Source organism: Pseudomonas sp. GW821-FHT12A04, assembly GCF_058807755.1.
This window is the reverse complement of sequence record NZ_JBXAQZ010000007.1, coordinates 254,854-300,645: the sequence shown is the minus strand read 5'-3', so window position 1 is coordinate 300,645 and position 45,792 is coordinate 254,854. Positions and strand designations below refer to the sequence as shown.

The 45,792-nt window shown below is 61.7% G+C and carries 40 protein-coding genes; 16 read left to right on the top strand and 24 right to left on the bottom strand.

The genetic code is table 11. The features are described from left to right. Nucleotides 1-152: 152 nt before the first annotated feature. The 11 genes from pqqE to pedF form a co-directional block, all read right to left on the bottom strand. Entirely contained in the window at nt 153-1,295 is a 1,143-nt protein-coding gene (gene pqqE / locus AC1RS8_RS13775; RefSeq protein ID WP_340316186.1) for a pyrroloquinoline quinone biosynthesis protein PqqE, read from the bottom strand. Further along, nucleotides 1,273-1,545: a pyrroloquinoline quinone biosynthesis peptide chaperone PqqD gene (gene pqqD, locus AC1RS8_RS13770; RefSeq protein ID WP_218498248.1), complete on the bottom strand. Its 273-nt coding sequence runs from the start codon at nt 1,543-1,545 to the stop codon at nt 1,273-1,275. Before pqqD ends, pqqE begins: the two co-directional genes overlap by 23 nt. Continuing rightward, nucleotides 1,542-2,294, bottom strand: coding sequence for a pyrroloquinoline-quinone synthase PqqC (pqqC, locus tag AC1RS8_RS13765; protein ID WP_340316184.1), 753 nt, complete (start codon nt 2,292-2,294; stop codon nt 1,542-1,544). The genes pqqD and pqqC overlap by 4 nt, the downstream gene beginning before the upstream one ends. Before the next feature lie 143 nt (nt 2,295-2,437). Further along, on the bottom strand, nt 2,438-3,352 hold the full coding sequence (gene pqqB, locus AC1RS8_RS13760) for a pyrroloquinoline quinone biosynthesis protein PqqB (RefSeq protein WP_489340485.1): 915 nt from the start codon (nt 3,350-3,352) through the stop codon (nt 2,438-2,440). A gap of 55 nt (nt 3,353-3,407) precedes the next feature. After that, nucleotides 3,408-3,479 (bottom strand): pyrroloquinoline quinone precursor peptide PqqA, encoded by a 72-nt coding sequence (pqqA, locus tag AC1RS8_RS13755; RefSeq protein ID WP_003253598.1) that lies wholly within the window; start codon nt 3,477-3,479, stop codon nt 3,408-3,410. A 256-nt stretch (nt 3,480-3,735) separates the two neighbouring features. After that, the gene (exaC, locus tag AC1RS8_RS13750) at nt 3,736-5,256 is read right to left on the bottom strand and encodes an acetaldehyde dehydrogenase ExaC (RefSeq protein ID WP_218498250.1); all 1,521 of its coding nucleotides are present in this window, start codon (nt 5,254-5,256) and stop codon (nt 3,736-3,738) included. 239 nt (nt 5,257-5,495) lie between these two features. Continuing rightward, nucleotides 5,496-7,271 (bottom strand): PQQ-dependent methanol/ethanol family dehydrogenase, encoded by a 1,776-nt coding sequence (locus AC1RS8_RS13745; RefSeq protein ID WP_057715194.1) that lies wholly within the window; start codon nt 7,269-7,271, stop codon nt 5,496-5,498. Between the two features lie 277 nt (nt 7,272-7,548). Next, nucleotides 7,549-8,487 (bottom strand): quinoprotein relay system zinc metallohydrolase 1, encoded by a 939-nt coding sequence (locus tag AC1RS8_RS13740; RefSeq protein WP_489340484.1) that lies wholly within the window; start codon nt 8,485-8,487, stop codon nt 7,549-7,551. A gap of 16 nt (nt 8,488-8,503) precedes the next feature. After that, on the bottom strand, nt 8,504-9,265 hold the full coding sequence (locus AC1RS8_RS13735; protein WP_090454968.1) for a quinoprotein dehydrogenase-associated SoxYZ-like carrier: 762 nt from the start codon (nt 9,263-9,265) through the stop codon (nt 8,504-8,506). Between the two features lie 10 nt (nt 9,266-9,275). Next, a complete protein-coding gene (locus AC1RS8_RS13730; protein ID WP_489340483.1) occupies nt 9,276-10,151 on the bottom strand; it encodes a substrate-binding periplasmic protein in 876 nt (291 codons plus the stop codon). A gap of 3 nt (nt 10,152-10,154) precedes the next feature. After that, nucleotides 10,155-10,616, bottom strand: a complete 462-nt coding sequence (gene pedF / locus AC1RS8_RS13725) for a cytochrome c-550 PedF (RefSeq protein ID WP_057715198.1) — start codon at nt 10,614-10,616, stop codon at nt 10,155-10,157. 210 nt (nt 10,617-10,826) lie between these two features. On the opposite strand from pedF, the gene AC1RS8_RS13720 reads away from it, so the two are divergent. The 6 genes from AC1RS8_RS13720 to AC1RS8_RS13695 all read left to right on the top strand — a co-directional run bounded on the left by AC1RS8_RS13720 (nt 10,827) and on the right by AC1RS8_RS13695 (nt 16,020). Further along, nucleotides 10,827-12,011 (top strand): ABC transporter substrate-binding protein, encoded by a 1,185-nt coding sequence (locus AC1RS8_RS13720; protein WP_493162859.1) that lies wholly within the window; start codon nt 10,827-10,829, stop codon nt 12,009-12,011. A 30-nt stretch (nt 12,012-12,041) separates the two neighbouring features. Further along, entirely contained in the window at nt 12,042-13,001 is a 960-nt protein-coding gene (locus AC1RS8_RS13715; protein ID WP_489340481.1) for a YVTN family beta-propeller repeat protein, read from the top strand. Beyond that, nucleotides 12,998-13,729, top strand: a complete 732-nt coding sequence (locus tag AC1RS8_RS13710) for an ABC transporter ATP-binding protein (protein WP_489340480.1) — start codon at nt 12,998-13,000, stop codon at nt 13,727-13,729. Before AC1RS8_RS13715 ends, AC1RS8_RS13710 begins: the two co-directional genes overlap by 4 nt. Continuing rightward, nucleotides 13,726-14,517 (top strand): ABC transporter permease, encoded by a 792-nt coding sequence (locus AC1RS8_RS13705; protein ID WP_057715202.1) that lies wholly within the window; start codon nt 13,726-13,728, stop codon nt 14,515-14,517. Before AC1RS8_RS13710 ends, AC1RS8_RS13705 begins: the two co-directional genes overlap by 4 nt. Nucleotides 14,518-14,740: 223 nt before the next feature. Continuing rightward, a complete protein-coding gene (locus AC1RS8_RS13700) occupies nt 14,741-15,298 on the top strand; it encodes a PQQ-dependent catabolism-associated CXXCW motif protein (protein ID WP_057715203.1) in 558 nt (185 codons plus the stop codon). A 56-nt stretch (nt 15,299-15,354) separates the two neighbouring features. After that, nucleotides 15,355-16,020, top strand: coding sequence for a response regulator transcription factor (locus tag AC1RS8_RS13695; protein ID WP_154860163.1), 666 nt, complete (start codon nt 15,355-15,357; stop codon nt 16,018-16,020). A 108-nt stretch (nt 16,021-16,128) separates the two neighbouring features. Here the strand turns inward: AC1RS8_RS13695 and nahK are convergent, their stop codons facing one another. From nahK to AC1RS8_RS13665, 6 genes are all read right to left on the bottom strand, one after another. Next, nucleotides 16,129-18,723 carry a hybrid sensor histidine kinase/response regulator NahK/ErcS' gene (gene nahK / locus AC1RS8_RS13690; protein ID WP_489340617.1) on the bottom strand — a complete coding sequence of 865 codons (2,595 nt, stop codon included), beginning with the start codon at nt 18,721-18,723 and terminating at the stop codon, nt 16,129-16,131. Continuing rightward, nucleotides 18,692-19,855: a nitric oxide-sensing protein NosP gene (nosP, locus tag AC1RS8_RS13685; protein ID WP_090454961.1), complete on the bottom strand. Its 1,164-nt coding sequence runs from the start codon at nt 19,853-19,855 to the stop codon at nt 18,692-18,694. The genes nahK and nosP overlap by 32 nt, the downstream gene beginning before the upstream one ends. A gap of 154 nt (nt 19,856-20,009) precedes the next feature. Next, entirely contained in the window at nt 20,010-21,194 is a 1,185-nt protein-coding gene (locus tag AC1RS8_RS13680; protein WP_489340479.1) for a porin, read from the bottom strand. Between the two features lie 209 nt (nt 21,195-21,403). Further along, nucleotides 21,404-22,210: a sulfite exporter TauE/SafE family protein gene (locus tag AC1RS8_RS13675; protein WP_349733852.1), complete on the bottom strand. Its 807-nt coding sequence runs from the start codon at nt 22,208-22,210 to the stop codon at nt 21,404-21,406. Between the two features lie 9 nt (nt 22,211-22,219). Then, a complete protein-coding gene (locus AC1RS8_RS13670; RefSeq protein WP_223502127.1) occupies nt 22,220-23,464 on the bottom strand; it encodes an FAD/NAD(P)-binding oxidoreductase in 1,245 nt (414 codons plus the stop codon). A gap of 163 nt (nt 23,465-23,627) precedes the next feature. Beyond that, a complete protein-coding gene (locus tag AC1RS8_RS13665; RefSeq protein ID WP_007976596.1) occupies nt 23,628-23,969 on the bottom strand; it encodes an ArsR/SmtB family transcription factor in 342 nt (113 codons plus the stop codon). A 118-nt stretch (nt 23,970-24,087) separates the two neighbouring features. On the opposite strand from AC1RS8_RS13665, the gene AC1RS8_RS13660 reads away from it, so the two are divergent. After that, a complete protein-coding gene (locus AC1RS8_RS13660; RefSeq protein WP_489340478.1) occupies nt 24,088-24,951 on the top strand; it encodes an MBL fold metallo-hydrolase in 864 nt (287 codons plus the stop codon). A gap of 128 nt (nt 24,952-25,079) precedes the next feature. Here AC1RS8_RS13660 and bkdR read toward each other — a convergent pair whose 3' ends face one another. Next, nucleotides 25,080-25,568: a Bkd operon transcriptional regulator BkdR gene (gene bkdR / locus AC1RS8_RS13655; protein ID WP_007976593.1), complete on the bottom strand. Its 489-nt coding sequence runs from the start codon at nt 25,566-25,568 to the stop codon at nt 25,080-25,082. 185 nt (nt 25,569-25,753) lie between these two features. Between bkdR and AC1RS8_RS13650 the strand changes: the two genes are divergently transcribed. The 5 genes from AC1RS8_RS13650 to AC1RS8_RS13630 all read left to right on the top strand — a co-directional run bounded on the left by AC1RS8_RS13650 (nt 25,754) and on the right by AC1RS8_RS13630 (nt 32,001). After that, nucleotides 25,754-26,989, top strand: coding sequence for a 3-methyl-2-oxobutanoate dehydrogenase (2-methylpropanoyl-transferring) subunit alpha (locus AC1RS8_RS13650; protein WP_154860167.1), 1,236 nt, complete (start codon nt 25,754-25,756; stop codon nt 26,987-26,989). Between the two features lies 1 nt (nt 26,990). Then, nucleotides 26,991-28,049, top strand: a complete 1,059-nt coding sequence (locus AC1RS8_RS13645; RefSeq protein WP_007988197.1) for an alpha-ketoacid dehydrogenase subunit beta — start codon at nt 26,991-26,993, stop codon at nt 28,047-28,049. Then, nucleotides 28,050-29,327, top strand: a complete 1,278-nt coding sequence (locus AC1RS8_RS13640) for a dihydrolipoamide acetyltransferase family protein (protein WP_489340477.1) — start codon at nt 28,050-28,052, stop codon at nt 29,325-29,327. A gap of 3 nt (nt 29,328-29,330) precedes the next feature. Beyond that, on the top strand, nt 29,331-30,713 hold the full coding sequence (lpdA, locus tag AC1RS8_RS13635; RefSeq protein ID WP_057715215.1) for a dihydrolipoyl dehydrogenase: 1,383 nt from the start codon (nt 29,331-29,333) through the stop codon (nt 30,711-30,713). A gap of 268 nt (nt 30,714-30,981) precedes the next feature. Continuing rightward, nucleotides 30,982-32,001 (top strand): branched-chain amino acid aminotransferase, encoded by a 1,020-nt coding sequence (locus tag AC1RS8_RS13630; protein WP_090454954.1) that lies wholly within the window; start codon nt 30,982-30,984, stop codon nt 31,999-32,001. A gap of 160 nt (nt 32,002-32,161) precedes the next feature. Here AC1RS8_RS13630 and AC1RS8_RS13625 read toward each other — a convergent pair whose 3' ends face one another. After that, complete coding sequence (locus AC1RS8_RS13625; protein WP_489340476.1) at nt 32,162-32,926, bottom strand: ArsR/SmtB family transcription factor; 765 nt, start codon at nt 32,924-32,926, stop codon at nt 32,162-32,164. 78 nt (nt 32,927-33,004) lie between these two features. Between AC1RS8_RS13625 and AC1RS8_RS13620 the strand changes: the two genes are divergently transcribed. After that, nucleotides 33,005-34,114, top strand: a complete 1,110-nt coding sequence (locus tag AC1RS8_RS13620; protein WP_489340475.1) for a cytochrome P450 — start codon at nt 33,005-33,007, stop codon at nt 34,112-34,114. 11 nt (nt 34,115-34,125) lie between these two features. Here the strand turns inward: AC1RS8_RS13620 and dmeF are convergent, their stop codons facing one another. Next, nucleotides 34,126-35,058, bottom strand: coding sequence for a CDF family Co(II)/Ni(II) efflux transporter DmeF (gene dmeF / locus AC1RS8_RS13615; protein WP_489340474.1), 933 nt, complete (start codon nt 35,056-35,058; stop codon nt 34,126-34,128). 13 nt (nt 35,059-35,071) lie between these two features. After that, nucleotides 35,072-35,347 (bottom strand): metal/formaldehyde-sensitive transcriptional repressor, encoded by a 276-nt coding sequence (locus AC1RS8_RS13610; RefSeq protein ID WP_057715220.1) that lies wholly within the window; start codon nt 35,345-35,347, stop codon nt 35,072-35,074. A gap of 260 nt (nt 35,348-35,607) precedes the next feature. Here AC1RS8_RS13610 and AC1RS8_RS13605 point away from each other — a divergent pair, with 260 nt between their 5' ends. Beyond that, a complete protein-coding gene (locus AC1RS8_RS13605) occupies nt 35,608-36,639 on the top strand; it encodes a D-cysteine desulfhydrase family protein (protein ID WP_489340473.1) in 1,032 nt (343 codons plus the stop codon). Between the two features lie 3 nt (nt 36,640-36,642). On the opposite strand, the gene AC1RS8_RS13600 is transcribed toward AC1RS8_RS13605, so the two are convergent. Beyond that, complete coding sequence (locus tag AC1RS8_RS13600) at nt 36,643-36,981, bottom strand: FKBP-type peptidyl-prolyl cis-trans isomerase (RefSeq protein WP_057715221.1); 339 nt, start codon at nt 36,979-36,981, stop codon at nt 36,643-36,645. Nucleotides 36,982-37,154: 173 nt separating this feature from the next. Between AC1RS8_RS13600 and AC1RS8_RS13595 the strand changes: the two genes are divergently transcribed. Together AC1RS8_RS13595 and AC1RS8_RS13590 are read left to right on the top strand one after the other, a co-directional pair. After that, nucleotides 37,155-38,228, top strand: a complete 1,074-nt coding sequence (locus AC1RS8_RS13595; protein WP_489340472.1) for a diguanylate cyclase domain-containing protein — start codon at nt 37,155-37,157, stop codon at nt 38,226-38,228. A gap of 412 nt (nt 38,229-38,640) precedes the next feature. Beyond that, nucleotides 38,641-42,033, top strand: coding sequence for an Ig-like domain-containing protein (locus AC1RS8_RS13590; RefSeq protein ID WP_493162847.1), 3,393 nt, complete (start codon nt 38,641-38,643; stop codon nt 42,031-42,033). A 259-nt stretch (nt 42,034-42,292) separates the two neighbouring features. Here AC1RS8_RS13590 and fos read toward each other — a convergent pair whose 3' ends face one another. Both fos and AC1RS8_RS13580 read right to left on the bottom strand, forming a co-directional pair. Continuing rightward, nucleotides 42,293-42,703, bottom strand: coding sequence for a fosfomycin resistance glutathione transferase (gene fos, locus AC1RS8_RS13585; protein WP_489340470.1), 411 nt, complete (start codon nt 42,701-42,703; stop codon nt 42,293-42,295). A gap of 203 nt (nt 42,704-42,906) precedes the next feature. Then, the coding region (locus AC1RS8_RS13580; RefSeq protein ID WP_493162844.1) for a beta strand repeat-containing protein at nt 42,907-45,792 on the bottom strand (2,886 nt) is incomplete at its 5' end.

Genomic DNA, 45,792 nt, shown 5'->3' with positions numbered 1-45,792 from the left:
AACCTCCAAGTTGGCGAAATCATATCGCCCTTAAGAGGTGTCCGGAATTATTAGGCCAGTTCAGCTTGCTCGCGATGAGGTCGACATCAATGTTGATTGTGCCGACCTCATCGCGAGCAGGCTCGCTCCTACAGGGGATTTATGTCGCCAGACTAACCGCGATAGATCAGCTGCGAAGTCTTCGCATTGCGCAGCGTCAGGTGTTCGATCCCCATCCCTGGCACCTCGGCTTCTTCGCGGGCCTTGAGGATCACGCCGTGGTGCGGCGACTTGCTGCACACCGGGTCGGCATTGCTGGCATCGCCAGTCAGCATGAAAGCCTGGCAGCGGCACCCGCCCAGGTCCTTGTGCTTTTCATCGCAGGAGCGGCACGGCTCCTTCATCCACTCATCACCGCGAAAACGATTGAAGCCGAACGAGTCGTTCCAGATGTGCGAGAGGCTGTGCTCGCGCACGTTGGGAAACGCTACCGGCAACTGCCGGGCGCTGTGGCAAGGCAAGGCCGTGCCGTCGGGGGTGATGTCAAGAAACAGGTTGGCCCAGCCGTTCATGCAGGTCTTGGGGCGTTCCTCGTAGTAGTCCGGGGTGACGAAGATCAACTTGCACGGGTGGCCCTGAGCTTCAAGCCGCTGGCGATACTCGTTGGTGATGCGCTCGGCACGCTGCAATTGCTCCCGTGTGGGCAACAGGCCGACGCGGTTGAGTTCAGCCCAGCCATAGAACTGGCACGTGGCCAATTCGACGAAATCCGCTTCCAGCTCCAGGCACAACTCGATGATCTGCGCGATCCGGTCGATGTTGTGCCGATGGGTGACGAAGTTCAGCACCATCGGATAGCCCTGGGCTTTCACCGCACGGGCCATGGCGAGTTTCTGGGCAAAGGCCTTGCGCGAGCCGGCCAGCATGTTGTTCACCGCTTCGTCGGCGGCCTGGAAACTGATCTGGATATGGTCCAGCCCGGCCACCTTGAAGTCGCGCACCTTCTGCTCGGTCAGGCCGATGCCCGAAGTGATCAAATTGGTGTAGTAGCCCATGTCCCGGGCGGCCTTGATCAACTCGGCGAGGTCCTGACGTACCAGCGGCTCGCCACCGGAAAAGCCCAATTGCGCGGCGCCCATGTCCCGCGCTTCGCGGAATACGCGAATCCATTCTTCCGTGCTCAGTTCCTCGCCGTGCCTGGCAAAGTCCAACGGATTGGAGCAATAGGGGCACTGCAACGGACAGCGGTAAGTCAGCTCGGCGAGCAGCCACAGCGGCGGTCCGGGCAGCGCCTCACTCGATCCAGAATTGCGCATGGGCCACCTCCAGAAACGCCAGCACGTCTTCGTCGATCCCGGGTACGCCGGGGAAATTCGCGCTCAATCGATCAATGATCGTCGCCACGCTGCGCTGACCATCCACCAGGTCAAGAATCTGCCCGGCGCTGCTGTTGAGCTTGATCATGCCTTCGGGGTACAGCAGCACGTAGCAATCCTGACGGGGCTCCCATTGCAGACGAAAACCACGACGCAAGGCCGGTGACTGCTGGCGATTGATCAGGCTCACAGGGCGATCCCCCGGTGCCAGACGTTGTCGCCGGTGACCGTGTGATAAGGCGGGCGTGCAAGTTCGTAGGCCATGCTCATGGCATCGAGCATGCTCCACAGCACGTCGAGCTTGAATTGCAGGATCTCCAGCATGCGTTGTTGCCCCTCGGCCGTCACGTAGTGCGCCAGGGTAATGCGCAAGCCATGCTCGACATCACGCCGCGCCTGACTCAGGCGCGTGCGGAAATAGTCGTAGCCGGCGACGTCGATCCACGGGTAATGGGTCGGCCAGGCGTCGAGTCGCGACTGATGGATCTGTGGGGCAAAGAGTTCGGTCAGCGAACTGCTGGCCGCTTCCTGCCAGCAGGCGCGACGGGCGAAATTGACATAGGCATCCACCGCAAACCGCACCCCGGGCAGCACCAGTTCCTGGGAGAGGATCTGCTCGCGATCCAGGCCCACGGCTTCGCCCAGGCGCAGCCAGGCTTCGATTCCGCCCTCGCTGCCGGGGACGCCGTCGTGGTCGAGAATCCGTTGCAGCCACTCCCGGCGCACATCGCGGTCCGGGCAGTTGGCCAGGATGGCAGCGTCTTTCAGGGGGATGTTGACCTGGTAATAGAAGCGATTGGCGACCCAGCCCTGGATCTGCTCGCGGCTGGCGCATCCGGCGTACATCGCTTGGTGGAAGGGATGGTGGATATGGTAGTAGGCGCCCTTGGCGCGCAGGGCGGCTTCGAATTCTGTGGGGGACATGGGGGTGTCAGTCATTTTGTTCTCCGGGAATTTTTGCGGTGCCTGCGCTGGCCCTATCGCGAGCAAGCTCGCTCCCACAGGTGTTCGGTGGGAACACAAATTTCATGTATTGCAGAAATCCATTGTGGGAGCGAGCTTGCTCGCGATAGAGCCTTTGGTTACAGCTCAATACTCATGCCGTCATAAGCCACTTCGATCCCCCGCCGCTCCAGCAAAGCCCGCTCGGCCGAGTCTTCATCGAGAATGGGATTGGTGTTGTTGATATGGATCAGCACCTTGCGCTGGCGATTGAAACCCTCCAGCACGTCAAGCATCCCGCCGGGGCCGCTTTGTGGGAGGTGCCCCATTTCGCTGCCCAGGCTCTGGCCGACTTCGCAGAGACGCATCTCGTCGTCGCGCCACAGGGTGCCGTCCAGCAGCAGGCAATCGGCACGCTGCATCCAGCCCAGCACTTCATCGTCGATTCGGCCAAGGCCAGGCGCATAGAACAGCGAGGCACCGCTGCGCAGGTCTTCTATGAACAGGCCAATGGTGTCGCCCGGTTGCGGGTTGCCGCGATTGGGTGAATACGGCGGCGCGTTGCTCACCAGGGGAATCGCGCGAAATTGCAAATGCTCGCAGGCCGGGATGCCGAACGGCTGGCGATCGAGGCCGACCGGTTGCCATTGCAATCCGCCGTTCCAGTGCTCAAGCATGGTGAACAACGGGAAACCGCTGCTCAGGTCTTGATGCACACGCGCGGTGCACCAAACGTCATGCGGACAGCCTTCGCGCAGGCTGAGCAAACCGGTGCAATGATCGATCTGGCTGTCCAGCAGCACGACGCCGGCGATGGCAGTGTCACGCAATCGGCGCGCCGGTTGCAGCGGCGCAAAACCCTCGAGTTGCGCGCGAATGTCCGGTGAAGCATTGCACAGCACCCACTCCACACCGTCGTCACTCAGGGCAATCGACGACTGTGTACGGCGCTGGGCCCGCAGGCTGCCATTGCGCACACCGGCGCACTGGCGGCAGTTGCAGTTCCACTGCGGGAAACCACCGCCAGCGGCGGAACCGAGAACGCGGATGTGCATGGCGGATGCTCCAGAAGGCAGGCCCGGCCAACGCATCGGCTGGCCGGGTGGTCAATCAACGGTTGGCGAAATACATCGTCACTTCGAAGCCAATGCGCAGATCGGTAAACGCGGGTTTAGTCCACATGGGTCATTCCTCTTCTTGTGCCCGGGTGATTCCGGTAGAGCCATTAATGCACGGGGCGCCGAATGCCCGAATGCTACTTTCGAAGGAGTTTGCGGGGTGATTTGGTAGGGGGTGTTGCGCAGTCATTGGCAACACAAAACCCATGTGGGAGCGAGCTTGCTCGCGATGACGGCGCAACAGTCAACCGAGATGTTGAATGTGCCGGCCTCATCGCGAGCAAGCTCGCTCCCACAGGTTTTTCAGTGTTCTTGCGAGGTTAGAAGAACCCCAGCGGATTGATGTCGTAGCTCACCAGCAGGTTTTTGGTCTGCTGATAGTGGTCGAGCATCATCTTGTGGTTTTCCCGGCCGACGCCGGATTTCTTGTAGCCACCGAACGCCGCGTGCGCCGGGTACAGGTGGTAACAGTTGGTCCACACCCGCCCGGCCTTGATCGCCCGGCCCATGCGGTAGGCGCGGTTGATGTCGCGGGTCCACAGGCCGGCGCCGAGGCCGAACTCGCTGTCGTTGGCAATCGCCAGCGCTTCGGCTTCGTCCTTGAAGGTGGTGACGCCCACCACCGGACCGAAGATTTCTTCCTGGAACACGCGCATCTTGTTGTGCCCCTTGAGCAGGGTCGGCTGGATGTAATAGCCACTGGACAGGTCACCCTCCAGACGTTCGGCCGCGCCACCGGTGAGCAGCTCGGCGCCCTCCTCCTGGGCAATGGTCAGGTACGAGAGAATCTTGTCGTATTGCTGCTCGGACGCCTGGGCGCCGACCATGGTCTCGGTGTCCAGCGGATTGCCGCGCTTGATCTTGACGATCTTCTTCATCACCTCGGCCATGAACGGCTCGTAGATCGACTCCTGGACCAGTGCCCGAGATGGGCAGGTGCAGACTTCGCCCTGGTTGAAGAACGCCAGCACCAGGCCTTCGGCGGCTTTTTCGATGAACGCCGGTTCAGCGTTCATTATGTCTTCGAAGAAGATGTTCGGCGACTTGCCGCCCAGTTCGACGGTGCTCGGGATGATGTTCTCGGCGGCGCAATGCATGATGTGCGCGCCCACCGGGGTCGAGCCGGTGAAGGCGATCTTGGCGATGCGCTTGCTGGTGGCCAGGGCCTCGCCGGCTTCGCGCCCGAAGCCCTGGACGATGTTCAACACACCCGCCGGCAGCAGGTCGGCGATCAGCTCGGCGAAGACCATGATCGACAGCGGCGTTTGTTCGGCAGGCTTGAGCACGATGCAGTTGCCGGCGGCCAGGGCCGGGGCGAGTTTCCAGGCGGCCATCAGCAGCGGGAAGTTCCACGGAATGATCTGCCCGACCACGCCCAGGGGCTCATGGAAGTGATAGGCCGTGGTCAGCTCATTGATCTCGGCAGCCCCGCCTTCCTGGGCGCGGATGCAGCCAGCGAAGTAGCGGAAGTGGTCGGCCGCCAGCGGCACGTCGGCGTTCAGGGTTTCGCGCACGGCCTTGCCGTTGTCCCAGGTTTCGGTGACGGCCAGGACCTCAAGGTTCTGCTCGATGCGGTCGGCGATTTTCAACAGCACCAGGGAGCGGTCCTGGGCCGAGGTCTTGCCCCAGGCGTCGGCAGCGGCATGGGCGGCGTCCAGGGCCTTGTCGATGTCGGCGGCGCTGGAGCGCGGGAATTCGGCGATCACTTCACCGTTGACCGGCGAGGTGTTGGTGAAGTACTCGCCATTGATCGGGGCAACGAACTCGCCACCGATAAAGTTGCCGTAGCGCGGCTTGAAGGTAATGACGGCGCCTGGGGTTCCGGGTTGTTTGTAGATCATGGTGGGCCTCTGTCTGGGTCGATGCCTGTCGTACTGACAGGCGATACGCCGATACTAGAGAGCCCCGCGCGCCAGACGAATGCATCGTTGGCAGGAGGGGCTCTCGTTATTTGGTCGTAGGTTTCACACAAAACACTGTGGGAGCGAGCTTGCTCGCGATGAACCCGAGAACGCCGCGGGGTATCAGGCTTCCAGCGTTATCGTTGACGACCATCGCGAGCAGGCTCGCTCCTACAGGTTTAATGCTTGGCGACGAGGTCCTTGGGCAGCTTGAAGGTCCAGAGCATGCCGCCCTGGTTGAAGTCCTTCACCCGCTTGGCCACTTCGCCGCCCCACAGCGGTACCGCGCCGCCCCAGCCGGAGAGCACCGAGACGTACTGTTCGCCGTCCATTTCCCAGGTCACGGGCGAACCGAGCACGCCAGAGCCGGTCTGGAATTCCCAGACCTTTTCGCCGGTCTTGGCGTTGAAGGCCTGCAGGAAGCCTTCAGGCGTGCCGGTGAACACCAGGTTGCCCTTGGTGGTCAGCACCCCGCCCCACAGCGGCGCGTAGTTCTTGTGGCGCCAGACTTCCTTGCCGGTTTTCGGATCGATGGCCCGCAGCACGCCGATGTAGTCTTCGTTCAACGGCTTGATGGTGAAGCCGGCGCCGAGGAACGCCGCGCCTTTCTTGTAGGCGATACCTTCGTTCCAGATGTCCATGCCCCATTCGTTGGACGGCACATAGAACAGCCCGGTGTCTTTGTTGTAGGCCATCGGCATCCAGTTTTTCGCGCCGAGGAACGCCGGCGCTACGAAGACCGAGCTGCCCTTGGCTTCGGAACCCGGGGCACCGGGACGGCTGGCTTCGTTGTAGATCGGCCGGCCGTTCTTATCCAGGCCGGTGGCCCAGGTGATCTTGTCCACGAACGGGAAGCCACGGATGAATTTGCCGTTGGTGCGGTCCAGCACGTAGAAGAAACCGTTACGGTCGGCAGTGGCCGCCGCCTTGATCTCCTTACCACCTTCGCTGTAGTTGAAGGACACCAGCTCGTTCACGCCGTCGTAGTCCCAACCATCGTGGGGCGTGCTCTGGAAGTGCCACTTGATGGTGCCGTCGTCCGGGTTGAGCGCCAGGCGCGACGAGGAGTAGAGGTTGTCGCCTGGGCGCAGGTGCGAGTTCCACGGCGCCGGGTTGCCGGTACCGAACAGCAGCAGGTTGGTTTCCGGGTCGTAATAGCCACCAAGCCAAGGGGCGGCGCCACCGGTTTTCCACAGATCGCCCGGCCAGGTCTTGCCCGCCTCGCCGCCGGAGATGCCGTTTTCAACCGCTTTGCCGTCCTTGTAGACGTAGCCCATATGGCCTTCGACCGTTGGCCGGGTCCACAGCAGATCACCGTTTTTCGGGTCGTAGGCCTCGATCTTGCCCACCACGCCAAACTCGCCACCGGCCACGCCGGTAATCAGCTTGCCGTTGATCACCAGCGGCGCGGCGCTGATCGAGTAGCCTTCCTTGTGGTCGGCGACTTTCTTGCTCCACACCACCTTGCCGGTGTCCTTGTTCAGCGCCACGAGCTTGGCGTCGAGGGTGCCGAAAATCACCAGGTCGCCATACAGCGCGACGCCACGGTTGATCACGTCGCAGCAAGGGCGGATGTCATCGGGCAGGCGCGCGTCGTATTGCCAGAGTTTCTTGCCGGTGCGCGCATCCACGGCGAATACCCGGGAGTAGGAACCGGTCATATACATCACGCCGTCCTTGACCATCGGCTGCGCTTGCTGGCCACGCTGTTTTTCTCCGCCGAAGGAAAACGCCCACGCCGGGCGCAGCTCCTTGACGTTGTCGACATTGAGAATATCCAGCGGGCTGTAGCGCTGCCCTTGAACGCCGAGGCCGTTGGTCACGACCTGTTCCGGGTTCTTCGGGTCCTGGAGAATGTCCTGGTCGGAAACCCCGGCCAATGCCTGGCCGGACAACAGCATGGCACTGAGCAGCAGGCTCAGGACGAAGGACTGGCGACGTGCGGGTTGGGTCATGACGGCTTCCTCTGCGGATTTTTGTTATGTCCGGAAAATTTTCCCGGTCTGGTGCAGATTCTTGGGCGCCGCTGCCCTGGCAACAATTGCCCGCAATGTGGAGTTTTCTAGTTCCTTGGTACAGGTTCGGAGGAGATGAGCAGCGAACTTTGTGCCATACATAGATCCCCTGTGGGAGCGAGCTTGCTCGCGATGGCGTCGTATCAGCCGACATCAATGTTGACTGTCAGGACCTCATCGCGAGCAAGCTCGCTCCCACAGGGGGGGCTGTGTTTGCTCACTTTTGCGCGGCAGAATCCACCCGCGTCATCTGCCCTCGCTCGTAGCGCGGGTACAGATGACTGACGCTGCGGATCAGTTCATAACGACTCAGGTTGATCCCGGCGAAGCGTTCGGGGATGGGGCTGCGGATCATCTCGGCCATATCACTGCCATTGGCCGCGCCGTCGCGCATGAGCTGATCGAGCCAGGTCAGGTAATCGCGCATCTGCTCGAAGGGTTGTGGATCGCTCGACACCGGCCCATGGCCCGGCACGACCTGTGTCCAGGGCAAGCCTTGCAGGGTCGCGATGTCCGCCAGCCACACCGACAGCCCTGGACTGTTGGGCGTTGTCAGCGCCCGCTGATAAAACACCAGGTCCCCGGCAAACAGCACACCGGTTTGCTGGTCGAGAATAGCCAGATCCGCGCCCGTATGCCCACCCAGGCTCAGCAAGCGCAGATCGTGATTCCCAAAACTTTTCACGCCGGGTGTCAGCGTCTGAGTCGCCAGCACCACTTCGGTGCCACGCATCCAGTCGCCGACCATCCGGTACATATTCTCCGCCATGGCATCGCCTTGCTGGTGCAACAGCTCGCTGGTGCCGGCCAAGGCGCCGATTGGCACGTCGGTGAAGGCTTGATTACCCAGCACATGGTCCGGGTGGTGATGGGTCAGCAAGACCTCGATCACCGGCTTGTCGGTGGTGGCGGCAATGGCCTTGCGCATCGCTTCGCCGTAACGCCTGGACGGCCCGGTGTCGATCACCACCACACCGCGTTCAGTGACGATAAACGCGGTGTTGACGATGTTGCCGCCGTTGGCCTTGGCGAAATTATCGGTGCTGCCTTCCAGCAGCCAGGTGTCCTGGGCGATCCGCCGGGGCTTGAGTGAGTACTCGAGATCGGCCAGGGCCGGCAGACTGACGCTTAACACCATCAACAGGATCCAGCGCATGCCACGCTCCTTAGGGTCAGGGGATCGACGCATCGAACTCATTGCCGCTGTTGTCCCGTAGCAGCAGGCGCGTTTGCCCTGCCCCTTCGATGTCGAAGGCCAGGTTGGGGTTTTCGCTGACCGCGGGGAACAGCTCCAGCCGGGCCAGCACTTGCTCGTTGCGGTCGCGCAGTTCGGCATGGTTGATGAAGAATTCCGGAATGCCGCTGACCATGCCGTTGTCCATGGGATGGGCCACCTGCATACGCAAACGGCTGAACCCGTCCCGGGGATAACGACCACCGAGCACTTCGCCGATGCGCTCCTCCCAGCCCGGTTGAGTCCGCACCACGCTCGGCGCGGTGCAACCGCCACCCGCGGCGTCAATCAGGGTCGAGCCGACATGCCACACGCCGTCGCGGGTCAACACCGCCGCGCGCAAGGGCGTCGCCTGTTCGATGCGAATGCGCAAAGACAGCCACGGCAAAACCGAATTCAGCGGCTGGAAGTCGACGATTTTCGGTAACGGATTCAGCTCTGCCCAGGCGAGGATTTTCACCACCTCGCCATTGAACGCCCGGGCATCGATTTCCAGCGGCACCTGCCGGGCATCTTCGGCAAACGGTGGCGCCAGCAGCTTGACCCGCTCATCGAACACGAACGGCGCATTGCCCAGAAACCGCTGATGGTAGAAGGCCCACATCACCGATGGCACCGGATCCTTGCCGGGATCGATAGCGCCAGCCTGTGCCGCCAGGCTCAACCAGCAGGCCAACAGACAACTCCCTCGCCATTTCATCGCCTGCTCCTTATTGATACATCTCGGGCACGTCGTAACGCAGGCCGTAATGACCGTAGATGGTCTTCACCGAACCGTCGCGGATCAGCGCTTCCAACGCCTCTTCCACGGCATAGGCCAGTTGACGGTTGCTTTCGTGCACCGCCATGCCGATTTCCCAGAGCTGCTTGCCCATGTTCGGGTAGGCATTTTCTGCCAGCGCCACCTGCGGGTCGGCCGCTTCGTGCACCTGCCAGTCGATTTCGCCGCGCATGGCCATCACCGCGTCGACCTCACCGGCCTTCATCGCGGCAAACGCCTGGGGTACGCCCGAATAGTGATGGGTCTTGCCGGCGAGCATGCCGTTGAACACCGAGGTCAGGTAGAACGAGGGCACGCTGTCGACTTCGACACCAATCGGGTGATACTCGAACACCGCGACGCTGGCGACCTTGTCCAGCCTTCGGCGGTCATAGGCCACCTGCCATTGTTCGTTCTGGTACGGACCGAACATCACCACTTGGCCGTTGACCAGTTCGCCGAACTCGTTGCGCTTCTGCGCGTAGTCACGGTCGTAGGGCACGCGCATCATCAGGTCGGCCAGTTGCTGGTTGTGCAAGGCACTGGCACGCCAGATGTAGTCGCGCAGGTCGTCATCGAGTTTTTCCCCGGCCGGTGCCCAGATCAGCGACAGGCGCACACCGAGTGCCTTGGCCAAAGCCTCGGCGAGTTCAACATCGACCCCCTGGGGCTTTCCAGCGCGTTCAAAGCTGTAGGGGGCGAAGTCCTTGTAGACCGCCACCTTCAGCTCCCCGGCGGCGATCATTTCGTCGTAGTTGCGAACCTGCGCCTGCACCGCCTGGCAGCACAGCCACAGAGCGCTGATCAACACCGCGAGCAGGCGCATGGGTCACTCCTCGACGCGCACAGTGTCCAGATAGGTACGCACCGCCCACAGGGCTTCCTGGCTCAGGTAGTCGGCCATCTTCGGCATGTACACCCGACCGTCGCGCACCGCGCCATGGCGCACCCGTTCGGCGAACCATTCATCGCCCGCCTCGCCGACATCGAGCATGCGCAAGTCGGGGGCGATACCGCCGGACTTGGCTTCCAGGCCATGACAGGCCGCGCAGTTCTGGGTATAGGCCGAGGCGCCGATTTCCACTGCCTTGTCGTGTTCCGGGGCGGTGCGATACGGGTTCACCGCGGCCCAGCCATCGGCATCGAGCTGCACCCCGGCGTCCTTGATCGGGGTCAAGCCCTGGGTGGCGACAGCCTGTGGTACCACATTGCCGTGGGCCCAGACGGAACCTGCACTGATCAAACTGGCCAATAGCCCGGTCACGAGCAAGGCGTTGCGTTTTGTTGTCATTGTTATGCCCTCTGGATTGCACGCAAAACCTCTTGGCAGAGGCTATGGCAGCCATCTTAGAAAGCCCTGCGCACAGCCCCCATGCTGCTTTGGTGGTCGCTACCTAGTCCCTTGGTAGTAAGGCGCTGGATGGACACCACCGATACTTTCTGCATATTTCCTCAGCTTCACGGGCTTCCTATGCTGGCGCTACCTGTAATGGAGTGCCCTATGCGCCAGCTCATCCCTTACGCCCTGATCTACCTGCTGGCGATTGCCTGCGCCGCCGGCCTGGCCACCCAGAGTCAGGCCGCCGATGCGCCCTTGCAGGTGCGGATCGGCTACCTGGGTTATCGTCCCGACGCCGGCCCGTTGCTGTCGAACGTCATCCCCGAGCCCACCGATGCCGGGCTGCGCGGCGCCGAACTGGCGATCACCGACAGCAACAGCACCGGGCGTTTTCTCAACCACGGCTACAGCCTGGTCAGCGCCAGTGTCGACAGCCCCGAGGCCTTGCTCGAAGCGGCAAAGGTGCAGCATGAACAGGGCCTGCGCCTGTTTGTGGTGAATGCCCCCGCGACCAGCCTGCGCCAATTGAGTGCGGCACTGCCCGACAGTTTGCTGTTCAACGCCGGCAGCCCCGACGACAGCCTGCGCACCAGCGATTGCCTGCCGAACGTGCTGCACACCTTGCCGAGCCGGGCGATGCTCGCCGATGCGCTGGCGCAGTTTCTGGTGTTGCGCAAATGGCAGCGGGCGCTGCTGATTGTCGGCCCGACCCCGGACGATCAAGCCTATGCCGCCGCCCTGCGCCGCGCGGCCAAGCGCTTCGGCTTGCAACTGGTGGCGGAAAAACCCTGGAGCTTTGATAACGACCAACGCCGCAGCGCCCAGGCCGACATGCCGCTGTTCACCCAGACCGCCGAGTACGACGTGGTGCTGGTGGCCGATGAACGCGGCGACTTCGGCGAATACGTGCCCTACCAGACCTGGTACCCGCGCCCGGTCGCCGGCACCCAGGGCCTGACCCCGGTGGGCTGGCACAAGACCGTGGAAACCTACGGCGCCGCGCAGCTGCAAAAACGCTTTGAAGCCCTGACCGGACGCTGGATGAATGACCGCGATTTCGCGGCATGGATGGCCGTGCGCAGTATCGCCAGCGCTGTGAGCAAACTGCGCCAGGCCGAGCCGATGGCGATCCGTACGCTTGAAATCAGCGATCAGTTGCCGCTCGACGGTTTCAAGGGTCGCAAGCTCAGCTACCGGTCGTGGAATGGCCAGTTGCGCCAGCCGATTCCCATTGTCCAGCCCCGGGCGCTGGTCAGCACCTCACCCCAGGACGGCTTTTTGCACCCGTTCAACGAGATGGACAGCCTGGGTTACGACAAGCCCGAGGTCAGCTGCCGCTTTCCCTGATCCGAACATCACAACAACAAGGAATCCGCCATGCGCCGCACCCTGCTCTCTTGCACCTTGCTGCTCGCCGCTGGCAATGCCGTTGCCAGCACTACCTGGGTCTCCAACGAAAAGGACAACAACCTGAGCCTGATCGACATGCAGACCCTGCAAGTCACCGACACCCTGCCCGTCGGCCAGCGCCCCCGCGGCCTGCTGCTGTCCCATGACAACAAGCTGCTGTACATCTGCGCCAGTGACTCGGACCGGGTCCAGGTGATGGACGTGGCCACGCGCAAGATCATCAAGGAACTGCCCTCGGGCAAAGACCCTGAACAATTCGCCCTGCACCCCAACAATCGCTGGTTGTACGTCTCCAACGAAGACGATGCGCTGGTCACGGTGATCGACACCGAGACCTCCAAGGTACTCGGCCAGATCAACGTCGGCGTCGAGCCCGAGGGTATGGCCGTCAGCCCCGACGGCAAGTGGGCGGTCAACACCAGCGAAACCACCAACATGCTGCACTGGATCGACACCAGCACCCAGACCCTGGCCGACAGCACCCTGGTGGACCAGCGCCCGCGCTTCGTCGAGTTCTCCCCCGATGGCGCGAAGCTCTGGGCCTCGGCGGAAATCGGCGGCACCGTGACCATTCTCGATGTGGCCAGCCGCACCGTGCTCAAGACCCTTAACTTCCAGATCAAGGGCGTGCACCCAGACAAGGTCCAGCCGGTCGGCATCAAGCTCAGCGCCGATGGCAAGTACGGTTTCGTCGCACTGGGCCCGGCCAATCATGTGGCGGTGATCGATGCCAAGACTTACGAGATTCTCGATTACCTGCTGGTGGGTCGACGGGTCTGGCAGATGGCGTTCACCCCGGATCAGAAGCAACTGCTGGCCACCAACGGCGTCAGCGGCGATGTCTCGGTGATCGATGTCGACAGCCTCAAGGTCAGCAAATCGGTGAAGGTCGGGCGCTATCCCTGGGGTGTGGTGGTGACGCCATGAACGCCCTTGAAGTCAGCGACCTGAGCTTTGCCTACGGCTCCCGGGAGGCCTTGCGCAAGGTGAGTTTCAGCCTGGTGCCCGGGCGTTTCGCCGCGCTGCTGGGGCCCAACGGCGCCGGCAAGTCGACCCTGATTGCCCTGCTGACCCGGCTCTATGATCTGCAGCACGGCGAAATCCGCGTCGGTGGCTGTTCATTGCGCAGCGCGGCACGCCCGGCACTCAGGCAATTGGGCGTGGTGTTCCAGCAAAGCACCCTGGACCTGGACCTCAGCGTCGAGCAGAACCTGCGTTATCACGCGGCATTGCATGGCCTGTCCCGGCATCAGACCGACCTTCGGGTCGACGCCGAACTGGCCCGTCAGGCCCTGACCGACCGTCGCCGCGAACGGGTGCGCGAACTCAATGGCGGCCATCGTCGCCGGGTGGAAATTGCCCGCGCCCTGTTGCATGAGCCGCGCCTGCTGCTGCTCGATGAAGCCAGTGCCGGCCTCGACCCGGCGAGTCGCCTGGCGCTCAACCGGCACATTCGCAGCCTGTGTCGCGAGGAGCACATCAGCGTGCTCTGGACCACCCACCTGCTCGACGAAGTACAGCCCAGCGATGACTTGCTGATCCTGCATCAAGGCCGGTTGGTGGCCAGTGGGCAGGCCGACACCCTGAGCCTGGAGCACGGCGGCGATCTCGGCTCGGCCTTCACTCGCCTTACGACATCAGGGGTTGTCCAATGAACGCTTACTGGCAATGCTTGCGCGGTATCGTGCTGCGCGAATGGCTGCGCTTTGTGCTGCAACGCACCCGATTTCTGAGCGCCCTGGTGCGGCCGCTGCTGTGGCTGCTGGTGTTCGCCGCCGGCTTTCGCGCGGCGCTTGGGATCGCGATCATCGAGCCCTACGACACCTACATACCGTACGAGGTCTACATCATTCCCGGGCTGGCCTGCATGATCCTGCTGTTCAACGGCATGCAGGGGTCACTGTCGATGGTCTACGACCGCGAGATGGGCAGCATGCGCGTGCTGCTGACCAGCCCCCTGCCCCGAACCTTTCTGCTGTGCAGCAAACTGGTGGCCACGTCACTGATTTCGTTGTTGCAGGTGTATGCGTTCCTGGCGATTGCCTGGGTCTACGGCGTGCGGCCACCGGCCATGGGCCTGTTGCTGGCGTTGCCGGCCCTGTTGCTGGTGGCGTTGATGCTCAGCGCACTGGGCCTGTTGCTGTCGAACGCGATCCGCCAGCTGGAGAACTTCGCCGGGGTGATGAACTTCGTGATCTTCCCGCTGTTTTTCCTGTCATCGGCGCTGTATCCGCTGTGGAAGATGCGCGAGGCCAGCCAGTGGCTGTATTGGCTGTGCGCGGTGAATCCCTTTACCCATGCGGTGGAACTGGTGCGCTTCGCCCTGTATGAACGCTTCAATCCGCTGGCGCTGGCGGTGTGTGCGGGTTTGACGCTGCTGTTCGCGCTGCTCGCCGTGCTGACCTTCAACCCGCAGCATGCTGCCTTGCGCAAAGCCAGCTAACACCACAATCCCCGGTGGGAGCGGGCTTGCTCGCGAAGGCGGCGGCAAATTCAATAAATAAGTTGACTGACACAACGCTTTCGCGAGCAAGCCCGCTCCCACAGGGGGATCTTCATTGAACAGGGAGAATTACTACTTTAGTACTGGTTTCCCTGTCTATCGTCGCATTCCCAACGCCCCCCGACTGGCATGTAATAGGTCCATAACTATAAGGACTGAACCCATGCCGCGAGCCCGACGTTGCCTGTTGCGCCCTACTCTCGCCGCCCTGTCGCTGGGCCTGCTGCTGAGCACCGCGCAGGCCGACACGGCGCTGTTCTCCACCGACGGCTATCGCATCGGCCTGTACCGCAGCCCGACGCCGGAACAACTGCAAGGCGCAACCATCATCGACACCCCCGCCCTGCAAACCCTGCTCGGCCAAACCCCGCGCCCGGTGCTGATCGACGTCTACCGCCGTCAGTGGCTGCAAGGGCAGTTCATCGAAGACCAGCCCCATGAAAACCTGCCCGGCAGCCATTGGCTGGCCAATACCGGTGACGGTGACCTGACGCCCGCCTGGCAGGATTACTTTTCCCGCAACCTGAAATCACTGACTGGCGGCGACCCGACGCGACCGCTGGTCTTCTACTGCCGCTCCGACTGCTGGTTGAGCTGGAATGCAGTCAAACGCGCAGCCACCATGGGCTATAAGACTCTGTATTGGTATCGCGATGGCCTGGACGCCTGGCAAGCGGCCAATCTGCCGGTTTCGCCAGCCAGCCCCGAACCCTTTCCCTGAGCTTTACGCGTGCGTGTAGTTGCCACACCATAATCAAAATAATGAGGTGAAAGGCCATGTACAAAATCCTGATTGCCGACGATCACCCGCTGTTTCGCGAAGCCATTCACAACGTCATCAGCGACGGTTTTGCCGGCAGCGAAGTGATGGAAACCGCCGACCTGGACAGCGCCCTGGCGCTGACCCAGGAACACGATGACCTGGACCTGATCCTGCTCGACCTGAACATGCCCGGCATGCACGGGCTCAATGGCCTGATCAACCTGCGTAACGAAGCGCCGACCATTCCGGTGGTGATTGTCTCCGCCGAGCAGGACAAACAGATCGTGCTGCAAGCCATCACCTACGGTGCGGTGGGTTTCATCACCAAGTCTTCACCCCGTACCCAGATGACCGATGCCATCCAGCAGATTCTCAATGGCAATGTCTACCTGCCCCCGGACATCATCCGCACCGCCAAAAGCAGCACCCACCGGCGGATGAACGACACCCCGGGCTTCCCGCCCGAACTGCTCCAGGCCCTGACCCGCAAACAACTGCAGGTGCTGGAACGCATGACCAAGGGCGAATCGAACAAGCAGATCGCCTACACCCTGGAAATCGCCGAGACCACGGTCAAGGCCCATGTCTCCGCGATCCTGCGCAAGCTCAACGTGCACAACCGGGTGCAGGCGATCCTGAGTGCCGGGGATATTGATTTCGGGTCTTATCTGCGGCGTTGAGTCAAGACCGCGTCGCTCTCATCGCGAGCAAGCTCGCTCCCACAGGTACGATGCTGTCCCTGTGGGAGCGAGCTTGCTCGCGATAGCGGTGGCAAAAACGCCGGGATCTCAAGGCCGGCCGAGCAAATGACTCATCGCCGTCTTCAGTTTCATCGGCCGCACCGGCTTGTGCATCAGGGTGTGGCCCAGTTCGCGGATCTGCTGCTTGAGTTCATTGCTGTAGTTGGCCGTGATCATCATCGCCGGGACCGGTGACGCGCGCCGGGCATTGATCCGGGCCACGGCGTCGACACCGTTGCGATCGTTGTCCAGATGGTAATCGGCAATCAGCAGGTCGGCCTCGGCGTGGTAGTTGTCCACTTGCCGCGCCAGGTCCTCCTCCGACAGCGCCGTCACCACCCGACATCCCCACCCCTCCAGCAAGGTGCGCATGCCGGCACAGATGGTCGCGTCATTGTCCAGCACCCATATCCGCGCACCGCGCAGGCGCTCAAGCATCGGCTCGCTCATCTGCAACGTCGGTGGCGGTTTCGGCGCGGTGGCGCTCAGCGGTACTTCGACCGAGAACATCGAGCCCCGGCCCGGCCACGAGCGCACATGAATGCGATGCCCGAGGATGCCGGCAATCTTCTCGACAATCGCCAGACCCAGGCCCAGGCCGCGATCCTGATCCGGTCGCTGCACATCACCGCGCTTGAACTCCTGGAAAATCTCCTCCAGGCGATGCTCGGCAATGCCCATGCCGCTGTCCCAGACTTCGATCGTCAGGCACTGATGATGCCGCCGGCAACCGAGCACCACGCGACCACTGTAGGTATAGCGAATCGCATTACTCAGCAGGTTGCGCAGAATCCGGGCGAGCAGCTGGATGTCACTGCGCACCAGCGCCGAACAGCCGATGAAGTGCAGTTGCAGGCCTTCACTGCGCGCCACCTGGGTGTATTCGGCGGCCAGGTTGTCCAGCAGCTCACTGAGGGCGAACGGCGCAATGTCGGCTTTGATCACCCCCGCATCGAGCTTGGAAATATCCACCAGGGTGCCGAGCAGGTTTTCCACGTCTTCCAGGGAATTGCTCACGTTGCGCACCAGAATTTCGCTGGACATCGGCTCGCGCCGCTCCAGCAAGGCACTGGTAAACAGCCGAGCGGCATTCAACGGTTGCAGGAGGTCATGGCTGACGGCGGCGAGGAACTTGGTCTTCGACAGGTTGGCGTGCTCGGCTTCCTGCTTGGCCTCGCGCAAGCGTGACTCGACCAGGCGACGCTCATCGATCTCGCGCAGCAGTTGGTCATTGAGGGTAGTCAATTCCGCCGTGCGCTCGCGTACCCGCAGCTCAAGGTTCTGATAAGCCTGATGCAACGCCTCGGCGGTGCGCCGGCGTTCGGTAATGTCGCGGATCAGCACGAAAATCCCCACCACCTCGCCACTGGCCAGACGGTTGGGCACATAGGAGCGCAGCATGTAGCGCTCCTGATTGTTGACGTTGGTTTCGGCGAATTCGAACGTCACGCTCTCGCCCGCCAGCGCCCTGGCCACGTAGGACTCCAGCCGCTGGTAATGCTGTTCGCTGTGCACTTCGCGCAGGCTCTGGCCGAGCATCACGCCGCGGGGCCAGCAGTACCACTCTTCGTAGACCTTGTTGGTGAACTCGTAGACCAGGTCGGCATTGAGGTAGGCAATCAATGCAGGTACGTGATCGGTGATCAGGCGAATCCAGTGCTCGCTTTCACTCAGCGCCTCGGCGTGCTGATAGCGTTCGGTAATGTCGGTGAAGGTGTTGACGAAGCCGCCGGCGGGCAACGCATGGGTGCGGATTTCCAGGACCCGGCCATCGTACAGGCGCTGTTCGCATTCGCGTACCGGTCGTCCGTTGCCATCGCGACTGGCCGGGGTCAGCAGGTTCAACTCGCTGTCGGCGATTACTTCGGCAAACGGGCGATGGGCCGCCACGGGCGCCAGGCCGCTCAACTCCAGGAAACGCCGGTTCCACAACTCCAGAATGCCCTCGGCGCTGACCATCGCCACCCCTTGGGACAGGTTGTCGACCGCCCGTTGAAGCAGATGCGACTTCTGCGCCACCGCCTGTTCCCGGCGTACGGTTTCGCTGAGTTTGACGTCGGTAATGTCGGTGAACAGAATCACCCGCCCCCCTTCCTGGGTCGGCCGCTCGCTGACTTGCAGCCAGCGCCCGTTCTGCAGGCGGTAAAGCAGGTTTTCGTCGGCATGCCCGCGTGGCTCTTCGGTGAACAGGCCGTTGTTCATCATCAGCCGCTTGACCTCGGTCAGGCGCATGCCGGCATTGATCCGCACCCGGCTGTTGCTCCAGAACGCCTTGAACCGACTGTTGAACAGCACGATGCGCTGCTCGGCGTCGAACAGGACGAAGGCGTCGGAAATGCTTTCGATGGCATCGATCAGGTGTTGATGCGCCGTTTCCGCGCGCAGGCGGGCTTCGCTGAGCAAATGATTACCGGCCTTGAGTTCGGCCATGGCCTGGTTCAGGGCATCGGTGCGTTCGCGCACCTGCTCGGCCAGCACCACCGAATGCTGGAATGCCGCGTACGGATCGTTGCCGCGGGTCACCCCGGACTCGACCCGTTCGATCAGCGCACCATTGATGCGCTGCAGTTTATGGTTTTCCAGGCGCAGCCTGGCCAGCTCGGCCTGCAGCTCAGCGATGTCCTGGGGCGCGGCCACGGGCAATGGCAACGCCGGTGAAGGTCTGGTTGATGTGCATGCCATTGAACTGTTCTCCGTAGGTGTTGAAACCCATCACCCGTTGCTCACGCAAAAACGTGCCGATCTGATCAAGACTGCCGTCGTCTTCGAGTTCCAGACGCCGCAGGAAACAGTCGCAACCGATGGTCAGCAGCAAATCACCCAGGCGCTCCTGCAAACCCTCGAACAGGCTCTGCAGGTTCGGCAGCATCGGCCCCGGAGTCATGGCGGTGAGGACGATGCCGTTTTCCACGGCGCAGTAGAAACTCAGGCTCAGGTCCGGATGCACCTGCTGTATGGCCCGCACGTAGTACTGCTGGTTGATCCGCACTGCCAACGGGTGCGCGGCGAAGACCCGGTGATCGAGTTGCGCCACCGGCACGCCGATGTGCCGGGCGTACTCGGCGGCGGCCGGCTCGGCATTGAGTTCGAAGACCCGGCGCAAAGTGCTGTCGGCCCCTGTGACCACCAGCTTTTCGGCGCGGGGCAGCACGTGGTGGGTGGTGAACACCTCGAAATCCAGCCAGGTATTGACCAGCACCACCACGGCCGCGCCGCTGTGGAACTCGCCATCGAAGTACACATGGGTATGGGTCAGGTAGTTATCGTCGCCGGCCGAGCCGCCGAAATGCGGAATGTCGCCCAATGCCGCGCTCAAGGCCGCCAGGACCATTTCTTCACGGCTGGACAGGCCGTCGAGCAAGGTCAGGGCAAAGCTGTTGCCCTTGATCGGGGCCAGGGTGTTGCTGCGACAGCCACTGACCAGGCGCTCGACCATTTGCTGGGCGTCGATCAGGCTGAAGTGCTCCATCTGGTCGATCAGCTCGATCGCGATGGAAAAGTGCCGATGATCGAAACCCACCGCCGTCACGCAATTGCGTCCGTAGCCCAGCGGGGTGATTTCCCCGGCGCTGGTGCAGCCCGCCAGGCGAATGCCGCCGAAGCTTTGCTGCAAGGCCTGCCCCAGCGCCTGCAAGTCGTACTCGGCGGAACAGAAGAACAGCACGAACCCCAGGTGCGGGTGCAACAACTGTCGTGCCAGTTCCTGCGCGACCTGCCGGGCATCAGTGGCCTGGGACATCGCACTGACGATTCCTTCGTTCTGGACCGACTGCATCGTCACCTCCGGCAGGTGCGTGTGTATGAGGCACGAGTGTACGAAGTCTGTGAGGTGCGACGAATGCTACTTGGGTAGCGGGTAGCCGCTTCGATGGGATGAGACGGTTGGCGACCCTCGCCGCGATGCGCACGGCCAGGGCCACCTCCCGGGGTTACCAGGTCAGCACCGCACCCACGGCAAAGGTGTCGGTGTCTTCGTTCTGCTCATCGGTGTCGTGGCCATTGATTTCAAACTGGTTGTACTCGGCCACCAGCTTGAGGTTGTCGTTCACGTCATGGAACAACGCGATGCCGCGGGTCTCGTAGTCCGCGCCGCTGCCGACCACGCCGTTGCCATCGTCATTGGTCTTGCCATAGGACAAGGCCAGGCGGTTCTTGCCCAGTTTGTAGGAGCCCTGCATCAGGTAGCCGTCGCTGTCGACATTGCGCAGGGTCGGCTCGCCGGCATTGTTGGTGAAAAACGGGTTGATGCCCTTGGCCTGGAAACCGGAGCCGGTGAGGGACAAACCGCCCATCTTCGCCTGCACGCCATAACCGACACCCTTGGAGGTGACGGTCTCGACCGTGGAATCAGTGTTGTCCGAGGTCTGGTAGCTGCCGTTGACCCAGCTGTAGATCTTTGCCCCCGCCAGGTCGAATTGATAGGTGACTTCGCTCTCGGTACGCGGGTTTTCCTGATAGGCCTTGCCCGTCGGGCTGCTGTCATTGGTGTCCACCGGGTCCATGATGCCGACCGCCACGCGCAGACCGTCCATCACCGGGGTTCGATAGGTTATCTGCGAGGTCGGGAACGGATACGGATAACCGGTGCCGATGTTGCCGAACGACACCCCGCCGCCATCCACCAGCCCCAACGTATCGCTGACCTGACCGTAACCGGCGAGCATTTCGTCGAGCAGGATGTTGGATCGGGCGAACAGCCCGAAGTCCTTGCCGATCAGCACCTCGCCCCACTCCGGGTTGGCCACGGTGCCGAAGAACTGCCGCACATCGATGGCGGTGTCGGTGCCGTTGGTTTCGCTGTCGTTGATGGTGACCCAGAACGAGGCACGGGCGCCGAGCTTGAGGTCGTCTACCTGCTTGCCCATGTTGAACCCCAGGTAGTTGGGCAGGAACCCCATCTTGACCCGCGACTGTCGACGGTCGAACTGATCGCCGGCGCGATCGACATCGCTGTTCACGTAGAAGACGTTGATGTAGCCGTCGGTGGAGAACGTGGTCTGGTCCTTGTCGTACAGCATGATATCCGCCTCGGCCAGCGGGCTCAGGCCAAGGGCGGACAGGCTGGCGATGAAGGCAGGCAGAAAACGATGCGTGACGTTCTTATTGTTGTGCATGGCGCGCTCCGAAACGGGGGACTGAGTGTCGGAGGCGATTATCGAAACCTGACGGGCGGCGCCATACGCTGCCTTGGGGCTGGTTTTCAGGTGCTTTGGATTGGCTGGCGGTGTGTGACCACTACGGTGTAAGACCGCGCGTCGGTGAGGCTCGCCACTAAGGGTGTAGGCCTGTGGACCCCACTGGCGTCCACAGGAACCGGTACCGGTCAGCCGTTGGCCCTGAACAGCATGTAGGCGGCGACCACGACGCAGACGCTGGCGAATCCGACCTGCAACGCCCGCGCCGGCACCCGGGCGCAGAGCTTGCGGCCGATGATCATGCCGACGATGCTGGAGACGATGAAGGCAATACCCGAATCGTCGATGCGCACCCCGGCATGGAACGCGCCGATCACGCCGATGCCGGAAATCAGGCTGATCACCATCAGCGACGTGGCGATGATCCCGCGCATCTGCACGTCGGTCAGTTGCTTGAAGGCCGGGACAATCAGAAAGCCGCCGCCCACCCCCAGCAATCCAGAGACCACGCCGGTTACTGCCCCGAGCGCGGCGAGGGTCGCGGTGCATTTGGCGGTCCAGGAAAAGCGCCCGGTCTGTTGATCGAGCATGCAGTTCTTCTGGCCCCAGTTGGCCTGACCATGGTCGCTGGGACCCTCGTCCTTGCGCTCGCGGCGCAACATCCGCCCGGCCACCATGACCATCAGCAGGCTGAACAGGATCATCAGGATTTTTTCCGGCAACTGGTGGGCAAAGTAGATGCCTATCGGCGAAAACACCGCACCCAATGCCGCGATCAGCAGCGCTGCGCGATAACGCACCAGGCCATGGCGCAAGCCGTCGATGGCACCGACCGCTGCCGCACTGCCCACCGCGAACAACGCCACCGGAGCGGCCTGGGTCATGCTCCACCCCAACCCCAACACCAGGGCCGGGACCGCAAGGATACCGCCACCGGCGCCCGTCAAGCCGAGCACCAACCCCATCACTACACCAAACAGACTTGCCAGCAACATACGGAGTTCTCAGTCGACCCTGGACACACGTGTCAGCCACTCGCGGCCCTTGAGCATACCGTTCCAGTAGAACCACGGTAGCAGTGTCGCCTTCAGCCACCACGCCGAGCGGCGCGGGATCGTCGGGTCAAGGGGAAAGGTCGGCAGCAACTTGCCCGCGTACCCGAACTCGGCAAGGATCACCTTGCCCTTCTCCACCGTCAGCGGACAGGAGCCATAACCGTCGTACTTCAGCGGCAGCGGCTGTTGCTTGCGCAAGGCCAGCAGGTTTTCCGCCACCACCACGATCTGCTTGCGCACCGCCGCAGCAGTTTTTGCATTCGTGGTGCCGCAGATGTCACCCAGCGCGAACACGCCTGGATAGCGCGGATGTTGAAGGGTGTGGGGATCGACCTCGCACCAGCCGGCAGCGTCGGCCAGCGGACTTTGGGCGATGAAGTCCGGGGAGACTTGTGGTGGCACGACATGCAGCAGGTCAAAGGTTTTTGCCTGGCGGGTAACATTGCCATCGGCATCCTTGACGTCGAACCACGCGGTTTTCGCCGGGCCGTCGACCTTGACCAAATTCGAATTGAACGCCAACCGGGCTTTGTACTTTTCGATGTACTTCATCAGTGGCGGGACAAAGGTCGGCACTCCGAACAGTGCCGCGCCCGCAAGATTGAACTCGACGTCGATGTTGTTCAGCACACCGCTCTTGGTCCAATGATCGCAGGACAGGTACAGCGCCTTTTGTGGCGCTCCGGCACATTTGATCGGCATGGCCGGCTGGGTGAACAGCACCTTGCCGCCGCGCAATGTCTGCACCTGGTCCCAGGTGTAGGTCGCGTGCCGATAGCTGTAATTGGAGGTCACGCCGTGCTGGCCGAGGGTGTCCTCCAGGCCTTCGATTTTCTCCCAGGCCAGGCGCAGGCCGGGGCAGACCACCAGGTTTTGATAGCCGACCGTACGCCCGTCACCGAGGGTGAGTTGGCGCTTGTCGGGATCGATGCCCGTCACGGCAGCCTGCAGCCAATGGGCCCCGCGCGGCATCACCGACGCCATGGGCCGCACGGTGTTTTCCACGTTGTAGGCACCACCGCCGACCAGCGTCCAGGCCGGTTGATAGTAGTGCCGGGAGTCGGGTTCGATCACGGTGATGTTCAGATGCGGGCTACGCTTGAGCAGGCTGGCGACAAAGCCGATACCTGCCGTGCCGCCGCCGATGACCACGATATCTGCACTGATGGATGGGCCCCAGTGTTGATCGTTCATTGCTTGTTCCTTTTGCTGCACGCAAGGATTGTTACGAGTCAAACCAAAAACCTGTGGGAGCGGGCTTGCCCGCGATGGCGTCAGGTCAGTCGCCATTAATGTTGGATGTGCCGGCCCCATCGCGAGCAAGCTCGCTCCCACAGGTTCGGTGTGTTGAATAAGATCAAGGTTGAACCCAGCTTTTGAGCACCGCCCCGCAGTACAGCCCGGAGAGGGTTTTCATCACCTGGATCACTTCGTGACTGGCGAGACCGTAAAAAATGTACTTGCCTTCACGACGGGTGGCGACCAGTCCTTCATCGCGCAGGATCCCCAATTGCTGGGACAGGGTCGGTTGGCGCACGCCGGTCATTTTTTCCAGCTCGCCTACGTTGCGTTCGCCCTGGGTCAGCTGACACAGGATCAACAGGCGATCCTCATTGGCCAGGGCCTTGAGCAGCGCACACGCCTTGGAGGCCGAGGCGCGCAGTTGGGCGACTTCACATTCGGTCAGACTGGATTGCATTTGCAGGATGCCTTCAACGTCACTTAAGCTGTAAACATTATGTTTAAACATATAATGTTGCAACCCATGACTGAAATTTCGCCGCCTGACTTTTCCAACCCTGCACAGGTTCGTGTCCATGCCCGCACTGATTGAAGCTTTCCTCGACCCCGCCTCCTCGACCTACAGTTATGTGGTTTATGAGGCTGATGGCGGGCAGTGTGCGATTGTCGACCCGGTGCTCGACTACGACGGTGCCGCCGGACGCACCGCGACGACCCAGGCTGACAAAATCATCACCTTCGTCCGTGCCCACAAGCTGCAGGTGCAGTGGCTGCTGGAAACCCACGCCCATGCCGATCACCTGTCCGCCGCGCCGTACCTGCGCAGGGAGCTTGGCGGCAAAATCGCCATTGGCGAGTCAATCAGCAAGGTCCAGGACGTGTTCAAGACGCTGTTCAATCTGGAGCCATCCTTTCGCGTCGACGGCTCCCAGTTCGATCACCTGTTCGCCCCCAACGAATCGTTCATGATCGGCAACCTCAAGGCGACCGCCCTGCACGTGCCCGGCCATACCCCGGCGGACATGGCCTACCTGGTCGACAGCGATGTGATTCTGGTGGGCGACACGATGTTCATGCCCGACGTCGGCACCGCCCGCTGCGATTTCCCGGGCGGCAATGCCAACCAGATGTTTGCCTCGATCCAGAAACTGCTGGCCTTCCCCGCCAGCGTGCGGCTGTTCGTCTGCCACGACTACCCGCCCAATGGCCGCGCGCCCCAATGCATGACCACCGTCGGTGAACAACGCAAAAACAACATTCATGTACATGACGGGATCGATGAAGCCGCGTTCGTGGAAATGCGTACACGACGTGATGCAGGGCTGGGCATGCCGACACTGTTGCTGCCGGCGATCCAGGTGAATGTGCGGGCGGGGAATTTGCCGCCGGCCGAGGACAACGGCGTGACCTACCTGAAAATCCCTCTGAACAAATTCTGACCCTGTAGGAGCGAGCTTGCTCCGGGCGGCGTTCCGACGATGGACTTGAGGGCAACGCGTTTATCCAGAAGACTCGCGTTATCGTTAACGTCCATCGCGAGCAAGCTCGCTCCTACAGAGTAATCGTGTCAGTTGCCCAAAGTCAGGCCATTGGCCGGCAACGGCAGCGCAGTCTTGTACCGCACCTGCTTGAGCGCAAAGCTCGAACGGATGTTCGCCACCCCCGGTACCTTGGTCAGAAAGTCCATCATGAAGCGCTCCAGCGACTGGATGGTCGGCACCAGCACGCGGATCAGGTAGTCCGGATCGCCGGCCATCAGGTAGCACTCCATCACCTCGGGGCGATCGGAAATCGCTTCTTCGAAATGCTGCAACGCCTCCTCCACCTGCTTCTCCAGGCTGACGTGAATGAACACATTCACATGCAGCCCCAACAGATCGGCATCCAGCAGCGTCACTTGCTCGCGAATCACCCCCAGTTCTTCCATGGCCTTGACCCGGTTGAAACACGGCGTGGGTGACAGGTTCACCGAACGCGCGAGGTCGGCGTTGGTGATGCGCGCATTCTCCTGAAGGCTGTTGAGAATGCCGATATCGGTACGGTCCAGTTTGCGCATGAGACAAAACCACCTGTTTTTTATGTTTATGCAGGTTTTTTATCTGCAAATGATCTTTAGCGCAACGAAACAGAGAGAAATATTCTTCTTGGTCGGGCCTATGATTGTTGTAGGACAAGATTTCTTCTACCGAACGAAATCTGTCAGCTCACTACAAGAAATTCACAAGATCGAGCGTAGAAGCCATGACCCAAGCGTATGAACCGCTGCGCCTGCACGTCCCCGAACCCTCGGGCCGTCCCGGCTGTAAAACCGACTTCTCCTACCTGCATCTGACCGATGCCGGCACGGTGCGCAAACCCCCAATCGACGTTGAACCGGCTGACACGGCTGACCTGGCCCGTGGCCTGATCCGCGTGCTCGACGACCAGGGCAATGCCCTCGGCCCATGGGCCGAAAACGTACCGGTGGAGATCCTGCGCAAGGGCATGCGCGCCATGCTCAAGACCCGCATCTACGACAACCGCATGGTGGTCGCCCAGCGTCAGAAAAAGATGTCGTTCTACATGCAGAGCCTTGGCGAAGAAGCCATCGGCAGCGCCCAGGCCCTGGCCCTGAACATCGACGACATGTGCTTCCCGACCTACCGCCAGCAAAGCATCCTGATGGCCCGCGACGTACCGCTGGTCGACCTGATCTGCCAGCTGCTGTCCAACGAGCGCGATCCGCTCAAGGGACGTCAGTTGCCCATCATGTACTCGGTCAAGGACTCCGGTTTCTTCACCATCTCCGGCAACCTCGCCACCCAGTTCGTGCAAGCCGTGGGCTGGGGCATGGCCTCGGCGATCAAGGGCGACACCAAAATCGCTTCGGCGTGGATCGGCGACGGCGCCACCGCCGAGTCGGACTTCCACACCGCCCTGACGTTCGCCCACGTGTACCGCGCGCCGGTGATCCTCAACGTGGTCAACAACCAGTGGGCGATCTCCACCTTCCAGGCGATTGCCGGTGGTGAAGCCACCACCTTCGCCGGTCGTGGCGTCGGTTGCGGCATTGCCTCCCTGCGGGTCGACGGCAACGATTTCTACGCGGTCTACGCCGCCTCCGCCTGGGCTGCCGAACGTGCGCGCCGTAATCTCGGTCCGACCATGATCGAGTGGGTCACCTACCGCGCCGGCCCGCACTCGACCTCCGATGATCCGTCCAAATACCGTCCGGCCGATGACTGGAGCCACTTCCCGCTGGGCGATCCGATTGCGCGCCTCAAGCAGCACCTGATCAAGATCGGCCAGTGGTCCGAAGAGGAACACACCGCCGTCAGCGCCGAACTGGAAGCCCAAGTGATCGCCGCACAGAAAGAAGCCGAACAGTACGGCACCCTTGCCGGCGGCCAGATTCCGAGCGCCGCGACCATGTTCGAAGACGTCTACAAAGAGATGCCGGAGCACTTGAAGCGCCAGCGTCAAGAGTTGGGGATCTGACATGAACGATCACAACAACAATATCGAGCTGGAAACCGCCATGACCACGACCACCATGACCATGATCCAGGCCCTGCGCTCGGCCATGGATGTGATGCTTGAACGTGACGACAACGTCGTGGTCTTCGGCCAGGACGTGGGCTACTTCGGCGGCGTGTTCCGCTGCACCGAAGGCCTGCAAGCCAAGTACGGCACCTCGCGAGTGTTCGACGCGCCGATCTCTGAAAGCGGTATCGTCGGCACCGCCGTGGGCATGGGCGCCTACGGTCTGCGCCCGGTGGTGGAGATCCAGTTCGCCGACTACGTCTACCCGGCCTACGACCAGATCATTTCCGAAGCCGCGCGCCTGCGTTATCGCTCGGCCGGCGAGTTCACCGCGCCGATGACCCTGCGCATGCCCTGCGGCGGCGGCATCTACGGCGGCCAGACCCACAGCCAGAGCATCGAGGCACTCTTCACTCAGGTATGCGGTCTGCGCACCGTCATGCCGTCCAACCCCTACGACGCCAAAGGCCTGCTGATCGCCTCCATCGAAAACGATGACCCGGTGATCTTCCTGGAGCCGAAACGACTGTACAACGGTCCTTTCGACGGCCACCACGAACGCCCGGTTACCCCGTGGTCGAAACACCCCGCCGCACAGGTTCCGGACGGTTACTACACCGTACCGCTGGACGTTGCCGCTATCGCCCGTCCGGGCAAGGACGTCACGGTGCTGACCTACGGCACCACCGTCTACGTGTCGCAAGTGGCCGCTGAAGAAAGCGGCGTGGATGCCGAAGTCATCGACCTGCGCAGCCTGTGGCCGCTGGACCTGGAAACCATCACCAAATCGGTGAAGAAAACCGGGCGCTGCGTGATCGTTCACGAAGCCACCCGCACTTGCGGCTTCGGCGCCGAACTGACGGCGCTGGTGCAAGAGCATTGCTTCCACTACCTGGAAGCGCCGATCGAACGCGTCACCGGTTGGGATACCCCTTACCCGCACGCGCAAGAGTGGGCGTATTTCCCAGGGCCGTCCCGAGTGGGCGCGGCGTTGAAACGGGTCATGGAGGTCTGAATGGGCACGCACGTCATTAAAATGCCGGACATTGGTGAAGGCATTGCAGAAGTTGAATTGTCGGTATGGCACGTCAAGGTCGGCGACATGGTCGTCGAAGATCAGGTGCTGGCCGATGTGATGACCGACAAGGCGATGGTCGATATCCCGTCGCCGGTGCATGGCAAGGTCATTGCTCTTGGTGGCCAGCCGGGCGAAGTCATGGCGGTTGGCAGTGTGCTGATCAGCATTGAAGTCGAAGGCGCGGGCAACGTTAAGGAATCGGCGCAACCGGCAGCTGTTGTTAAAGAAGCACCGGTTGCAGCAACGAAAGTCGAAACCGTGGTTGAAAGCAAACCGGTCGCTGCCCCGGCGCCGAAAGCTGCCGTATGCCAAGGCCCGATAGTTGCTCGCGAGGCCGACGAGCGTCCGCTGGCCTCCCCGGCCGTGCGCAAGCATGCGCTGGACCTCGGCATTCAATTGCGCCTGGTGCGTGGCACCGGCCCCGCCGGCCGCGTGCTGCATGAAGACCTCGACGCCTACCTGGCCCAGGGTCAGTCGAACGCTTCGGCACCGGTGGCGGCTGCTTACGCCCAACGTACCGATGAACAGCAGATCCCGGTGATCGGCATGCGTCGCAAGATTGCCCAGCGCATGCAGGACGCCACCCAGCGCGCCGCCCACTTCAGTTATGTCGAAGAAATCGACGTCACCGCCGTGGAAGAGCTGCGCGCGCACCTCAACGAAAAACATGGCGCGACTCGCGGCAAGCTGACTTTGCTGCCGTTCCTGGTCCGCGCCCTGGTCGTCGCCCTGCGTGATTTCCCGCAGATCAACGCCCGCTACGACGACGAAGCCCAAGTCATCACCCGCCTCGGCGCGGTGCATGTCGGCATCGCCACCCAGGCGGATATCGGTTTGATGGTGCCGGTGGTGCGTCATGCCGAAGCCCGCAGCCTGTGGGACAGCGCCGCTGAAATCTCCCGTTTGGCCACTGCCGCCCGTAACGGCAAGGCCAGCCGCGACGAGTTGTCCGGCTCGACCATCACCCTGACCAGCCTCGGGGCCTTGGGCGGCATCGTCAGCACCCCGGTGCTGAACCTGCCGGAAGTGGCGATAGTCGGCGTGAACAAGATCGTCGAACGGCCAATGGTGATCAAAGGCCAGATCGTGATCCGCAAGATGATGAACCTCTCCAGCTCCTTCGATCACCGCGTGGTCGATGGCATGGACGCGGCGCTCTTCATCCAGGCCATCCGTGGCTTGCTCGAACAACCCGCGACCTTGTTTGTGGAGTAAGTCATGCAGACCCTCAATACCACGCTGCTGATCATCGGCGGCGGCCCCGGCGGTTATGTGACCGCGATCCGTGCCGGCCAACTGGGCATCCCGACCATCCTGGTGGAAGGCCAATCCCTGGGCGGCACTTGCCTGAACATTGGCTGCATTCCGTCCAAGGCACTGATTCACGTCGCTGAGCAGTTCCATCAAACGCAACACCACAGTCAGCATTCGGCCCTGGGCATCAGTGTTTCGGCGCCCACCCTGGACATCGGCAAGAGCGTGGAATGGAAAGACGGCATCGTCGATCGCCTGACCACCGGCGTCGCGGCACTGCTGAAAAAGAACAAGGTCCAGGTCGTTCAAGGCTGGGCCAAAGTGGTTGACGGCAAAACCGTGGAAGTTGGCGACACACGTATCCAGTGTGAACACCTGGTGCTGGCCACCGGCTCCAAAAGTGTGAACCTGCCAATGCTGCCGATTGGCGGGCCGATCATCTCGTCCACCGAGGCCCTGGCGCCGACATCCGTGCCCAAGCGCTTGATTGTGGTCGGCGGTGGCTACATCGGTCTGGAGTTGGGCATTGCCTATCGCAAGCTCGGCGCCGAGGTCAGCGTGGTGGAAGCGCAGGAACGCATCCTGCCGGCCTACGACGCCGAACTGACTCAGCCGGTGCACGACGAACTGAAAAAACTCGGTGTGAAGCTTTACTTGAAACACAGCGTGCAAGGCTTTGATTCTTCTAACAATACCTTGCAAGTACTTGCCCCGAACGGTGAGACCCTGAACCTGGAAACCGACCAGGTACTGGTGGCCGTCGGTCGCAAGCCGAACACCCAGGGCTGGAACCTCGAAGCGCTGAACCTGGACATGAACGGTTCCTCGATCAAGATCGACAACCGCTGCCAGACCAGCATGCGCAACGTGTATGCCATCGGTGACCTGAGCGGCGAACCGATGCTCGCCCACCGGGCCATGGCCCAGGGCGAGATGGTCGCCGAGCTGATCAGCGGTAAAACCCGCGAGTTCAACCCGACCGCCATCGCCGCCGTGTGCTTCACCGACCCGGAACTGGTGGTGGTCGGCAAGACCCCGGACGAGGCCAAGGCCGCAGGTTGGGACTGCATCGTGTCGAGCTTTCCGTTCGCCGCCAATGGCCGGGCGATGACCCTGGAGTCGAAAAGCGGCTTCGTGCGGGTGGTCGCTCGTCGGGATAATCATGTGATTGTCGGCTGGCAGGCGGTGGGCGTCGGCGTGTCGGAGCTGTCCACGGCGTTTGCCCAGAGCCTGGAGATGGGCGCGCGGCTGGAAGACATCGGCGGCACCATCCATGCACACCCGACCCTGGGTGAGGCGGTGCAGGAAGCGGCGTTGCGGGCCCTTGGCCACGCATTGCACCTGTGAATCAGGGCGATCGGTGGTGTCCGTGATGGCCTCTTCGCGAGCAAGCTCGCTCCCACAGGGGATTTGTGGTGTTTGCAGGACCTGATGGCCTACAAAGATCAAATGTGGGAGCGAGCTTGCTCGCGATTCTTGAGAACGACGCGATTTCTGCCGATCAGCCGATAGTCTGGGCTGCGATTTAGCCCAAGAATGAAGTATTGTTGTCCCCATCCAAAAAACGTCAGAAGCCTTGAACCGTTTCGACGGTTGTTCAGTGATAGAGGGTGTCATGGGTAACGAAAGCATCAATTGGGACAAGCTGGGTTTTGACTACATCAAGACCGACAAGCGCTATCTGTCGTACTTTCGCAATGGCGAGTGGGACAAAGGCACCCTGACCGAAGACAACGTGCTGCACATCAGCGAAGGCTCCACTGCCCTTCACTATGGCCAGCAATGCTTCGAAGGCCTGAAGGCCTATCGTTGCAAGGACGGCTCGATCAACCTGTTCCGTCCGGACCAGAACGCCGCGCGCATGCAGCGCAGCTGCGCCCGCCTGCTGATGCCGCACGTGTCCACCGAGCAGTTCATCGAAGCGTGCAAGGAAGTGGTGCGTGCCAACGAACGTTTCATTCCGCCGTACGGCACCGGCGGCGCGCTGTACCTGCGTCCGTTCGTGATCGGCGTGGGTGACAACATCGGCGTGCGTACCGCGCCGGAGTTCATCTTCTCGGTGTTTGCGATCCCGGTCGGCGCCTACTTCAAGGGCGGCCTGACCCCGCACAACTTCCTGATCTCCAGCTACGACCGCGCCGCGCCACAAGGCACCGGCGCCGCCAAGGTCGGTGGCAACTACGCCGCCAGCCTGATGCCGGGCTCCCAGGCCAAGAAGGCGCATTTCGCCGACTGCATCTACCTGGACCCACTGACTCATACCAAGATCGAGGAAGTCGGTTCGGCCAACTTCTTCGGGATCACCCACGATAACAAGTTCGTGACCCCGAACTCGCCATCGGTACTGCCGGGCATCACCCGTCTGTCGCTGATCGAACTGGCCAGGTCCCGCCTGGGTCTGGACGTGGTCGAAGGCGACGTGTTCATCGACAAGCTGGCGGACTTCAAGGAAGCCGGTGCTTGCGGTACTGCGGCGGTGATCACGCCGATCGGCGGCATCAACTACAACGACCACCTGCACGTGTTCCACAGCGAAACCGAAGTCGGCCCGATCACCCAGAAGCTCTACAAAGAGCTGACCGGCGTGCAAACCGGCGACATCGAAGCGCCAGCGGGCTGGATCGTCAAGGTTTGACCTGACGCCAGATGCACAAAAGCCCCCCATCGGGTGACCGATGGGGGGCTTTTTGTTTGCATAGTACTGACGAGTCCACCACTCCCCCTGTGGGAGCGAGCTTGCTCGCGATGACGACATTGCATTCAACACAGAAACAACCGGAATACACGTTCGTCAGTCAGCGAATGTTCCCGAACTCCACCGAACCTGCAGCAATTTGCGAAACTTTGACATTACCCTCAACCACCAACGGCAACCCGATTCCAAACCGCCTTCCAAACTCCTTGCGCCCCAACGCCGTCAACGCCAACGCCCGACTGTCCAGATCCTGGGTCACCCACTTGCGCTTGAGCGCCGTTTGCAGCAACGCCGCGCCCAGCGACCCGCCCAGATGTGGCCGACGCATGCTCCAGTCCAGGCACGGGCAGGCGAAACGACGGCGCAAGGTGCTCAAGTCCTGCGTCTCGATCCCGAGCCCTTGAAACATTGCCGTACCGCTGTCGCTCAAGCGATAGGCCTGTTCGTCGGTTTCCTCAAGCCAGCCCGCTTCAAGCATCCGGTCATGCAGCAGCACGGCCAGGGTTCCCGCCATGTGGTCGTAGCAGGTGCGGGCAAATTGCAGGCGATCCGGAGTCCGTGCCCGGAAGCTCGGCGCGGTGTACTGGCCGATCACCATCAGTGCCTCCAGGGCCTGGGCTACGCGCTTGTCCGCCAGGCTGTAATAGCGATGACGCCCCTGAACGTGCAGCCGCACCAGCGCCAGCTCCTTGAGCTTGGCCAGGTGGGCACTGGCGGTCGACGCGCTGACTTCGGCCACCGCCGCCAGTTCGGTGCTGGTGCGGGCATGGCCGTCCATCAGCGAACAGAGGATTTTCGTCCGCGCCGGCTCAGCGATGGCTGCCGCCACCTGCGAGACGCCAATGTCGTGTTGTTCTGCGCTCATATTTCGCTCCCGGACGAATCAATGCCCTTTCGGACTGGAGATAGTAGCAACACTTTCCAACAACCAAAGGCTGTGCCCATGGACCCGATCATCGCTGCGACCCATGCCGATCCTTATCCCTACTACGCACAACTGCGTGCCGAAGGTGGGCTGGCTTTTCATCCGGGGCTGAACATGTGGGTGGCCAGCAGCGCCCGGGCGGTGGCCGCCGTGCTGGCGCATCCCGATTGCCACGTTCGACCCGCGCAGGAGCCAGTCCCCAAGGCGATCGCCGACGGCATGGCCGGCCAGGTGTTCGGCCAATTGATGCGCATGAATGAAGGTGAACGCCAGCGTTGCCCACGGTCGGCGATTGCGCCGGGGCTGGAGTTGATCGATGCACGGGAAGTCGAGGCCCTGGTCAGCGCCCGATTGATGACCGCCGATGCCGCTGGCCTGTACAACGCCATGTTTCGCGGACCGGTGTGCGTGGTGGCGGCGTTGTTGGGGTTCACCCCGGCTCAGGGCCGCGCCATCAGTGAGTTGACGGCGGATTTCGTCGCTTGCCTGTCGCCCTTGAGTGACGCGGCACAATTGACCGCCGCCCACGCTGCCGCCGAACAATTGAGCGGTTATTTCATCGAATTGCTCGACGATCCGTACAACCACAGCCCTTTGCTTGCAGGTATCGGCCAGCGCTTCGCCTGCGGCGCGCCGCAAACCCTGATCGCCAACCTGATCGGCCTGTTCTCCCAGACCTTCGAGGCCACTGCCGGGCTGATCGGCAACGCCGTGCTGGCATTGATTCAACATCCGTCGTTGCGCAGCGAATCACCCCCTGTCGAAGACCTGCTGGCCGAAGTACAGCGCTTCGACCCGCCGGTACAGAACACCCGCCGCTTCGTCGCCGCCCCCTGCGAAATTGACGGAGTGAGGCTGAACGCCGCAGACGTGATCCTGGTGCTGCTGGCCTCGGCCAATCGCGACCCCCAGCTCAACGACAACCCCGACACCTTCCTGCTCGACCGCCCGAACCGGCGCAGCTTCACCTTCGGCGCGGGGCGCCATCAATGTCCGGGGCAACGACTGGCGTTGAGCATTGCCAGCGCCACGCTCAAGCAGCTTCTGGCGATGAGGCCGGCACTGGACCCTCTGAAGCGGGAATACCGCCCCTCCACGAATGGACGGATTCCACTGTTCCGTGAATGACCGAAAGCCGTTCAAGCAATGCGGTGTTCGACGGTCAGGTGAGACAGTTCATGGACCGGCGCCAGGCGTTCGCGAATGGTGTCGGCACTGACATTGGCCGCCGCCACAACGCTGACAATCGCGGCCCGCGCCTGGGGGCCGACCTGCCAGACATGCAAATCGCTGATGCGCACATCGTCCGACGACTCCAGCAGTTCACGAATCTCGTCGGCGACGTGTGTATCCGTGACATCGAGCAACACCGCTGCGCTGTCACGCATCAATCCAACGGCCCATTTCGCGATCACGATGGCGCCCACAATGCCCATCACCGGGTCCAGCCACACCCATCCCAGATAGCGCCCCGCCAGCAATGCGGCGATCGCCAGCACTGAAGTCAAGGCATCGGCCAGCACATGGACATAGGCCGAGCGCAGGTTGTTGTCGTGATGGTGATGATGGCCGTGCTCATGGCTGTGGCCATGATCGTGACCATGATGGCCGTGGTCGCCCGCCAGCAAAAAGGCACTGGCGATGTTCACCGCCAGCCCCACCACCGCAATCACCGTCGCTTCGGTGAATGCCACGGTCGTTGGCTGAAACAGGCGATAAACGGATTCACCGGCAATGCCGATCGCCACCAGCCCCAGCACCATGGCCGAGGCAAAACCCGCAAGATCCCCGACCTTGCCGGTGCCGAAGCTGTAACGCGCGTTGTTGGCATTGCGCCGTGCAAACCCATAGGCCGCCGCCGCGATGCCCAAGGCCCCGGCATGGGTGGCCATGTGAAAACCATCGGCCAGCAGCGCCATGGAACCGGTGATGTAACCGGCGGCAATTTCGCCAATCATCATCACAAACGTCAGCGCCACCACCCATAAGGTGCGTCGGGCGTTTTCATCATGGGATGCGCCGAGAAAGACATGGTCATGAGAAAAGCGCGAAGCCTGTGGTGTCAGTGTCATGGAATTCAGGCCTCTATTTGGCGTAACGACGGATGGCCAGCAACAGGTCTTCCACGCCCTGGGCGCGATCTTCATCGCTCAGGTCCGGATGGGCCACGTGCTCGCGGGCATGGGCGTCGATGAACTGCTCCAGCAGACCATTGACCGCGCCCCGGATGGCGGCCACCAGATGCAGGGTCTTGGCGCAATCGGCATCGGACTCAAGCGCTCGCTCCACGGCTTCCACCTGCCCGGCAATCCGCCGCACCCGCTTGATCAAGTCATCCTTGTGTTCGTGAATGTGTGCCATACCTATACCCCCTACCCCTATATGACACCTATGGTCGCCGATAGTGCGGAGCCTGGCAAGGCACAACCCGATGACGGTCGGTTTGGCGTGACATCGATTTTCGCCGGCCGGTTGGCCGCTGAACGTTTGGGTCCAACACCCCTGCTGCCCGGCTGGATTAGTTACACCGGGTTAAAACAGTCATGACGGGCAGTGCGTTTATCCCGCCGGCCTTTCTCCATAGAGTCACCAGGATCATGGTGAACAACGAGGTTCGATCGATGCAAACCCAACTGGACAAGTCACTGAGTGTTTTTGCGCGGGCAGACCTGCTGCAAGGTCCCACGCCCATTCAGCGGGCTGCGCGACTCGAACAGCTGCTGGGCCTCGACAAGCAGGGTATCGGCCTGTTTCTCAAACGCGACGACCATATGTTGATCGGCGTGGGCGGCAACAAGCTGCGCAAGCTTGAATTCCACATCGGCGCAGCACTGCAAGCCGGAATCGATACGATCATTACCGTGGGCGGCATCCAGTCCAATCATGCCCGCCTGACCGCCGCAGTGTGCGCCCGGCTGGGCATCGCCTGCGAGCTGTTCCTGACCCGGGCCGTGGCCAAGGCCGAGGTGGATTACGAGCTCAACGGCAATGTGCTGCTCGACCAGTTGTTCGGCGCGCAGATTCAGGTGTTTGCCGGCGGTACCGACTCACTGGCCAAAGCCGAGGCCAGGGCGGCGCAGCTTCGAGACTCCGGGCACAAGGTCATGGTGCTGCCAACCGGTGGCTCGACGCCCCTGGGCAGCCTCGGCTATGCCCGCTGCGCAGCGGAGATCGCCCAACAAGAGGCCGAACTGCAACTCACGTTCAATCAAGTGGTGGTACCCAATGGCAGCGCCGGCACGCATGCCGGGCTCGCGGCGGGTTTCCGGTTGCTGGGCCGGGGTACGTCCATGGTCAAGTCGTTCTCGGTGCTGTCCGACCAGGAATCATCAATAGCGAGAACCCTGCAACTGACCCGCGAAACATTGGCGCTACTGGACAGCAACGCCGAGGTGCGGGCTGATGAGCTGGTGATTGACGGCAGCCAACTGGGTACCGGCTATGGGCTGCCAACCGCCGCCATGCAGGACGCGGTACGCCTGATGGCGCGTGCCGAAGGCCTGTTGGTCGACCCGGTGTACTCCGGCAAGGCGTTTGCCGGGTTGCTGGCCGACCTGCAGCAAGGGCGCTTCGTCCCCGGGGACAATGTGCTGTTCATCATGACCGGCGGAACACCCGGCCTGTATGCGTACCGGGAAACGTTTCAGGCCTGACGGTCAATCATCCCGCGTCAGCACTTCCAGCAATTCGATTTCGAAGATCAGGTTCGAGTTCGGCGTGATCTTGCCCATGGTGCGTTCGCCATAGGCCAGGTGCGCCGGCACCAGCAACTTGCGCTTGCCGCCGACCTGCATGCCCATGATGCCCTGGTCCCAGCCCTTGATGACCCGCCCGGTGCCGATCACGCACTGGAAGGGTTTGCCACGACTGTACGAAGAGTCGAATTCGGTCCCGTCCTCCAGCCAGCCACGGTACTGGGTGGTGATCAGTGCGCCTTTTACGGCGGCTTTTCCGTCACCCACCTGAAGATCGATTACCTGAAGCTCGTCATTCATTGATTTCACTCGTATGCTCACTCGCCCTCAAGGGCCTGATGGGCGCCGTTTTCCCAGATTTGTAGTCGATTGGCAACCATTGCCGCCTCCGCGCGCGACGTTTAAAGCTGTTTGCTGAACTAAAATAATCAACAATTACCCGTACGGTTCTCCGCCCTGATGGCCATCCCCGAATGATCCTGCTCTGGACCAGCGTCCTCCTTGGTTCAATGACGCTCAGCCTGATCGTCGTGATGGCTTGGCGCGAACGCTATCTGCAAAAGCAACTGGCGGAGTATCGCGCGATCATCAATAGCCTGTCCGAAGGCCAGAACATCCACAAGGATGACGACGCCGAGCGCTTCAAGCGCAGCCAGTATTTCGCTCGTATCGGCACCTGGGACTGGGATGTCGACACCGACCGGTTGTATTGGTCAGATGCCATTTTCGGCATGTTCGGCTTCAAGATCGGCGAAGTGACGCCCTCTTACGCCCTGTTCTGTTCCTGCGTGCATCCGGAAGACCGGCTCAGGGTTCGGGCCGGCGAACTGCGTTGCCTGGAAACCGGTGAAAACCATGATGAGGAATACCGCGTGGTGTGGCCCGACGGAACGATCCGCTGGCTGCGGGAAACCGGCAACGTGGTCAAGAACGACCACGACGAAACGATCAAGATGATGGGTGTGGTACGCGACATCACCGAAGAAAAGGCTTCGGCCAACTACCTCAAGCACCTGGCCCATTACGACCCGTTGACCGGCCTGCCCAATCGCCTGGTGCTCGAAGAGCGCCTGTCCGAAGCGCTGGAGCTGGCGCGCACCAGTGCCACGCGGGTGGCGCTGGTGTTTGTCGACCTCAATGGCTTCAAGGCCATCAACGACCGCTATGGGCATGCGGCCGGCGACCGCGTGCTGGTCACGACCGCCACGCGGCTCAAGCGCATCCTGCACGGCACCGACACCGTCGCCCGGATCGGCGGCGACGAATTCGTGGTCATCCTCCAGGACCTGCCCCAAGGCAAAAGCCTGCAAGATGAAGCGCGCACCATCTGCCAGAAAATCTTCGTCGAACTCTCCCCGCCCGTCACCCTCGGCAACGACCAGCGCCACATCGGCACCAGCCTCGGCGTCGCCGTGTTCCCCGATCATGCGCCGAGCATCGACCGCTTGCTGCACATTGCCGACCTGGCGATGTATGAGGCCAAGCGCAGCGGGAACAATCAGTATCGGTTGGGCACCGAGAGCCTGGTGCGGGCACACAGCGAATAACGCTTCGTCCTTGAATGCATTGATCCACTTCGCGCATCAATGCATACCAACAATGCAATTAACCTCTCGATGCCCCTGCTCCACTATCCGCCCCAACAAGAACCGTGCGCCGGGTGCTTTGTGAATCCATGTCGCCCCAGAGCAAGCAGTCCCTAGCGGTTGGTGAAACAGGGCCGCCACTCCCATAAATGGGGGACTACACCCACTCAACCGGGTGTTTACCACCTAATTTGAGGAATACCCCCACCCTACACTTCACCAAAAAGACACATTTTGAAACAACTTACTTATTACTCAGTATCTTCCTCATCCATGGCCCGACGGTTGCATAGCCCCTTGCAACGCAGGCAGATGCTGTCACCAACCGGGGATGGCGGGTTTCGCCGTTGCGCTATGTCGCGAGGGGAACCTCATGAAAATCATTGCATCGCCGTTCAATTCGTTCCGCTTCTTAAGGGTTTCGGGCGCAGGCTCTGTACTGTTGATCACCTTCAGTCTGTCCCCGGTCAACGCAGCACCGCTTGACGATGTCAGCCCGCCGCCGCCAACAGATCCTTCGGCGTATACCAACCCGCCGACCGACTTCAAGGCCGCGCTGGATGCCCTAAAGGCCATGCCACCCGCCAACCAGGGTTCCATCGCCTTGCCCAACGGTGTGTACGGCACCCGCACCACGCCAACGACCGACAACGTGCTGCCGCCAGCCCTGCAGACATCCTTCAAAATCCCCACCAACGGCAAGCCCAGCCCGTTGTTCGGGGCCCAGCCGTACACTCAGCAACTGCTGCTGTTCGAAGAATTCGGCACGGAGAAACTCGACCCGACACTGCCGCCGCCCACCCTGAGTTTCCCGGTTCCGATCGTCGGTCCGGCGCCCACGCAGGACCCGAACAACATCGCCCGCAGCGGCCCTTCGGCCGCCGCGCTGGAAGCCTTCATGCGCCAGCCGGGGCTGTACCCGTTTCCGGCGCAGTATTCCAACGTGCTGGACCGCAACCCGTGGAAAGCGCAGATCGAAGCCTTCCTCAACCGCCATCCGGTCAGCTCGCCGGCCGAAGGTCGTCCGCCAGGAAAAGGCTGGTCGCACCAGCGCTGGAACGAGTTCTACCCACAGGTCGCCTTCAAGACCACTCAAGCCGGCGCCAAGCTCAACGGCGGCATGCGCGACCGCCGGCAGTTGCACAACTACGCCGTCGGTGAGTTCGGGCCGGGCGGGCTCTACAACCAGACCTCGGACACCCCGGTCATAACAGGCACCACCAAAGGCATCGACACCCGCTTTCACCCCAACATGCCGATTCAGAACCACAAGGCGCTCTGGACCTTCGACGGCACCTTTCCGCCAAAACTGCTGATGGTGCGGTACGGCCAACCGGTGCTGATGCGTCACTACAACGCCCTGCCGATCGATCCGTCGGCCAACATGGGGTTCGGCCTGCACACCCTCAGCACCCACGAACACAATGGCCACTCCCCGGCGGAAAGCGACGGATTTTCCAATGCGTTTTTCTTTCCGGGGCAGTACTACGACTATCGCTGGCCGATCCAGTTGGCCGGTTACGACACCATCAACACCAGCGCTCAGGATCCGCGCGCGGCGTTCCCCTGCGCCCCGGGCGAAACCCTGTTCGTCAACGATGCCACGCCGGGCCTCAAGACCTGCAACAACGGCAGCATCAAGATCCGTGGCGACTGGCACGAAACCATGAGCACCCACTGGTTCCACGACCACATGCTCGATTTCACCGCGCAGAACGTCTACAAGGGCAACGCGGTGATGATGAACTACTACAGCGCCCTGGATCGCGGTAACGAAGCGTTTGTAGACGGCGTCAACCTGCGCCTGCCCAGCGGTTCGGCGTTGCCCTGGGGCAACCGCGACTATGACGTCAACCTGCTGCTGGCCGACAAGGCCTGGGACGCCAATGGCCAGCTGTGGTTCAACCCGTTCAACACCGATGGTTTTCTCGGCGACCAGCTCCTGGTCAACTGGCAGTACCAGCCGCGCCTGAAGGTACGGGCGCGCAGCTATCGTTTCCGCATCCTCAACGGCTCGGTGTCGCGCTACTTCAAGATCGCGCTGGTGCGTGAGATCGCCGGTACCGGTGGCGAATTCCCCGGCCCGACAGGTTCCGGCCTGTCCTATACCCGCGTGCCGTTCCACTTGATCGCCAACGACGGCAACCTCATGGAACACGCCGTGCCGTTCGACGGCAGCATGGACCTGGACGCTGACGGCGACCTGCAGGACCACAACGCCATCCTGCCCACCATGGGCATCGCCGAGCGTTACGACATCATCGTCAACTTCGCGAAAAACGGGATCAGCACCGGCGACAAGCTGTATTTCGTCAACCTGATGGAGCACCACGACGGCAAGGGGCCGGAGGCTTTACCGCCGAGCCTGGCCGATGTCCTGTCCGGCAGGTACAAGGCGGTGCTCAAGCTGGGCAGCAAAGGGCTGGAATGGGACGCCGGCGACCCGGTGGTGGGCAAGTTCCTGCAACTGCTGGTCCAGCCTTATGCCGGCCAGGACGTGAGCATGAACCCCGCTGACTACGAACCCGCCAAGCCGGGCAAGGCGATGGGTAAAACCATGCTTCCGCTGACCCTCAACCGTGACGACCCGACGGTGCAGACCAAACTGAAACTGGCGCGCCATCGCGAGTTCATCTTCGGCCGCTCCGATGGCACCGACGAAGCCCCCTGGACCATCAAGACTGATGGCGGTTTAGGCTTCCAGATGGACCCTCGGATCATCAGCGCCGCTCCGCAACTGGCCAACGGTCCGACCGCTGCCGGGTTCTCCGGCGACGGCACCCTGGAAGTGTGGAAAATCAGGAACGGCGGCAACGGCTGGAACCACCCGGTGCACGTGCACTTCGAAGAAGGGATCGTCCTCAACCGCGACGGCAAGGCACCACCGGAATGGGAAAAATGGGCCCGCAAGGACATCTATCGTATCGGCGAGGGCATCGACAGCTCGCAGGACGTGGAAATGGCGATCCGCTTCCGTGAATTCGCCGGGACCTACATGGAGCACTGCCACAATACCCAGCACGAGGACACGTCCATGCTGCTGCGCTGGGATGTCGAGCACCCCGGCCAGTTCCAGTTGATGCCAACCCCCCTGCCCGGCTGGGACGGCGTCACCTACGTCAATTCCGCCGCGCTGCCGACCTTCCGCACTGGCGATACACGTGTCGAGGACCCCGATAACCAAAAACCGATTGCCAACCCCGACAGCGCCATCAGTAACACCGGCCAACCGGTGATCATCAACGTCCTGGCCAACGACAGCGACCCTGACGGTAACGTGCCACTTAAAGTGGTGGGGCTGGAGCAACCGGACTCCGGCAAGGGCGAGGTCAGCACCGATGGCCTGCGTGTGACCTACACACCACCGGCCACGGTCCCCGCGCCGTTCACCGCGACCTTTACCTATAGGGCCGCCGATGCCAAGGGCGCCGAGTCGGCACCGGCGACGGTGTCCGTGGCGGTCTCGGCACCGGTCAACGAGAGCCTGATCGTCACCAGCGCCACCGTCACCGCCCGCAGCAACAGCCGCTGGTATTGGGTCCTGTCCGGCACCACCTCCCGTGGCACGGGCAATACCATCACGGCAACGGCCACCACCACAACCGGTACGGTGAACCTTGGCGCTGCCGTCCTGACGCCTACGGCCACAGGCGCGCGCTGGAACATAGCAGTGACCACCGCCGGCAGTGGCCCGTCGCCTAGCCCGACGGCGACCATCAAATCGGCCTTCGGCAAAACCGTGACGGTGCCGATAAAAGCGAACTGAGTACAACCTGGCTTTAGCGATGAGGGCCTCATTGGGGCCCTCATCGCTAAAAAAACTGACAACTTACCTGGATGTCAACTCTCCAGAAAGAAGGTGATTGGCGGGGATGTGTTCTTCAAGGTTGAACGAGTAAAACAGTCTCTCCTGCCCACTCGATAACTGTCCGATCATGCTACGTGCTTCCCTGCTGGCCAATGCAGATACTTTGCCGCAGGCCAGATAGCAGAGCTATTTCTTCAAAATGATCAGACGAAAACGGTCAGTCAAAGAACTCCATGCCTGCATACGGCTGGCGCCGGCATTGCTCAAGCCTTGAAGCCAGGCTGCCCACATGCACTTCCAGGCGATGTCCATCGGGATCCGAAAAATAAAACGAGTTACCTTCGCTCGAATTGGACTTCCACTCAATAACGTTACGAAGCCGCAAGTAAGCGGTGACTTCTTCAAAATCTTCCTGCCCCACCGAAAACGCATAGTGGGTGTAATCAGGCTGTTTTTCCGCCAGACGTGTCTCATCGAGAGACAGACAAAGCCAGAGATCACCGAGGGAAAGATAAGCCCCCGTCTCCCAGCGGGCAGCCAATCTAAAGCCGGGTAGAGCCACATAAAACTCAATACTGCGAGAGAGGTTCACAACCGCCAACGTCAAATGATTCAAGCCAGTCAACATGAGCATCTATCCAGAACCAGTGCACGTAGAGTGAGATGGGTATCGAAACCCGTTTGCTGACTTCGATGGGATGACCGCCTCACGCGCTGAGGAAGTCAGTCAACCAAAATCGAGGCTCTTGAGAATACCTCGCACAGGCCCCATCGTGGATTTATCCGCGATGGGGCCTGCAACCGCGTAGCAACGTTCGGCCAGTAGAAGCATCATACCGCCAGGATAAAGTCCGCCTGATCGATACCTGCACTGCTGACACCGACAAGGCGAATAGAGTCCACTCCGATCCCGATCAGCGTGTCCGCCCCGTCAGCCGCAATGCTCACGTTGGCAGCGAACGTCTCGCTGCTGATCCCCAGCCCCGCGATATTGAGCAGGTCCTGCCCTGCGGCCGGATTGACGTCGAAGTCCTGGATCAAGTCGTTGCCGAAGCCTGCGGCAGCAAACGCGAAGGTATCGTTGCCGAAGCCGCCGTTGAGCGTGTCGTTGCCCAGCCCGCCGAGGAACAGATCGTCACCCGCACCGCCGACCAGAGTGTCGTTGGCCAGGCCGCCCAGCATCCTGTGGTTTGCCGCCGCTGCATCGTAGGCCAGTTCACTGCCGCTGCCCTCGGCGTTCGCCTGCAAACCCGCCGCCGCGTATTGGCCATTCAGCGCGACCTGAGCCGCATGCGCGCCGTCGTTCACGATCAGCAGGCCGCCGGTGCCAGTGTCATTCGCTGCATAAGTGATCTGCGTATTGGCGCCGAACGCAACATCGCCAAAGTCCAGCGTGTCACCCGAGGCAAAACCGCTGACGCTGCCACTGAACGCCGTCGACACATCAAGCTTCAGCGTGCCTGCCGCGCCGCTGTCAAACGTCACATGCTGATCGGAGGCAGCACCGAATTCCAGCATCGCCGAACCGCTGATAGTCGCACTTCCCCCGCCTTGGGCATCTCCGTGGATGGTGATATTGCCATCGTTCGCCCACAGGCTGCCGCTGTTGACCAGCGCACTTTCAATCACCAATCCGCCGCTGCCGCTGGCTTGCAGCACCCCCGTGTTGGTGACGGCGCTGTTACCGGTATCGATCACCAGCGCATTGACGCCGCTGGCATGAATCAGGCCTGAGTTGACCACCATCATCTGCCCCGCCCCCAACTGACCGGCACCCGAGATGGTGTTGTCGGCATTGGTGAGCACCGTGTCGGCGCTGCCGCCGAAAATCACGTTTTGCGCATTGTCGGATAGCAGCACCTGGCCGCCACCGGTCAAGGTCGCGCCACGGAACAGAATCTCAAGGCTAGTCTCGTTGCCGGTGGAGCCGAGCTCGATGGTGCCGCTGTTATGGATGCTGCCACCGAACGGCATGATCGCGCCGTCGGCAATGGTGAGGGTGCCGGCGTTGTTGGTGAGCGGATCGACATCGAACTGGAAGTTCGCTTCGCTCAAGTCCGCGGCATCGACACCTTTCAGGGTGACCGTCTGGCCCGAGCTTATGCTGACCAATGCATTGCCATTGGCGTCGTTAGTGATACTCAAGTCAGCAAAGCCGGTGACGCCCGTGAAGCCGATCATGTCGATCTTGTCTGCCGTGGCATCGAAACTGTAGATCTGATTGTTGCCGATCGGCTGGGCGAAGACGAAGGTGTCGGTACCGGACGAACCGGTCAGGTTGTCGTCAGCGGACAAGGCGAAGATCGGTGCGCCGGGGGCAAAGGCCTCGACGTTATTGAATACATAGGAACTGCCCACACTGCCGTCGGCGTTAGTCCAGGTCATGTTGATGTGGAGTACCGCAGCGCCCGCGAAGCCTTCTGGTGTTGTCACGGTCAATGCTCCGGGATCGCTGGTCTGCACGGTCCAGGTGCCGTCGCCGTTGTTGATTCCGGCGTTCAGAGTCCAATTTGACGGAACGTCGGCAATTGTGACAACAAAGCTATCGCTCAGGCCTGCCGATGGATCAGCAATCGCAAGGTTTATTGCTTCTCCGGACACTCCCGCAGGGTAAGTCAGGCTAATGCTTGTTGCAGCACTAACGTTGCCTGCCGCGTCCATAGCCGTGACAAATAGCGTCTTGGTACCCGAAAACTTGCCAGTCAAATCAATATTGGCGAATTGACCGCCGGTATTGGTCGTTCCGGTCCCAATTTCTGTGTCGCCGGCGCCAAACACGCCATTGCCATTGTCCAGGTAAACCTTAATGAATGAATTAGCTTCGGCGCTCCCTGAAAGCTTATGGTTTGTACCGGAGTTGTTGTAAGTCAGCCCAGTCGGTGACGCTGGCGGTGTTGTATCAATCGGAGTTTCAACGACGTTCTGCACGTTTACCGTAATCGTCTGCGTATCGATTCCGCCACTGGCGTCGGCCACCTGAACATCCACAACGTAGGCGTTGTCGCCATCGGTACCACCGACATCCTGGGGACTCTCGTAATCGGGCGCCGAATTGAACGTCAGCACCCCGCTCGAACTGATCGAGAACTTGCTGAAGTCCGTCCCGGCCGTATTCAGGAGCGAGTAGCTCAGCGTCTGCGCTGGTAGATCAGCATCGGTCGCCAGCACTGTCGTGACCGCCGTGGTGTTCTCCGCCACGTTGATCGAAGCCGTCGCACCACCGCCGTTGGAGGTGATCGTCGGTGAGTCGTTGCTGCCGGCGATATGCACGGTGACCGAAGTGAGGGTGCCATCGGCACTGCTCACCGCAAAGGTGTCGGTGTAGGTGGTGCCAGCGGCGAACTCGTTGTGGGCGGAGCTGGCGACGTAGGTCCAGGCACCGCCGGTGCCGATGGAGAACTGACCGTAGCTGCCGGCGGTGTTGGTTTGCGCGACGAAGGTTGCGGCGCTGTCGACGTCGCTGATGGTCAGGGTGCCGCTGGTAGAGATGTCGGCGGCGGCATTGGTCTCGGTGAGGTTGGCGATGTCGGCGGACAGCACGGCCGCATCGTTGGTGCCGAGGATATGCACGGTGACCGAAGTGAGGGTGCCATCGGCACTGCTCACCGCAAAGGTGTCGGTGTAGGTCGTACCGGCGGCGAACTCGTTGTGGGCGGAACTGGCGACGTAGGTCCAGGCACCGCCGGTGCCGATGGAGAACTGGCCGTAGCTGCCGGC

Coding starts and splice junctions, on each gene's coding strand:
- pqqE (WP_340316186.1), bottom strand. CDS start 1,295: ATGCGCAATTCTGGATCGAGTGAGGCGCTGCCCGGACCGCCGCTGTGG.
- pqqC (WP_340316184.1), bottom strand. CDS start 2,294: ATGACTGACACCCCCATGTCCCCCACAGAATTCGAAGCCGCCCTGCGC.
- pqqB (WP_489340485.1), bottom strand. CDS start 3,352: ATGCACATCCGCGTTCTCGGTTCCGCCGCTGGCGGTGGTTTCCCGCAG.
- exaC (WP_218498250.1), bottom strand. CDS start 5,256: ATGATCTACAAACAACCCGGAACCCCAGGCGCCGTCATTACCTTCAAG.
- AC1RS8_RS13745 (WP_057715194.1), bottom strand. CDS start 7,271: ATGACCCAACCCGCACGTCGCCAGTCCTTCGTCCTGAGCCTGCTGCTC.
- AC1RS8_RS13740 (WP_489340484.1), bottom strand. CDS start 8,487: ATGCGCTGGATCCTGTTGATGGTGTTAAGCGTCAGTCTGCCGGCCCTG.
- AC1RS8_RS13735 (WP_090454968.1), bottom strand. CDS start 9,265: ATGAAATGGCGAGGGAGTTGTCTGTTGGCCTGCTGGTTGAGCCTGGCG.
- AC1RS8_RS13730 (WP_489340483.1), bottom strand. CDS start 10,151: ATGCGCCTGCTCGCGGTGTTGATCAGCGCTCTGTGGCTGTGCTGCCAG.
- pedF (WP_057715198.1), bottom strand. CDS start 10,616: ATGACAACAAAACGCAACGCCTTGCTCGTGACCGGGCTATTGGCCAGT.
- AC1RS8_RS13720 (WP_493162859.1), top strand. CDS start 10,827: ATGCGCCAGCTCATCCCTTACGCCCTGATCTACCTGCTGGCGATTGCC.
- AC1RS8_RS13715 (WP_489340481.1), top strand. CDS start 12,042: ATGCGCCGCACCCTGCTCTCTTGCACCTTGCTGCTCGCCGCTGGCAAT.
- AC1RS8_RS13710 (WP_489340480.1), top strand. CDS start 12,998: ATGAACGCCCTTGAAGTCAGCGACCTGAGCTTTGCCTACGGCTCCCGG.
- AC1RS8_RS13705 (WP_057715202.1), top strand. CDS start 13,726: ATGAACGCTTACTGGCAATGCTTGCGCGGTATCGTGCTGCGCGAATGG.
- AC1RS8_RS13700 (WP_057715203.1), top strand. CDS start 14,741: ATGCCGCGAGCCCGACGTTGCCTGTTGCGCCCTACTCTCGCCGCCCTG.
- AC1RS8_RS13695 (WP_154860163.1), top strand. CDS start 15,355: ATGTACAAAATCCTGATTGCCGACGATCACCCGCTGTTTCGCGAAGCC.
- nosP (WP_090454961.1), bottom strand. CDS start 19,855: ATGCAGTCGGTCCAGAACGAAGGAATCGTCAGTGCGATGTCCCAGGCC.
- AC1RS8_RS13680 (WP_489340479.1), bottom strand. CDS start 21,194: ATGCACAACAATAAGAACGTCACGCATCGTTTTCTGCCTGCCTTCATC.
- AC1RS8_RS13675 (WP_349733852.1), bottom strand. CDS start 22,210: ATGTTGCTGGCAAGTCTGTTTGGTGTAGTGATGGGGTTGGTGCTCGGC.
- AC1RS8_RS13670 (WP_223502127.1), bottom strand. CDS start 23,464: ATGAACGATCAACACTGGGGCCCATCCATCAGTGCAGATATCGTGGTC.
- AC1RS8_RS13665 (WP_007976596.1), bottom strand. CDS start 23,969: ATGCAATCCAGTCTGACCGAATGTGAAGTCGCCCAACTGCGCGCCTCG.
- AC1RS8_RS13660 (WP_489340478.1), top strand. CDS start 24,088: ATGCCCGCACTGATTGAAGCTTTCCTCGACCCCGCCTCCTCGACCTAC.
- bkdR (WP_007976593.1), bottom strand. CDS start 25,568: ATGCGCAAACTGGACCGTACCGATATCGGCATTCTCAACAGCCTTCAG.
- AC1RS8_RS13650 (WP_154860167.1), top strand. CDS start 25,754: ATGACCCAAGCGTATGAACCGCTGCGCCTGCACGTCCCCGAACCCTCG.
- AC1RS8_RS13645 (WP_007988197.1), top strand. CDS start 26,991: ATGAACGATCACAACAACAATATCGAGCTGGAAACCGCCATGACCACG.
- AC1RS8_RS13640 (WP_489340477.1), top strand. CDS start 28,050: ATGGGCACGCACGTCATTAAAATGCCGGACATTGGTGAAGGCATTGCA.
- lpdA (WP_057715215.1), top strand. CDS start 29,331: ATGCAGACCCTCAATACCACGCTGCTGATCATCGGCGGCGGCCCCGGC.
- AC1RS8_RS13630 (WP_090454954.1), top strand. CDS start 30,982: ATGGGTAACGAAAGCATCAATTGGGACAAGCTGGGTTTTGACTACATC.
- AC1RS8_RS13625 (WP_489340476.1), bottom strand. CDS start 32,926: ATGAGCGCAGAACAACACGACATTGGCGTCTCGCAGGTGGCGGCAGCC.
- AC1RS8_RS13620 (WP_489340475.1), top strand. CDS start 33,005: ATGGACCCGATCATCGCTGCGACCCATGCCGATCCTTATCCCTACTAC.
- dmeF (WP_489340474.1), bottom strand. CDS start 35,058: ATGACACTGACACCACAGGCTTCGCGCTTTTCTCATGACCATGTCTTT.
- AC1RS8_RS13610 (WP_057715220.1), bottom strand. CDS start 35,347: ATGGCACACATTCACGAACACAAGGATGACTTGATCAAGCGGGTGCGG.
- AC1RS8_RS13605 (WP_489340473.1), top strand. CDS start 35,608: ATGCAAACCCAACTGGACAAGTCACTGAGTGTTTTTGCGCGGGCAGAC.
- AC1RS8_RS13600 (WP_057715221.1), bottom strand. CDS start 36,981: ATGAATGACGAGCTTCAGGTAATCGATCTTCAGGTGGGTGACGGAAAA.
- AC1RS8_RS13595 (WP_489340472.1), top strand. CDS start 37,155: ATGATCCTGCTCTGGACCAGCGTCCTCCTTGGTTCAATGACGCTCAGC.
- AC1RS8_RS13590 (WP_493162847.1), top strand. CDS start 38,641: ATGAAAATCATTGCATCGCCGTTCAATTCGTTCCGCTTCTTAAGGGTT.
- fos (WP_489340470.1), bottom strand. CDS start 42,703: ATGTTGACTGGCTTGAATCATTTGACGTTGGCGGTTGTGAACCTCTCT.